Consider the following 57671-nt stretch of genomic DNA (forward strand, 5'->3'; position numbering starts at 1 on the left):
CTAGATCCTCCTATGCCAATGGCCATTCCCAAGGCGGCAATAAAAAAGGAAACCGGCAGTACCACATTGATGGCTGCAATGGCAATGGAACCTATCCAATTTCCAACAAAGATGGAATCGACAAGCACGTTCAAGGACATCACCAATATACCTATAGAAGCGGGTACGGCCTGTTTGATCAATAATTTTCCTATGGGTTCTTCCCCGAGATCATTGGAGGTTATTTTGGCCATTCCGGAAATAAAATTTAAAAGTAATTGTGCTGTTCAAATCTACAATACGCATACCAATCTACCTTCATTCAACGCTGGCAATTGGCAATCTTTAACTAATATTGTATTCGGGCAAAACATCCTTTTCCGCCCATTCATTTACCCATTTGGCCATAAGTTCGGCCCAATCTTCACGATCGTTCAAACATGGAATATGGATGTAATCTCCACCTCCTGCTTCTTGGAATTGTTCTTTGCCTTCCATGGCAATTTCTTCGAGGGTTTCCAAACAATCACTAACAAATGCCGGAGTAATCACGGCCAAGTTTTTTATGCCCTCTTTGGGAAAGCGTTCAAACTCCTTATCTGTGAAGGGCTGTAACCATGGGTCGCTGCCCAATCTGGATTGGAAAGAGGAACTCACTTTATCCTCGGGCAGATCAAGTTGTTTTTTAATTAGTTCCGTTGTATCATAACATTGGTGTCTATAACAGGTATGGTGGGCAACCGAATTGGTGCTGCAGCATTCCTTGTTCAATTGGCAATGGAACTTGGTAGGATCGGATTTTTTAATGTGTCGTTCTGGAATCCCGTGATAAGAGAAAAGAATATGGTCATAATCAAAACCCTTTAGACCTTCGGCTATACTCTTTGATAATATTGAGATGTAATCCGGATTACTGTAAAACGCGGGTAAGGTGGTCAAGCGCATTTCCGGAAAATGTTCTGTTTGCTCTTCCATGGCCTTCACAACTACAGTTTCGTAGGATGACATGGCGTAGTGCGGGTACAAGGGAACCAAAAACACCTCATCAACCCCTTTGGCTTTTAATTCCTGTAATCCTTCTTTTATGGACATGGAGCCATATCGCATACCCAAAGCCACTGGTAAATCCGTATGCTTTTGCACTTTTTCTGCAAATCTTTCGGAGATAATTATCAAAGGGGATCCCTCTTCCCACCAAATTTTGGAATAGGCCTCTGCAGATTGCTTGGGCCGAGTATTTAAAATGATTCCGCGAACTACGATGTTTCTGAGTATCGGGTTTACATCGATGACACGTTCGTCCATTAAAAACTCATCCAAATACGGTTTCACATCTTTCGCAGTAGGGCTATTGGGAGACCCCAAATTGACCAATAAAACTCCTTTTTTCACAACTCTCCAATTTAAGCCGCTAAAATACAACACGGGACGGACTTGACCTTTTTCCCATCCAAATACTTTCTTATGGTAAAATAATGATTATCGATTTTGTTTAAGCTTTCCGCCCATGGTAGACTTTTCTAGCTATTTTTGTTGAAATGGGGTCTACCTATGACATGGTATCCCAAGAATCCCTCATTTAGTTGACATAGGCCTTCTCGTTTTTGTTGTACTGTGTTCAATTACTTCGGCACTCATGAAAGGTTTGGGATTTTAGAGTCCACTTGAAAGAGGAATTTATAGTTCATTCAAAAATAATATCTAGAAATTATTACAAAAACCACTAGGTTGACCGTTGAACAAAAAATATAAGCAATGATGAAGTATAAATTGTCCGCTCTATTTTTGATGTTGGGAACTTTTATATACGCCCAGCAGATTACTTGCTCCCCGAAGGACAAGTCGCTTTTTGAAATTAAAATCTCCGATTTGGAGAAAACAAAAGCCTCCAATTTGGGAGACACCATTGTTTTGGTAGGTCAATCTTTTTTGGGGACACCTTATGTTGAAAAAACGTTGGAGATAGGAGACACCGAAACCCTTGTGGTGAACTTTGGGGGACTGGACTGCACAACCTTTGTTGAAAATGTATTGGCATTTGGATTGATGCTCAAAAATCAACAAAGAGATTTTGAAAATTTCACCAATAATTTAGAGACCGTTCGGTATAGGAATGGGTCTTTGAACGGTTACCCCTCTCGATTACATTATTTTACCGAATGGATTAGGAACAATGAACAAAAAGGTTTGATAAAAGAGATAACGTCAGAATTGGGAGGTGTGGAAATTACCAAACCCATCAATTTTATGGGAACACATCGTAATTTGTATCCATTTTTGGCAAGCGATGAAAACTTTGAAGCCATGTTGGCAGTGGAAAAAGAAATTGCCAAAGAAGAACTTTGTTATTTACCAAAAGATCAAATTAAAAGCAAAGAACATCTGATTAAATCAGGTGACATTCTAGCTTTGGCGACTTCGATAAAGGGGTTGGATGTGACCCACACAGGTATAGCAATCCACCAACCCGATGGCAGGTTACACTTGTTGCACGCCTCGAGCAAAAATGGTGAAGTGGAAATTTCTGAACTACCTTTGGCCGATTATCTCAAAAACATCAAAAGCAACATTGGGATTATCGTGGCAAGGCCTATTTTACTTCCTTTTTAGGCACCACTCAATTGCTCCTAAAAGATGTTGGCGAAAATCTGGCTCATCAAATGAAGCATCCGTATGGCCGCCACCTGTATAAAAAGCTCTTCCTCCATCAAACTCATGATACCATGCTATGGGATGGTTAGTACCGTTGGTTCCCCCTTTGTAACTACTCTCGTCCAAATTGAGCACAATATTGATGTTAGGGCTTAAGTCCTTATAGTTGTACCACTCATCTGTCCTTGTCCACGAATCCTGTAAATGTTCTGTCGATGGATGGTCTTTGCTTACCACATCAATTTTTGCCCTTCTAACATTGGGGTCACTGGGATGACTGTCAAAATAGGCGCCCACCAATTGTCCATACCAGTCCCAATCATATTCTGTGTCGGTCGCGGCATGGATTCCCAAGAAAGCACCACCTCCTTTGATATAAGATTCAAAAGCACGTTGCTGTGCATCGTCCAACACATCCATTGTCGTGTTTAAAAAAACCACGAGTTTATAATTGTTCAGGTTTTGAACATTAAAATCATTCCCAGAATCCGTTTGCAATGCAATAAAACCATTTTGACGACCAAGCTCTCTTAAGGTTTGTGCGCCTTTTTCTATGGATTTATGTCTATATCCATCGGTTTTGGTATAGACCATTACCAATTCCGGCATTTTTACTGCTGCTTTACCGGATACTGTATCGTTTTGTGCAAAAAACTGTAATACACTAAAGCAGGCAACAACGGATAATACGATATTTTTCATTTTATACTTTTTATGCATTTGAAGTTAAGTACTTTTTTGGAGTAGTCCCAAACTTCTTTTTAAATGACGCAATAAAATGGCTCGCGGTACTGTACCCTACTTTTAAGCCTACCTCGTTTACATTGTGTTTGCCAGTTTCCAACATTTTACGGGCGTATTCCATTTTATAATCGAACAAAAAGCCAAATACGGAATCACCATAGATCTGCTTAAATCCTTCTTTTAATTTTTTTAGGCTCAACCCAACTTCTTGGGAAAGCTCGGCCAAGGTAGGTGGTTCGGCCATACGGGAAATCATAATCTCTTTGGCCATTCGAATTCTTCGCACATTGTCCTCATCTGCCAAGTAAGGGCATTGCTCCAGATCGGCATCCTCAGTTTTGTTGAAATAAAGGGAAATCAGTTCATATACTTTTCCTTTTAAATATAGTTTCTTGATGGATGGATGAAGGTTAAAATTCATTAATTGACTCAATACCACAGCTGTTGCTGGGGAGACCATTTCCTGCGAATAATATTTCTTTTCCTTGTTCTCATCACTCAAGAATGGTATGTAGTCCGCTTCGTTGGAAAAGAGAGAATGAAATGTTCTAATGGTCATAACAACAGAAAGCAGCCACGAATTGGGAGAAACGACTAGGTCTAAAGGCAAATCCTTTTGAGTATTATATAGGAGTAAGGAATTTTCCTCGTTCACCTCCAGATAATAATTGCCTTCGTTAAAATTAAACTTTGACTTTCCTTTTAAACAAAAATGAAACTGGATGTAAGAACTATCAATGTCCCGCTCTATAAGTTTGGGTTCTTGACTGTCATTCTGTATTTTAAGAATATAAATTCCGTTTTCCACCAAAGTTTCATCATACGAACCTCTAGCGATGTTTTTTATGTTATTTTTCAATTTGATTTACCGTTTTTATTAATTTAGAATGTCTCTAAATTGAGATGTACATCTTCAAATTTATCAATAAAATCAATACAATACATCAATCTCATAATAAATATTATCTAAAATAAATGGCTTGGATAATTATAGTTCCGCTAGCGTTATTTTTTGACATACAACCCTGTTATTTTTGTACTGCGATTTATATCCTTTATGAGGAACTACCATATTTCAAAACACAATTCCTTCTACGCCATTGGGTTGAGTTATAAGAAGGCGGATGCAGAGGTGAGAGGAAAGTTCAGTCTGGATGTTCCTTCCATTGATCATATCTTGGGCAAGGCCAAAGAAATTGGTGTTGATGGTCTTTTGGCAATATCTACGTGCAACAGGACTGAGCTTTATGGTTTTGCACAGCATCCTTATCAACTCATCAAACTACTTTGCGATCAAACCAACGGCACGGTCGAAGAATTCCAAGAGGTGGCTTACGTATACAAAAACCACGATGCCATATCGCATATGTTCAAAGTAGGTACCGGTCTTGACAGTCAAATTTTAGGAGATTTTGAAATCATCAGCCAGATAAAACAAGGTTTTTATCGTTCCAAAAAGCTTGAGATGGCCAATCCGTTTTTGGAGCGCTTATGCAATTCGGTGATTCAGGCTAGCAAGCGTATTAAAAACGAAACGGAATTGTCTTCCGGAGCCACATCGGTGGCATTTGCTTCAGTAAAATATATTTTGGACAATGTAGAAGACATTTCCAGCAAGAACATTTTATTGTTTGGAACGGGAAAAATAGGAAGAAATACCTGCAAAAATTTGGTGAAACACTCCAATAATTCCCATATTACCTTGATAAACAGAACGCGGGAAAAAGCAGAAGATATTGCGGACAAGTTCCAGTTGACCGTTAAGGACTATGGCGATCTACAGACTGAAATACGAAAAGCCGATATTCTTGTTGTGGCTACCGGGGCACAACTACCCACCGTTTCCAAAGCTTTGATTTATCCAAAAAAACCACTGTTGGTCCTTGATTTATCCGTTCCGAAAAACGTCTCGGACGATGTGAAAGACTTGAACAATGTAACCTTGGTGCATTTAGATCAGTTATCCCAGATTACAGATGAGACTTTGACCAAAAGGAAAGAGTTTATTCCCAAAGCAGAAATTATTATTGATAAAGTAAAAAAGGATTTCCTAAAATGGTTGGAAACCCGAAAATTTGCTCCAGTAATCAATGCATTGAAGGATAAGCTGAACACCATGAAGACAGAGGAAATTGATTTTCAAACTAAAAAGATTCAAGGGTTCGACCAAAATCAAGCAGAAATTATCTCGGATAGGATCATCCAAAAAATCACCAAACAATTTGCCAACCACCTTAAGAGCAACGAGATTGATACTGAAGACAGTTTAGAACTTATACAAAAAGTCTTTCAGCTAGAACTACATTCCAAATGAGCAAAATAATCCGCATTGGAACCCGCGACAGCGAACTGGCGCTGTGGCAAGCAACCACCGTACAAAAAAAGCTGGAAGCGTTAGGGTACGACACCATTTTGGTACCTACCAAATCTTTGGGAGATCAAGTATTGGACAAACCTCTTTATGAACTTGGTATAACCGGGATCTTTACAAAAACTTTGGATGTTGCACTACTTAAAGGTGATATAGACATTGCTGTGCACTCCATGAAAGATGTTCCTACCCAACTGCCAATAGGAATTGTTCAGGTTGCCGTATTGGAACGGGCTATAAGCCGTGATATTTTGGTACACAAGGGTTCAGGGTTTTTGGATACAGACCAAGCTGCGACCATTGCAACAGGTAGCCTGCGTCGTAAAGCGCAATGGTTGAACAAATACCCTAACCACAACGTAGTGGATTTAAGGGGTAATGTAAACACGAGACTCTTAAAGTTAATAGAAAATGATTGGCAAGGCGCCATTTTTGCCCAGGCAGGATTGGAGCGCATCAAACTACTGCCAAAAGATGCCATTCAATTGGACTGGATGGTTCCCGCTCCCGCTCAAGGAGCCATGTTGGTCGTTACCAAGGAAGAAGATGAATTTACACAAGAGGCCGTGGCAAAACTCAATCATTCTGAAACGGAAATATGCACCACCATCGAACGTGAATTTTTACGGACCTTGGAAGGTGGTTGTACCGCGCCTATCGGTGCTTTGGTTCAAATAAAAGACCAAACGGTTTATTTTGAGGGCGTTGTATTCTCTTTGGATGGAAAACAAAAAATAGACATCCAAAAAGAGATAAAACTTGCTGATTCCAAAGGATTGGGAAAAGCTTGTGCTTTAGAGGTGTTGCAAAAAGGAGGTGATAAATTGATGCAGGAAATACGGAATGAAAACAGTGCTGTCCACTAAAATATTAGAACCTTCCCAAAAAGAACTGTTTCTAAATTCAGGTTTGAGCTTGGTGGAATATGACGCCATCAAAATTGAATTTTTGGATACCAAGATTCCTTTCGAATACCAAAATTACATCTTCACCAGTAAGAATGCGGTAAAGGTGTTTTTACGTCAAATAAATGAATCACAAAAGAAAAAAATCCAAACCTTTTGTGTTGGTGAAAAAACCAAAGCATTGCTGGAAGACAATGGCCTAAATGTAGTTGAGACAGCTGAATACGCTACAGCATTAGCCGCTATTATCGTAAAAAACTATAAAGAAGAAACTTTTTTGTTTCTCTGTGGCAACAAAAGAAGGGATGTCCTTCCTATAGCCATGACTGAAAATAACATACAGTTCAAAGAATTGAACGTGTATATGACCATTTTGAATCCCAAAGCATTTCATCGGAATTTTGACGGGATTCTGTTCTTTAGTCCAAGTGGAATCCAAAGCTATCTTTTGGAAAACACGACTGGAAACAGCATTCTGTTCTGTATCGGGGAGACCACAGCGACCGAAGCTCAAAAACACTCAAAAAATATAATTGTAGCCAACAAACCAACTGTGGAAAATGTGTTGGTACAGGCAATAAATCATTTTAGACACTTATGATAAAAAACGACTTGTTCCTAAAAGCTTTAAAAGGTGAAACCGTTGAACGTCCACCCGTATGGATGATGCGACAAGCAGGGCGCTATTTGCCGGAGTTTATGGAACTGAAAAATAAATATGACTTCTTCACTCGATGTCAGACGCCGGAATTGGCCTCCGAAATCACGGTGCAACCGATCCGCCGATATGGCATGGACGCCGCCATTTTGTTCAGTGATATTTTAGTGATTCCACAGGCTATGGACATTGAGGTGCAAATGAAACCAAACTTTGGCCCGTATTTGCCAAATCCAATACGTTCTCAGGCCGATTTGGACAAGGTTATTGTTCCAGATATCCAAGATACGCTTGGCTATGTGATGGATGCCATTACCATGACCAAAGAAAAATTGGATGACGAAGTACCCTTGATTGGTTTTGCAGGTTCTCCTTGGACAATATTATGCTATTGCGTGGAAGGGCAGGGAAGTAAAAGCTTTGACAAAGCAAGAGGATTTTGTTTTACCCAGCCCAAGGCTGCACACGAATTGCTTCAAAAAATTACTGACACTACCATTGCCTACCTCAAAGCCAAGGTTAAAGCCGGTGTCAATGCTGTTCAGGTATTTGATTCATGGGGAGGCATGCTTTCCCCAAAAGATTATCAGGAATTTTCATGGAAATATATTCAGCAGATCGTTGATGCTTTAAAGGATGAAGCCCCAGTAATTGTTTTTGGAAAAGGATGCTGGTTCGCACTCAAAGAAATGGCAAATTCAGGTGCCTCGGCCGTTGGAGTGGATTGGACCTGTTCCCCTCAAAATGCAAGATATTTGACAGGAGGTAATATTACCCTGCAAGGCAATTTTGATCCTGCCCGGTTACTTTCGCCTCCAGAAACAATAAAGGAAATGGTTACACAAATGATCCGCGATTTTGGAAAAGATAAGTATGTGGTCAACCTAGGGCATGGTATATTGCCACATATTCCTGTAGAAAATGCCAAAGCATTTATTGATGCCGTAAAAGAATACAAGGAGTGAACCTTTTTGGCCTACTGAAACGGGTAAGTTTTAAACACCTGATCAAAGGTGTTGCCTTAGGATTGAAAAATCCTTTGTTCATCTTTCCCACAATCAAGGCGACAAAGGATTGCATCCGTGTTTCAACCGCCAATTATGGCAAGCAGCATCATAAAAATGGTCCAGCGAATGCATTTAGACATGCTTTTTGGAATTATTTGATTGCAAAAAGATGCCTGATGTGGAGCAAAAACAAAGAAACTGTTGTTGCATGGGCCAAAAAGGTAACCGATTGGCACGAAGCTTCGTTCCCAAACAAAAACATTGCCAAATGCATGGATTTGCACAACAATGAAGTAGGCCGATTCATTTTTAAGCTAAACGACCATAAATCCGAAGATGAAGTTATTGAACTGTTGAAGCAAATGGTTATGAAATCAAATAAGATTGATGATATTTCAGTTCTTTCTGAACATAAAAACCAAATGGTACATATTCTTTGAAAAAAATCAAAAAGTAAATGTCCGAAGCCATTAAAATAAACTATCTCAATAAAACTGATGCTGAATCGCTATTTCTTATGATGAACTCCAATACGGACATATTCAAACGTTTTTTTCCAAAAACATTGGAACAAAACCACTCCATTGAAGCCTCTCATATCTATATTTCCAAAAAAAGCGAAGAAATAAAATCCCAATCTGAATTCACCTTTGCCATTAGAAATAACTTGAACATTGTTATAGGCCTTGTAATTTTAAAAGATATAAAGAAGGATATAGGTGAAGGAGAATTGGCCTATTGTCTGGATAAAAATGTACATGGAAAGGGAATCGCCACCAAATGTGTGAAGCATATTGCAACACTAGCTTTTAAAGAATTAAACCTCAAAAAACTTAAAATTCATGTCCACAAAAGTAATTTGGCAAGTATTAAAGTTGCTGAAAAAATTGGTTTTCGATGGGCTCAAACATTATTAAAATCATATCAACCTCCTGGTGAGCCCTATCTTGATATGGAACTTTACGAATTAGATTATGAAAAATAAATTTTATAAATACATTCAACAACTACAGGACACCATCACCTCAAAACTGGAAGAACTGGATGGTACAGCCAAATTTCAGCAAGATTTTTGGGAACGAGAAGAAGGTGGTGGAGGTAGAACCCGTGTTATTGAAAACGGAGCCGTTTTTGAAAAAGGGGGTGTAAATATTTCCAAAGTCCATGGACCGTTGCCCAAAAGCATGCAAAACTATTTTGGGGTGGAAGATGTTGATTTCTTTGCCTGTGGCCTCAGTTTGGTGATTCACCCAAAAAGCCCAATGGTGCCCACGGTACATGCCAACTGGCGCTATTTTGAAATGTACGATAAACAAGGTAACATTGTGGATCAATGGTTTGGAGGCGGACAGGACCTTACCCCCTATTATTTGTTCGAAGAAGATGCAATACATTTTCACACAACCTGCAAAAAAGCCTGCGATGCCCATAACCCAGAGTTTTACCCTGCCCACAAAAAAAAATGCGACGACTATTTCTGGAATACCCACCGGAATGAAGCACGTGGGATAGGCGGATTGTTCTTCGATTACTGCAAAGCCACCGAAGAAACAAGTATGGAAGATTGGTACAATTTTGTAACCGAGGTCGGAGATAGCTTCTTGGAAGCCTACGCTCCCATTGTGGAGAAAAGAAAGGACCTCCACTACTCTCCAGGGCAACGCGATTGGCAAGAAATAAGACGGGGACGCTACGTAGAATTCAATCTGGTGCACGATAAAGGCACCCTTTTTGGTCTGCGAACCAATGGCCGTATTGAAAGTATTTTGATGAGCTTGCCCCCACACGTGCAATGGCGGTACGACCATCATCCCGAAAAAGGAAGTGAGGAAGAAAAGTTGTTAGAAGTACTGAAAAAACCTAAAAATTGGGTCTAATCCCAGTTTTATTGAAAAAATTCAAATTATATAAAAATTACCCATATGTATCCATTAATAAGACCCCGAAGACTCCGCGCATCCGAATCTGTTAGAAAATTGGTTCGTGAAACCATTGTTACGCCAGATGATTTTTTAGTGCCACTTTTTGTGACCGAAGGGAAAGGTGTAAAAAAGGAAATTCCATCCATGCCCAACTATTTCAATTTGAGTTTGGACATGCTCGAGAAAGAGGTCAAGGAACTCTGGAAAATGGGACTTTGCTCCGTATTGCTTTTTGCCAAAGTGGAAGATCATTTAAAAGACAACAAAGGTACCGAAGCTCTAAACCCCGATGGGTTAATGCAACGCGCCATAAAAACGGTAAAAAATGCCTGTCCTCAAATGTTGGTGATGACTGATGTAGCCATGGACCCATTTTCATCCTATGGTCACGATGGTATTGTGGCCGAAGGACAGATTCTCAACGATGAATCCGCCGAGGTACTGGCAGAAATGAGTGTATCCCACGCCAAGGCAGGAGCGGATTTTGTGGCACCAAGCGACATGATGGACGGTAGAATCCTGACCATTCGCGAAGCATTGGAGGACGAAGGTTTCACCAACACTGGGATTATGGCCTATTCCGCAAAATATGCCAGCGCTTTTTATGGCCCGTTCCGAGATGCTTTGGATTCAGCCCCCGCGGATATTGCCAACGTACCCAAGGACAAAAAAACTTATCAAATGGATTATGCCAATCGGTATGAAGCCATTAAAGAAACTCAAATGGATATTGACGAAGGAGCCGATATTGCGATGGTAAAACCCGGATTGTGCTATTTGGACATTGTGCGAGAAATTAGAAATGAAGTAGATGTCCCTGTTGCCGTATATCAAGTTTCCGGGGAGTATGCCATGGTAAAAGCAGCAGCCGAAAAAGGCTGGTTGGACCACGATGCCGTGATGTTGGAACAATTAACCGCCATTAAAAGGGCCGGCGCCAACATCATTGCCAGTTATTTTGCAAAGGATTTTATCCGAACTTTGGGATAATACTCAAGTGAATGAAAAAATAGCAGTTTTGCTTTTATTTATCATTGTAATTGGGCGTTTTGGATTTGCCAAAAAATAGTTTGTGCATACCTACTATTCCAAATTGGTCTTTGCTGAGTATTTCAGCAACCAAATAAAAGTTTACATAACCGAATTGAGAATTAAACATTCAAAATTAATTCCTATTCCCTATCTTGGTACTAAAGATTTTACCTTTCTATGGGACTACTAATATTTTATGCCCTTATTTCCATCTTCTTTTCCTTTCTATGCTCCATTTTGGAGGCGGTATTGTTGAGCATAACACCCACTTTTATCAATTTAAAAAAGCAGGAGGGAAAAGAGTATGCAATCACTTTGGAAGCTCTTAAAAAAGATGTGGACAAACCACTGATCGCCATTCTTACTTTAAATACCATTGCGCATACCGTTGGTGCCATTTTGGTGGGTGTACAGGCCAAAGTCGCCTATGTTGAAATGTATGGGTCCACGGAACGTAGCGTTTTTGGAATAACATTTACCGAAGAGCTTATGGTCGGAGTTGTTTCCACTATCATGACCATTTTAATTTTAGTTGCTTCAGAAATCATTCCTAAGACCATAGGAGCCACTTTCTGGAAGCAATTGGCCAACTTTACCAGTAAGGCATTAAACATTATGGTATTTGGCTTAAAATGGACAGGATTGCTATGGGTGCTACAGCTCTTTACAAAGCTAGTGGGTGCAAAAGGGGAACATGGAAGTGTATTGAGTCGTGAGGATTTTAGTGCAATGACTGAAATCGCCCATGAAGAGGGGGTTTTTAAAGAATCTGAATCCACGATGATAAAAAACCTCCTATATTTTGATGAGATATTGGCGCGCGATGTAATGACTCCGAGAACAGTTATGAAAGTTGCATCTGAGGATATTTCCATTAAAGAGTTTTTTGAAAAAAACAGACCCTTGCGTTTTTCAAGAATTCCATTGTACAAGGATCGCATGGACAACATCACAGGTTTCTTTTTAAAAGATGAACTGTTGGAAGCCATCATCAATAAAAAAGGAAATGAAAAACTGGAAACCATAAAACGAGAACTGTTGGTTACCAACCGTGGAAAATCAATCAATGATCTTTTTAAAACGTTTGTTAAGAAAAGAGAGCATATTACTTTGGTAGTGGACGAGTATGGTTCGGTAAGTGGATTGGTTACCATGGAAGATGTCATCGAAACCTTGCTCGGATTTGAGATCATGGACGAAAGTGACAACGTGGAAGACCTACAAAAGCTTGCCAGAAAGAACTGGCATTTACGCGCACAACGACTTGGAATAATTGAAGGTGAAGATGAAGTAAATTAATGGAAACTGCTTATATTCAAACACCTATTGGAACAGCAGAATTAAAAGGTGATGAAAATGGCCTTGCCTCCATCACTGTTTTGGACAATAAAATACCCAGTGGTACATTACCAGAAGTTTTAAAAGATGCCGCACAACAATTTCAAGAGTATTTTAATGGAGACCGAACGGTATTTGAACTAAATTTGAATCCATCTGGCACCGATTTTCAAAAAAAGGTTTGGGAAGCTCTTTTAAAAATTCCTTTTGGAAAAACCATTTCTTATTTGGAACTTTCCAAACAACTAGGCGATGTAAAAGCCATTCGTGCAGTAGCCTCGGCCAATGGCAAAAATCCACTTTGGATTGTGGTTCCCTGTCATCGTGTAATTGGAACCAACGGAAACCTCACAGGATATGCAGGTGGACTGCATAGAAAAAAATGGTTATTGGAACACGAGAGCCCTGCAAAGCAGACGACTCTTTTTTAATTTACTGCCATGCTTTATAAACTTAACCTGGAACATATCCTTTTTTTGGATATTGAAACCGTACCCCAAAAACAACATTTCACCGATTTGGATGAAACTTCCCAACTTTTATGGGAACAAAAAACGCAATACCAACGCAAGGACGAATTCACCGCAGAGGAATTTTATGACCGTGCCGGCATTTGGGCCGAGTTCGGAAAAATTGTCTGCATATCCGTTGGGTATTTCACTTTTAAAGGTGAAAATCGGAACTTGAGGGTCACTTCTTTTTATGGTGACGAGGCCAAGATTTTAAAAGATTTCAAACAGCTGCTCAAAGATCATTTTAGCCAAGTTAAGCATCTTTTGTGCGCGCATAATGGCAAGGAGTTCGATTTCCCCTATATCGCCCGTAGAATGGTGATAAATGGCATCAATTTGCCTTACAAACTAGATTTGTTTGGAAAAAAGCCATGGGAAATACCGCATTTGGATACCATGGAACTATGGAAATTTGGGGATTATAAACATTATACATCCCTAAAATTGTTGGCCCACATACTTGGAATCCCCTCTCCTAAGGATGATATGGATGGTAGTATGGTAAAAGATGTGTTCTATAAAAAAAATGATGTTGATAGAATCGTCACCTACTGCGAATTGGATGTGGTGACCACTGCACAGGTGTTCTTGCGACTGCGCAATGAGGATCTTTTGAAAGATGAGGAGATCAAAAAGGTTTGAAATTAGATGTCAGAACCAAAACAATGTCATTCTGAGTTATATTGTTGATTGTTTATTGGTCTCTGTAAATTGAAGCAACAACTAGTTTTTATAAAATTTTGTACTCTTGATGCCTGCATAATCCTGAATTACCAATACGTAGAGTCCAGATGACAAAGAAGACACGTTGATAGAACCGTCGGTCTTGCCATTTTTAATCATATTTCCCGAAGTGGTTATGATAGAAAATTCAGCATCCTTGGACAACTCAGCATTTACATTTAAATAATCCACGGTAGGATTCGGATAAACGGAAATATTCAATTCTTGAGGGATAAACATAACCGTGTTCTGTATCAATTCTGTCTCTTCTCCATTAAACTCAAATTCCACAGTATCTGAAAATTCCGAAACAGCGTTTTCGGTACAAATGGACCTCACACGAACTTCATATACATTACCCGCTTCCAATTGGGTAAGCTCAAAGCTGTTTTCCCAAATCAACTCGCTGTTCCAATTGTTCGTGTCCACACTTTTATATTGTACTTCGAACAAGGTTTCATCCGCTTCGTTCCAAAAAAGGGTTGTGCCATCTTCCGTAGAGTCTTGCACATCTATATCAGTAGGTATCTCAATGGAGCAGTTGGAAACCTGTGCTCCTGAAACAATCAAAGTATAATCTTGAACACCATTTTTTAAAGTACCCTTATGCGAAATAGTTATAGTATAGCTACCAGATGCATTCTCTACTTCCACACGTTCAAAAGGGTCTACCTTATTGTCCCCTTTTGTAGCTGCATTGCTTGCTTTGGATGGATTCAATTTCCATGGCATGAAAGATTCGTTGTTCTTGGTAACTCTGATATCTAAATCGTTTACCAATGCAGGAGTCGTACTGTTTAGTTCTCCACTGTTAATGTTTTCGGCTTCTGGATCTGTCCAAGAAATAGAGGCAATCAAAGCTTGACCCTCAATTGCGGTCACTGTTATGGAATAAGTATCACCATCCACCAAATTCTCTTCGTTGACCAGTGTGCTATAATCTTTATTTTGAATTACTTCTGCTGCAGATTTAGCATTTATTATGCCCCAACCCATTTTATAATCTGGTCCTTTGGCATCCACATCATCGGCAGTGTGAAGCGCAAGTCCCTTTAAGGTTGCTGCTTTCATATAATTGCCAAAAAGTTCTTCGTGATATTGTTGCAACAATAAAAGAGAACCAGTAACACCCGGCGCTGCCATAGAAGTTCCAGCAGAAACTTGATAACTACTGTTTGTAGTGGAACTTGTAGAAAGTATGTTACCACCGTCTCCTGCAAGATCAGGTTTTACACGACCATCATCCACAGGTCCAAAGCTGCTATAACTTGCGATTGAAGCATTTTTTAAATTTCCTTTATCATCTATTTCCGTATTGGCGCCCGCAACCGTCAATCCATTTTTTGTGGTTGTAAAGCCCAATAATAAATCAAACCCATCCGTGGTCTTGCCATAAATTGGAGCTTCATTATCATTAGATTTTTGTGCGTTACCTGCGGCGGTCACCATTAAATAATAAGGTGCATTGTACATTATCTTGTCCCAATCCTGAGTCACTTTTATATAAGCTCCAAAATACCAATCAGGGACTCTGTCCGATAAAATTCCATAGGAATGGTTACTCAATAAAAGACCATTGGCAGCAGCTTCTGCCACCTCAATTTTATCGCGGGTCCAATCATGTGTTAAGGCTTGCGCGCCATACGCAACTCCCTTTGCATTTGGCTGAACGCCAGCGGAAATAAGATTTCCAGTAACCAAAGTAGCGTGCAGACTTACTTCGTCTGCATTATCGTTGTTTTTAGCTCGTTCGTCAAACTCTTGGTGCGAAGTCAGAGCTACACCGGAATCCCAAACCCCAACTTCCATACCGGAACCCGTTAATCCTAAATTCAACAGCCCCTTATCATAAAGTGTATGTGCCCTGGAAGTTTGTGTAGTAGGATCGTTAAGGGTAGTATAGTAAAGTGGAGTTCCATCTGTACCTATGTCCTTCAATGCAATCTGGACACTATCACTGTTTTTTTCTGAAGCTCTTAATCCTTTGGATTTTAGTAGTTGACCTATTTTCTCCTGTTTGGCCACATACTCTGTTTCCATATTGGAAATAATAGCGGACATTACTCCTTGATCATTTGTAAGACGTATTTGCTCCTTTGCACTTTTAGATTGGGAAAAGACGGAAACCGTACTGAAAACGGAAAATATAATGGAGAAGATCGCTCCCTGTCCCTTTAAAGGAAATCTGTAGTCCATAATTAAGTTTAGGTAAGATTTGGACTACGAATATATTTTAACAAATCACATTTGCCGATAAAAACATCGCTTTATTCGACAAAATGCATAGTTTTTTACTTCTTTGTGTTGTGAAAATTAACTTTTATGTTGTGTAGAAATTTTCTTACTTACTATTTTAATGTTCTTCCAGTACAATGTAAACGGGAAAATGGTCACTATAACCTCCCAAATAGTTCTTGCCCCCAAATGTCCTAAATGGATTTCCTTTGTATTTACCCTTCCATTCTTTTAAAAACTTAGGTGCAAATATTTGAGCCTTTACAAAGCTATGGGTTTTAGATTCAAAATTTAAAAAACTATGTGATAACAATATTTGGTCAAAAAGACTCCATTTACCTTTATAATTGGCGCTCCCGGATTTTGGGGACAATAATTTCTTCATTGGGTTGATAAAGTTTCCGGTTTGCATAAGGGTTTGAATGCTCTGGGAATTTGGGTCATCATTGAAATCTCCCATAATGATGATATTTGGAAAATCTCCTTCTATTGTTTCAATCTTTTTAATAATCGTCTCGGCGGCCTTGATTCTTTTGTAATCGGTTTTTTCAGGACCTACTCTGCGGGAAGGCCAGTGGTTCACAAAAACATGGATTTCTTCCTGATGGAGATTTCCTCGAACGTAAAGAATATCACGGGTGTAATCCCTATCGCCATTTGTATTTTGTACAATTAGTGGAATTGTCTCAGCTTCCAACACCTCGAAATGGTTTTTATCAAACACCAGTGCCGTATCAATACCTCGTTCATCAGGGGAATCAAAATGGATCACGTCATAGTCAATGTCCTTGAATTTTTTGGATTGCAACAAGGTTTGGACTACCCCTTTGTTCTCCACTTCGGCCATCCCTATCAAGATAGGAGGTATGTCACTATCTTCCAACCCAATTGTTGAGATTGCCTTTGCTATCTTTTTTACCTTTCTACCAAATTTATAATCATCCCAATTTCGAAAACCCTTCGGAGTGAAATCATCATCCAATAAATAAGGGTCATCCTTGGTGTCGAAAAAATTTTCGAGGTTATAAAATGCTATGGTGTACCTGTTCTCTTGTTTCCGCAAGCTTATAAGTTTAATTTAATCCTGACTATTTGATTTTTCTTCGATAGGTTCAGGGATCATAGATTGCCAATCTTTTGAAACTTCACGTTCGGCTTTGGGCAAATCCTTGGCATATAACAATGCATTAAACAACGTTCTGTAGGTTCCCATGGGCTGTCCTCGCCATTGGGGCTGATACCCGAAGAGCAACACATGGCCCTTGCCGTGCTCAACATCCAAAGCCACGGCCTTTCCATTCATATATTCTTCTCCTACCAAGAATCCTGACATCAATGGAGAACCCTTTTTCTGATATTTGGCCAATATCTCTCCTTCAAAACCGTCAAGAACCTCAAAAACCGGACTATTATAAACAAAAACGTTTGCCTTGTCCTGCATTCCTGCCATAACTGGGTGATTTGGATTGGTTTCCACCTGCATAATGGAACCTCCAGTAAAGAATTTGGCCCTATTCACCTTGTCCACAACATTTTTTACGGGAAGATGCAAAGCATTGATGGCAAAATTGGAACTTTGGTTCAATGTGATCAATGTTCCGCCTTGTTCTACAAAAGTGTTTAGGTTTTTTATGCCCAGCTCACCCAAACCTCCCGCATATTGCGGTGGGGCGGACCCAGCTTGCAATCCATTTTCAATGGTTCCATTTCTTTCAGAAGCCATTACAATCACATCAAAACGGTCTATTAAATTATTGGACATAAAATCTGAGTTTCTCACGGAGGTATAGGGCAAACCAAAATTATCCAATAACCAACGGGTCCAACCCATATCCATACTAGCTGTCCAAGGTCGGTATACCGCTATTCTTGATTTTACAGTGGCATCACCACTGCCCGAACCCAATCTCGCATTAATGGCATATTCCCTCACCCATTGGTTGATTCTGGAGCGACTGGCTCCCCTAACACCATAGTTGCGCGTATCCACATCGAAACTGATAGATAAACCATCTTCCATGGCCTCGCCCAAAACACGGAAAATATTGTTTTCCATTGGATCTAACCACAAAGTGGTCCCACTTCCTCGAAGCGTTCCGGGCAATGGTTTAATACCCGCAGCAACTTCATCAGTATCAAACCCGACACCTGGTGCAAAGTCTGATTTAACCAAGTCTGTTTCTTCATCATCCGTAGTTTCCAATGGAGTACCTTCCACAGGTTTCAATGCTTCCTTAAATGCATCCGTCAAAGGAACGGTTCCAGTCACCACATCAACCTCCATTTGAAAAGGAAGGGTCCATCCGGCCGCGTCATACGGTTGTTCTAACGGACCATCGGGAGAATCACGTAAATCCGGATATACTTGCACATCCAAAACCTGACGTACCATTTCCGCGAATTCTTGATTCATGGGAATTACCCAAGTTCCTTTAGGGTAGGTAACGCCAGAATACTCCATTGGTTGATCTAACTGCGAAATTTTAACTCCATTGAATGCCAAACGTTTCAACAATTCCACGGGACGGGAAGGATCTCGCTGTTTTTGTGGTATGATATAGGCATAGGGAGGTTCATTTTTATATTTTTCGATGGTCGTAACCGCAGCCTGATACTTATTAAAAAGTAAGGTTTCCTTGTATTTAGAAGCATAGTCCAATACAGCAATGGAGGCTGTTTGCATATATTGCATGGCATCGCTCATGCGCCACCAACCGCCCTTCCATGGACTATTGTACAACGATTCTACTCTTAGGTCCTTTCTGTTTTCGGGAAAATCCTGAATCGTATAAAAGTATGGGGTGGCATATCGGTACAATGCGGTTTCCGTCCAGAAAGATGGTATGTTTTGCATAACAGGCATATAATCTATGTACCCCGGATACCAGGCATCAAAACCTTTGCCCATGTGTACCGCTCCCGGCAACCCTTCGGTTTCCAATTCTTGGGCCATGGCCATCCCGATCATGTTTACTTCTCTTGCTACAATAGGCGGTGTTTGGGGCGCGATCGGTTCTGCAAACGGGGGAAGCCAAATTCGGGTAGGAAATGGCGATGATTGATGATGCACATGGATTATATTGGGCTCCCATTCCCTCCATGTTCTGCCCACAACACGAGATTCCAACATATTGAGCATATAAGCATCCCTATTGTTATCGTGTCCCACATATTTTTGATAGAGCCAAGGTGTTCTTGCCGTTTCATAAGGTGTTCCCACGTTAGACATGTACCAATTGGCGATAATATCCTGGCCATCCGGGTTTAATGATGGCCACAAAACCAATATTACATCATCTAAAATGGGTTTGAATTTTTTAGTATCTGCCTCACTAACAATTTGGTGTGCCAATGTAATAATATGTTGCGCACCTGCAACTTCCGAAGCATGCAATCCACCACTGATATCTACAATAGCCTTGCCTTCTTCTGCAAGCTTTAGCGCTTCTTCCTTTGATAGATCCTCGGGGTGCGCCAATTTTTGGGAAATAGCCTTGTAATGATCGATTTTGGCCAAGTTTTCTTTTGAAGAAATCAAGACATAATGCCAAGTACGCCCTTCGGAGGTTTTTCCGGTTTCCCGTATTTCCACCAATTCACTTGTGGCCGCGAGTTTTTGAAAGTATGCAATAGATTGTTCGTAAGTAGCCAAATGAAAATCCGATCCCACTTTGAATCCAATTTCATCATCAGGATTTGGAATGGTCGAACTTTGAGCATTGCTACCCAATGGAAGCAAAATTAAAAGCAATAAAAAACTAGTGAAAAGCTGTAAAAAACGATTGTGTTTTGGGTTGAAGGACGATTGAATGCTAAACATTGTACTGAGTTAGGATGGTTTAGGGCTTCAAGATAGGGAACAATCCAATTAAATAATAGGTTTTTCCCCTGTTCATCTGCCCTTAAAAGGTATAAAGAACATATTAGCTTCCAAACATTGTGTAGATTTGTATTCTAAACCCATTTAATGCTAGAAAAAAAGTCAATCGAATATGAAAAGGCCGTTCTCATAGGTGTTATGAACCAATACCAGAATGAGGACAAGGTAAAGGAGTACTTGGATGAACTTGAATTTTTGACCTATACTGCAGGAGGCGAGGTTGAAAAGAGATTTGTGCAACGGATTGATGTGCCCAATCCCAAAACATATATCGGGAGTGGGAAAATGGAAGAGGTGCGTCAATTTGTAAAAGAAAACGAAATTGGCTCTGTAATTTTTGATGATGAACTATCTCCTGCACAACAAAATAATATTGAAAAATTACTGCGCTGCAAAGTTCTGGACAGGACCAGCTTGATTTTGGACATTTTTGCCCAAAGAGCAAAAACAAGTTACGCGAGAACGCAAGTAGAGTTAGCGCAGTACGAATATTTATTGCCACGTTTAACCGGTCTTTGGACCCACTTGGAACGCCAGCGTGGTGGTATTGGTATGCGAGGACCCGGTGAAACCGAAATTGAAACGGATAGACGTATTGTTCGTGACCGAATAGCACTTCTCAAAAAGAAACTTGCCAAAATAGACCGCCAAATGGAAACACAACGGGGCAATCGTGGTTCCTTGGTCAGGGTTGCGCTTGTGGGATACACCAATGTTGGTAAATCCACCTTGATGAACGTGATAAGCAAAAGTGATGTGTTTGCAGAAAACAAACTTTTTGCCACGTTGGACACCACTGTTAGAAAAGTGGTTTTAGGAAACCTTCCCTTTTTGCTGAGCGATACCGTTGGATTTATAAGAAAACTGCCCACCCAACTCGTGGAAAGTTTCAAAAGTACCTTGGACGAGGTCCGAGAAGCAGATTTATTACTGCACGTTGTAGATATTTCGCATCCTAATTTTGAGGAGCATATTGATTCGGTAAACAAAATTTTGGACGAAATAGACAGTTCGGACAAGCCCAGCATCATGGTTTTTAATAAAATAGACCAGTATACCCCTGAAACTATTGATGAAGACGATTTAGTGACCGAACGCACCACCGCACATTTTACGTTGGATGAATGGAAAAAAACATATTTCAATAAACTTGGGGACAAGGCATTGTTTATTTCCGCGCTAAACAAGGAAAATATTGACGAATTTAGAAAGCGTGTTTACGATGCTGTCCGCGATATCCATGTAACCCGATTTCCCTACAATAACTTTTTGTACCCAGAACATTTGGACGAGTATTAATCCTATGAAGGTTTAATAGCTAACTTCTTCGGTGAACTGCAAAGCACAAATCGATTCACAACAATTTTTTGGGCATTCACAACAAAAATTTAGAAGCTGACAACCATCGGCATACTTTCACATTGTTTTTAAGTCATTTAGTGTCACAAGCAGATCTTATGGATCTTAACCTACTTAGACCATGGTCTTAAAAACACAAAAACATTTTTCACCCCACAAAAAAAGCCCTCTTGATCGAGGGCTTTTTTAGTTGCACTTTGCTATTATTAAAACTTATAACTAAGTCCTAGAGTCCAATAGGTTTGTAGTTCGTTGTCAATACTGTCAAATGTAGTACCGGGGTCGGGAGTTGGAGCATTGTTCACAAGGTAGTTCAAAGTCTCTTGTTTGTTGTTTCTCAATCCAAAATCGAACCCAACACCAATCATTTTCCATAACGTATAGCTAAAGGAATTTGTCCAGGTCCAGTTGCTCAAATCACTGCTTTTATAACTTTGGAACAGTGACAGGTTACTCTTAAAACTAACAGCACCAATTTGTTTGGTATAGTCTGCTACGATTTTTGCACCCAAGGACGATTCAAAAATTGTATCCTCACTGCTGAACACAAAATTGTAGTTGAGTGGATGCATTACAACAACCAAATCTGGGATTGGGGTCCATGTAGCACCAATACCAAAATCCAGATAACCAGGATCGTTAAAGTTGCTCAATATTGTTGTTCGATATTCCGCCAAAGCAGAAATGGCAAATTTTTCGCTCAGTTTTCTACCGTACAATGATGAGATATTGAACACATCAGTAGCTTGACGAAAACTATCATCATCTGTGGGGTCGTCTTTATCATCAAATTTTACCCAAGACAAGTTGAGATTGGCGGCATTTCTCCAAAAGAACTTTTCCTCTTGAAGGTTCGCAAAAGCGTTCACTGTAAACCCAATATTTCCTGTTGAGTTGTTGGGAATACCTTGTGCAAACCAGTTATTGAATTCGGAAATACTACCCCCAATAGTTCCGAACGCTCCGACTTTCCAGCCTGGAAGGGCATCCAATTGTGATTGTAGAGCATTCACACGAGCTTGAATAGCTGCAATAGAATCCTTTTTAGGGGCCATCTGAGCTTTGAGTTCTTCCTCGGTCTGAGCTTGCGCGGAGACTGTAAAAAGCAATCCCACGGCAACATAAAGCAATTTTTTCATAGTATGGAGTTTTTTATTTAGAACCGCAAAAATAAGAAAAGTGATACCCTTTTCCTCACTATTTTTTACTGGTCGTTTTTTATAACCTTACGGTCATTTAAATATGGTATACGGTGCTTTAATCTAAAGATATCCTACGCTATATTTAACAGTATCTCATCTTCACTTAGACTCTACTCAAATTGGCGTACTAAATGGTAGACATTAGAGAAATAAAAATTATTGTTTCTTCTTAAACAATGGTACCGAAGAACAGGCCTCACCATACATCACACTTTTGGCGACCTCTTGAATTTTAGAAACGGCGCCAATGTAAGCGTTTTCGGGAACGGGCTTATTGGAACATCCTTTTATGATTACGGGTTTATCCGTAAACTCAGTTACATCCAATTGTTCCAAAATAGTTTGGTAAAGTGCAGTTTCAAGATTTTCCAACGAACCGACCACTACTTTTTTTGCGTAGGGCTGTAGTTTGGAAGCTATCAACATAAACGCCCATCCCGGCACTATGGCTTCAGAAGAACATTGTAACGCTACGTAAGCACCTTGGTAAGCAGTCCAATCGTATTCTTCCAAATGTGCACGGAACTCTTTTTCACGCAAAATAAAGCCTTCGTACAACCAATCTTTAATATCCAACACCACACGTTCCCCTTTGGGATAATAATCCTCCAGGTTGAATGTAATCAACTTGCTTTGGGCTACTCTATTTACTATTTCGCTCATTAGATTTGAGTATTAAGATTTGAGTATTGAGATTTTTAAGTTCTCATTACTAAACTCTAACATCTTTATAGAAGTCCTAACTCCAATTTCGCTTCTTCGCTCATCAGTTCTTGGGTCCAAGGAGGATCAAAAGTGATTTCCACTTCTACGTCCTTCAGTACATCTATGGATTTTACCTTTTCTTCTACCTCAACAGGTAAAGTTTCAGCAACGGGGCAATTCGGCGATGTAAGTGTCATCAGGATCTTCACTTCATATTCCTCATTGACAAATACGTCGTAAATCAATCCCAGTTCGTAAATATCCACAGGGATTTCCGGATCATAAATCGTTTTGAGAACTTTTACGATTTTTTCGCCCAGTTCTTGTGTATCTATGGTGGTTTCTTCGCTCATCTTAATCTTATTTTAACTGTGTTTGATAGGCAACGGCGTACAATTTTAGTTGCTTGATCATGCTTACCAATCCATTGGCCCTTGTTGGCGACAAATGTTCCTTGAGACCGATTTCATCGATAAATTGGGTGTCGGCATCTATAATGTCCTGTGGCCTTTGGTTACTGAATGCCCTGATCAATATAGCAATAATGCCCTTAGTGATAATGGCATCACTATCGGCAGTAAAAACCAATTTGTCTGCATCCAGTTCGGCATGTACCCATACCTTACTTTGGCAACCTTTAATCAGGTTATCATCTGTTTTGTACTGTTCGGCTATCAACGGAAGGGATTTTCCGAGTTCAATCATATATTCATACCGTTGCATCCAGTCGTCGAACATGGAAAACTCGTCTATTATCTCTTCCTGTATTTCTTTTATGGTCATGCTGTGGTTTTGTTCAAAAGTACAATTCGGCAAGTTGCAATTCAAGTCTTTAAGATAAAGATAACTGTTGGACTACAGCAACATGTTTTTGGCCCGATTTACGCCTTCAACCAATTTGTCTACTTCTTCCATAGTATTGTAAAAACTAAAACTGGCCCTTACCGTTCCCGGTATCTTGTAAAAATCCATGATAGGTTGTGCACAATGATGCCCCGTGCGGACGGCGATGCCCAATTTATCCACAATAGTGCCAATATCGTACGGGTGAATCCCATCAATATTGAAGGATATCACCGAAGTTTTGTTCGCTGCAGTTCCATAGATTTTTAAACCCTCAATGGTAAGCAATTGTTCGGTAGCATATTGCACCAATTCATCTTCATATTGGGCAATGACTTCAAAACCGATACTGTTCATGTAATCCAAAGCTGCACCAAAGGCTATTCCTCCACAAATGTTTGGGGTTCCTGCCTCAAATTTGTGGGGCAAACCGGCATAGGTAGTTTTTTCAAACGTAACCTCTGCGATCATTTCGCCACCACCTTGGTATGGTGGTAATTTTTTGAGCCACTCCTCTTTGCCGTACAAGATTCCAACTCCTGTGGGTCCGCACATTTTATGGGCAGAAACGGTATAAAAATCGACATCGAGTGCCTGTAGATCGGTTTTTATATGGGCAGCTGCCTGTGCTCCATCAACCAGAACTGCCGCTCCCACTGTATGGGCTGCATCAACAATTTCTTTTACTGGGTTGATGGTTCCCAACGCATTGGAAACATGGTTAAAGAATACCAACTTGGTCTTTTCGGACAACAATTTGTGGTATTCTTCCATTATCAACTCCCCTTCCAGGTTCATTGGAATCACCTTAAGAACTGCTCCTGTCCGTTCACAAAGCATTTGCCAAGGCACAATATTTGAATGATGTTCCATGGCAGATACCAAAATCTCATCATTCTTTTTTAAGAACGAGCTAAATCCGTTCGCCACCAAATTGATGCTATCTGTAGTTCCAGAGGTCATGATCACCTCATGGGAATGGGCAATATTAAAATGTTTCTGGATTTTTTGCCTTGCTGCTTCGTAGGCATCGGTGGCTTCTTGTGACAAGGTATGTACGCCACGATGGATGTTGGCATTATAGCGGTGGTAATAATCAACAATGGCATCAATTACCTGCTGTGGTGTCTGGGAGGTAGCAGCATTGTCCAAATACACGAGAGGCTTCCCGTTCACCTCTCTTTGGAGGATTGGAAAGTCTTTTCTAATGGCCTGTATGTCCAACGTAGTCTCTATCATTCAAATACTGCTATGAAATACTATATTATAGATCAAAACCCATACGCACACCTAACTTATCGGCAATAATCTTGTTGATACGTGCCTTTAGCTCAGGAATTCGAACACTTTCCAAAACATTATTGGTAAAAGCATACATCAACAGGGCCTTGGCCTCTTTCTTGGGTATTCCTCTTGAACGCAGATAGAAAAGTGCTTCTTCGTTCAACTGGCCAATGGTACATCCATGTGAACATTTTACGTCATCCGCAAAAATTTCCAATTGAGGTTTTGAGTTGATGGTTGACTTATCGCTCAACAAAACATTATTGTTCTGCTGAAAGGCATCTGTTTTTTGGGCAATTTTATCCACTATTATCTTCCCATTGAAAACTCCTGTAGAACTATCTCCAAATATTCCTTTGTAATCTTGATGGCTCTCACAATTCGGTTGTGCATGGTGTACCAACGTGTGATGGTCTACATGCTGTTTATCTCCTAGAATGGTAATTCCTTTCAATGTAGAATCGATACGTTCCCCGTTTTGATAAAAATTGAGGTTATTACGAATCAATTTTCCACCCAACGAAAAGGTATGTACCCTTACCACGCTGCTATTCTTTTGGGAAATATAGGTGTTGTCCACCAAAGATGCTGTGGAAGCATCGTTCTGAACCTTGTAATAATCGACAATAGCATCCTTCCCTGCGAAAATTTCAGTCACAGAGTTAGTGAACACTTCATTGTCGGTTAAACTTTGATGACGTTCCATAATTTGAACCTCGGCATTATCCTCAGCAACAATCAAGTTTCTGGGCTGTAACATCAAAGCCGCTTCATTACCCGTGGCCAGATGCAAAATCTGGATAGGTTTTTTTGGCATTTTGTTCTTTGGGATGTAGATATACGCACCCTCTTTACTGAATGCCGTGTTCAATGAGGTCAAAGATTCATCCTTAGATGCCGCCTTATTAAAATAAACTTCAATCACCTGTTTGAACATAGGTTTGTTGAATGCAGAACTCATCAGACAGATATCTACACCATCGTGGGTAGTTTCAGATAGATAGGAACTATAAACTCCATCTACAAACACTATTTTATATGTGTCTATCTCATGTAAAAAATACTTTTTTACATCTTTGTATTCCAATGAAGTTTCCTGCTTTGGAAAAATGCTGAAATCTATCTTTTGCAAGCCTCTCAACGAGGTGTATTTCCAAGCTTCATCTTTTTTTGAAGGAAACCCTTTGGTTTCGAAGTTCTTAATGGCGTTAGATCTTTCTTCATGAACCGGATGGTCCAAATCGATGCCATCTTCAAAAGCCAAAAAAGAGGATACTAATTTTTCTTTTAAATCCATATTTTTTTCAGTTATCAGTTGTCAGTTTTCAGCTATAAATTATCTGAAATCTGATGTCTGAAATCTTACATCTGTTATTTTTAAACCGCAGCTTCTTCCTTTAACCAATCATATCCTTTTTCTTCCAACTCCAAAGCCAATTCCTTGGTACCGGATTTTACAATTTTTCCGTTGGAAAGCACATGAACAAAATCAGGAACGATATACTCTAACAATCTTTGGTAGTGTGTGATCACGATAATGGCATTATCCTTGCCGCGCAATTTGTTAACCCCGTTGGCAACGATTCGAAGTGCATCAATATCCAATCCTGAATCGGTTTCGTCCAAAATGGCCAACTTAGGTTCCATCATAGCCATTTGAAAGATTTCGTTTCGCTTTTTTTCACCGCCGGAAAACCCTTCGTTCAAGGAACGGGAAAGAAATTTTCTGTCAATTTCCAGCATTTCGGATTTCTCACGAATCTTCTTCAGCATTTCTTTGGCAGGCATATCCTCCAAACCTTGCGCTTTTCTTGATTCATTAATAGCCGTCTTCATAAAATTGGTTACCGATACCCCAGGAATCTCAACAGGGTATTGGAACGAAAGAAAAACCCCTTTATGAGCTCTCTCCTCTGGAGAAAGTTCCTCCAGATCCTCTCCTTCCAACATAATACTACCCTCTCCAACTACAAATTCTTCTTGGCCCGCTATTACTTCGGCCAAGGTACTTTTACCTGAGCCATTAGGGCCCATTATGGCATGTACTTCTCCTGCGTTCACCTTTAGGTTGATTCCTTTAAGGATTTCTTTATCTTCTACGCTTGCGTGTAAATTTTTGATTTCTAGCATGCTATTCTTTTTCAATATTATTTTAAATAATTGGGTGCCTTAGGCAATTTTTCAAAATCTTGTTTGGAGTGCTGCAAATAAACTTGTGCTCCTTTTTCTTCGGCAAATTTTTCAAAAGCTGCCATACTTTCTTTGGTCTGCGCCACATCAAAATTGAAAATTGGGACTCTTTTAAATTCCCTATTTTCATAAAAATGATACATGTCACCGGACAGTAAAAGTGGCCCATGCTCTGTTAAGTCCACAAAAAGCACTTGATGGCCCGGCGTATGACCTGGCATAAATTTTATTACAACGGTTCCGTCACCAAATACATCATAATCGGTATTGGCGATTTTTTTGATTTTGGTCAGGTCCTTAATTGCATTATAAATATCAGGATTGCTCTTTTGGTTTTCCTCGCTGGTCACAAAATCATATTCCTTTTCTTGTACCAACCAAGTTGATTTGGTAAAAGCATTGGCATGGCCGACATGATCGAAATGTGTATGTGAAAAAGCAATGAAATCGATGTCCTCTGGAGTCATTTCTATGGTTGCCAATTGATTGGCTACAGAATCTTTTCTTGAAACGGTAAAAGCTCCATCGGGCGAGGTAAAGGGTTCTTCCATACCCACTAAACTTTCCGGTAATCCGCCATCCCACAACAAGGTTCCCTTTGGATGAACAATTACGTAAAAAGCATCAGCAAATTCTTTGGATTGCCCTGTATAGGTAGTGTCCTGTGAAAACAGCTCCAACATATTGGCGTTCACAGTACCTCCATTAAATGCATATAGTTTCACTTCGGGTGGTGCCATTGACTCCTTTTCGGTTTCCGCTGTTATGGCGGTCTCCTTTTTGACCTGTTTACAAGCAAAAGCACTAACAATCAAAAGTGATAAGAATACTTTTTTCATGATTTTTCCCTTTTATCCTACAGAGCCTTCTAAACTTATTTCCAATAGTTTTTGAGCTTCAACCGCAAACTCCATTGGTAGTTTGTTCAACACTTCTTTACTAAATCCATTTACGATCAAGGCAATGGCTTTTTCTGTGTCTATTCCCCTTTGGTTACAATAGAAAATTTGATCCTCTCCAATTTTACTTGTCGTGGCCTCATGTTCTATCTGTGCCGATTTGTTTTTCACTTCAATATACGGGAAGGTATGAGCTCCACAACGGTTGCCCATCAACAATGAATCACATTGCGAGAAGTTCCTGGCATTTTCTGCCCTACTGTTCACTTGCACTAATCCTCTATAACTATTTTGTGATTGACCAGCGGAAATACCTTTGGAAATAATGGTGCTTTTGGTGTTTTTACCCAAATGAACCATTTTGGTTCCGGTATCTGCTTGTTGAAAATTGTTGGTTACGGCAATGGAATAAAACTCTCCTATGGAATTATCTCCTTTTAAGATGCAAGATGGATACTTCCAAGTTACAGCGGATCCTGTTTCCACTTGTGTCCAAGAGATTTTTGCGTTCTTTTCGCAAAGTCCACGTTTGGTCACAAAGTTGAAAACACCACCTTTTCCTTCATTGTTCCCTGGGTACCAGTTCTGAACCGTGGAATATTTGATTTCTGCATTGTCCAAGGCAATTAACTCCACTACGGCTGCATGCAATTGATTTTCGTCTCGGGATGGCGCAGTACACCCTTCCAAATAACTTACGTAGCTACCTTCTTCGGCAATTACCAAGGTTCTTTCGAACTGACCTGTTCCAGCTTGGTTAATTCGGAAATATGTTGATAGTTCCATTGGGCATCTTACCCCTTTTGGAATGTAACAGAAAGACCCGTCCGAGAAAACAGCGGAGTTCAATGCTGCGTAAAAATTGTCTTTTCGTGGCACAACGGTTCCTAGATATTTCTTTACCAATTCCGAATGTTCCTTGATAGCTTCGGAAATGGAACAAAATATAATTCCTTTTTCGGCCAATGTTTTTTTGAAAGTGGTGGCTACGGAAACGGAATCCATAACAATATCTACTGCAACCCCGGCCAATTTTTTCTGCTCATCAACCGAGATTCCCAATTTTTTGAACGTGTCCAAAAGTTCTGGGTCCACCTCATCCAAACTGTCATACTTGGGTTTTTTGTTGGGTGCTGAATAATAGGAAATATCTTGGAAATTGGGTTTTTGGTACGTCACGTTAGCCCATTCCGGTTCTTCCATTTCTTTCCATGCACGAAAAGCTTCCAAACGCCATTCCGTCATCCAGTCCGGCTCTTCTTTCTTTTTGGAAATGGCAATTACGATGTCCTCGTTCAACCCTTTTGGCAGCGTATCGGAATCGATATCCGTGTAGAAGCCGTACTCGTACTCTTTGGTTTCCAGTTCCTTTTTTAATTCTTCCTCTGTGTAAGCCATATATCCTTAAATTAGCCAATTACAGGCTTTTAATCAATTTTAAAGTGAAAAACTTTCTCCACATCCGCAGGTTCTTTGGGCATTGGGGTTGTTAAAAACAAAGCCCTTGCCGTTTAAACCTCCTGAATACTCCAAAGTGGTGCCGACCAAATACAAAAAACTCTTTTTATCAACGATGATGCGCACATCATTATCTTCAAAAACCTTATCTGTATCTGCTGCGGATTTGTCAAAGTCTAGCTCATAAGACAATCCACTACAACCTCCACTTTTTACTCCAACACGGACAAAATCAGTAGCTGCATCAAAACCTCCCTCGGTCATGAGCGACACTACTTTATGTCTGGCTGATTCTGAAACCTTAATCATCTTACTTGTATTTATTCTAAATAGCTTACAAATATACTGTTTAAGGAGGGTTTTACCATAGCATCTAACATTATTATAACGAATGATTCCATAGGGAATTCCTATGAAAACGGTGATTGATTTGCCAATAGCGGGTGTCCGCTTATTTTCCCATAGTTTCTTTTTTAATATGGATTGTTTCCGAAGTAAAAATTTTAAGTTCCTTTCTACACCGCTATTTACAATTATCCTCATTATTTTTGCAAAATGCTAGAAGACAAGAATCAAGAACGTACTTCGTTGGAAAAATTGGGCGAGTTTGGCCTAATAGAACACCTTACCAAAAACTTTGAACTGAAGCAAGCGTCATCCATGATCGGGATTGGGGATGATGCCGCTGTAATGGATCATAATGGAAAAAAAACCGTCATTTCCACCGATATGCTGGTGGAAGGTGTTCATTTTGATTTAAGCTACATGCCGCTAAAGCATTTGGGCTACAAATCGGTAATGGTGAACCTTTCCGATATTTATGCGATGAACGCCATGGCCACACAAGTAACAATATCCTTGGCCATTTCCAATAGATTTCCTTTGGAGGCGCTAGAAGAATTTTATGAAGGAGTTGCCTTGGCCTGCAAGTTGTACAATGTGGATTTGGTTGGTGGAGACACAACTTCGTCAACACGGGGAATGATTATCAGCGTTACTGCCATTGGGATCGCAGATGAAAATGAAATTGTGTATCGAAGCGGCAGTAAACCCAATGATTTGTTAGTGGTAACGGGTGACATTGGTGGCGCATACTTGGGACTACAAGTATTGGAACGAGAAAAAGAAGTCTTTAAAGTGAACCCAAACAATCAACCCGATCTTGAACCCTATTCATATATTGTTGAACGTCAATTAAAGCCTGAAGCTCGTAAAGATGTCATAGAACTGTTACAAAAATTGGAGGTACAGCCAACTTCCATGATCGATATTAGTGATGGTCTTTCTTCCGAAGTAATGCATTTGTGCAAACACAGTGATTTGGGCTGTAATGTTTTTGAAGATAAGATTCCATTGGATCCCACGGTGATTGCTGCCTCGGAAGAATTTAAAATGGACAGTACCATGATAGCATTGAGCGGCGGAGAAGATTATGAACTGTTGTTCACCATTGACCAGTCCGATTTTCCAAAAATAAAAGCGAACCCAAACCTAACGGTGATAGGTCACATGACTGAAAAGAGTGAAGGTGTTCATTTGATTACAAGGGCAGAAACTAAAATTCCAATCACTGCACAGGGCTGGAACTCATTCAACAAATAAAAAAATCCCGAAAATCAAGGGCTTCCCTACAACATGGTATTGGGGCACGCAACCATTAGCAGCAGGTAATTACTTAAGTTTCCGGGATAAGATTTGGGCTTTTTCTAAAAGAAAAAAGGGTTATGCCACTTGGTGCACCACCCTACTTTTTCGTTTTCTGTACATATCTTCCAACGTACTGTTTATTTCTTGCATTTGAGGAGTCAGAGTAGATAGTTTTCCACTAACATCCGTTGTAACCTCTTTTTGGCAGTGCACACATTTGTATTCTTTGATGTGCTCCGTCACTTTTTTGGAAACCACATAATGGTGCCCGAACAAACTACAGAAGAAGGAAGAAAATAAGTTGCCATGTTGCGTAGTAGATGTTTTCATAAGCTGGTTTTGTTTGTAGAAAAGCAATGATTTACGAAATGGGGCTTCGAAAAATGCTTACATTGGTTAATTGTAATTGTTTGTTATATAAATAATATTTGAAGTTTCTCTTTTACCGAAACGAATGTTGATAACTTTTTATTTTACGATTACGCTGATAAAATATTTTTTTCGATGAAATGCAAGTAAATCGATAAAACGTCAACTTTTTCCGCCTAAAAACACCTTTGTAATATATAACATTGAAAACTAATTATCAACAACACTTAGACAAAAAATCGGTAATTGTAACTGCTTTTGCTCTTTTTTCTCTCTTTTTTGGAGCAGGAAATCTTGTTTTGCCCCCATTATTAGGTTTTAAGTCCGGTATTCTTTGGTGGTTGGTGGCTGTTGGGTTTTGTGTTTCGGGGGTTCTTATACCCATTATGGGAATTATGGCCTATGCCAGACTGCAAGGCACTCTATTCGATTTCGCCAAAAAAGTATCCCCCTTGTTCAGTGTGGTATACTGCTATTTAATATACGCGATTGCAATTGCACTGCCTTCGCCCAGGACGGCTTCCGTTACGCATGAAATGGCCATACAGCCTTTTTGGAATTCTTCCTCGTTACTTACCAGCTTAATCTATTTTATATTGGTATTTGTATTTGTCATTAATCGTTCCAGAGTTTTAAATGTTGTGGGCAAAGTGTTGACTCCGGGGATCCTAATTATTTTATGTGCACTTATAGCCACTGCTGTTTTTAACTTGGACTTTGACTTTTCACCCACAGAAATGAATCAACCGTTTAGTTCAGGAATTCTAGAGGGCTACCAAACTTTTGACGCCATTGGATCTGTCGTAGTTGGCGCTGTGATCATCATATCTATCAATCTAAAAGAAAAGACAGCTTCGTTCAAAGAAAAAAGGAGACTTATCCAAAGAGCTGGTCTTTTGGCTGGAACAGGACTGTTTTTGGTTTATGGAGGCCTCATTTTTACAGGGGCTTTGTTTGGCGACTCATTTGATCCAGAAATCTCTAGAACAGCCCTTTTGCGCGGTATTAGCACAGCGACCTTGGGAAAAACAGCAAATTTACTCCTTAGTATTTTAGTGAGTCTGGCCTGCTTTACAACCGCAGTGGGTATTGTAACCGGAACCTCCGATTTTATAAAAGAGCGTTTCAACGGTTCTATTTTAGCTTATCGAAGCACCGCTTTTTTAGGTTGTATTTTGGGTATTTTGATTGGTCAGTTTGATGTGGCCTATATAATTACCGTAGCCGTTCCTTCTTTAATGTTTATTTACCCTATTACCATCATTTTAATTTTACTCAACGTAGTCCCTGAAAAATGGGGGTCCTCTATGGTATTCAAATGGGTAGTGAGCACAACTATTGTATTCAGTGTTCCGGATTTTTTGGGAAGTATTGGGCTGGGTGAGCATATTTCTCCCTATGTTGATTGGATTCCACTGAGCCAACATCATATGGGATGGGTATTTCCTGCGTTGATTGTATTTATTCTTTCGAATGTAAATATCCAAAAAAGGGCCTAAGTTGCCAGGTTAAGCTTGTTTTCTTTATAACTGCAAAAGAATAATTCTACTCACCCCTAAAGCACAATGATTAAAGTTTGGCTGCGTGTTAGTCGCAACAATGGAAGTGGTTGCTCCTAGCCTTTTCAAAACATTCCTTCCCTTCCGAAAAAGCAAAGTACGCCAATCCTAAAGTGCCCAGGCTATCAACATAGGGAATCTCGAATAGAGCATAAATTCCACTGCTTACCAATAAAATAATGGACATATACACACAAACCAATGTGCAATTGGCATCGGCCAAAATTGGTTTGGAATTTAATTGACGACCAACTTTTCTTTTCCACCATACCAAAATCCACATGATCAATATGGAAATAGTTGATATGACCACTCCCCAAAAAGTGGTCAGTGGCTTATGCCCGGTCCATATATTATACACGCTGGAAACAACCAACCCCACGACCAAAAGATAAAAAGCAACTCCCGTAACCCTTAGTGCTGTTCTCTCAAAACGATCACGGTTACTATCCGGGCTTTTTTGGATACGTAAAACCATATGTGCAATGCCAAGTCCAGAAATTACCTCAATAAAACTATCCGTGCCAAAACCAAACAGAGCTAGACTTTCATCTTCAAAACCCAAATATGTAGCAATTAGTCCCTCGGCAATGTTGTATATTACGGTAAACATGGCCAGAGCAAATGCAATTCGATATAGTTTATCCTGATTCTCCAAAATGCTACGATTATATTTATCTGAAGTTAATCGATCAAGCATTGAATCCCAAATTTGCCAAAACCACTTGGCGATACAACTATTCCGAGCCCCGGTTCTTTTTATTGTATAAGTAAATGGCATAGGCAATCCCCGCCAAGATTACAAAAGGTAGATAACTCCCGATAACAACTCCTATTTCGTAAGCACTGTCCGGAGCTTCCTTCATCTTTTTTTCAATATCGGTTTGCTGTATTAATAATAGTATAAACTTCATTTTTGGGTTACTTGTTCATCAATTCCTCTATTTCACCTATCTCAATGGGAATATTGCGCATTAAATTAAATGGTTCTCCTTTTTCCCGAATGACCACATCATCTTCTAAACGAATCCCCATTCCTTCGTCTGGTATGTAAATTCCGGGTTCTACCGTAAATACCATATTGGCCTTCATTGGTTTTTTTAACTCGCCATAATCGTGCGTGTTCAATCCAATATGATGACTCGTTCCATGCATAAAGTATTTTTTGTATGCGGGCCAATCCGGGTTTTCATTCTGTACATCCGCACTATCCAACAAGCCCAAACCGATTAACTCGGAGGTCATAAGTTTTCCTACTTCTTTGTGATATTCTGCCCACAGCGTTCCTGGTACCAACATTTTGGTGGCTTCATTTTTAACCCGTAGTACAGCGTTGTACACTTCTTTTTGTCTTGCTGTAAATTTTCCGTTTGTTGGAATGGTGCGGGTCATATCACTGGAATAATTTGCATACTCTGCAGCAAGATCCATTAAAATCAATTCACCATCTTTCACCTGCCGGTTGTTCTCTACATAATGGAGCACATTGGCATTTGCTCCGGCCGCAATAATGGGGGTATAGGCAAAACCCTTTGAGCGGTTCCTAATAAACTCGTGCAAAAATTCAGCCTCGATCTCATATTCCCAAACACCAGGTTTTACAAAACCTAATATCCTCCTAAATCCTTGTTCGGTGATATCGCATGCCCTTTGTATCAATTCAATTTCCTCTTGCTCCTTAACTCCACGAATATTTTGTAAAATAGAATTGCTCTTTGCCCACTGATGCGCCGGATATTCCTTTTTACATTTTTCTATAAACCGATCTTCGCGTGTTTGTGTCTCCACGGCTTGGCGATAATGTTCGTTGGTGTTAAAATATATCGTATCAGCTTCTGTCATCAAATCAAAGAAAACTTTATCAAAATCTGTCAACCAATAAATGGTTTCTATCCCCGAAACCTCCGTTGCTTTATTTTTGGTCAGTTTAGCACCTTCCCACACGGCAATGTGATCATTGGTTTCCCTAACAAACAAGACTTCCCTGTGTTTGGGGTCCATGGCATCTGGAAAAAGCAATAAAATAGTTTCTTCTTGATCTGCTCCGCTCAAATAGAAAATATCCCGATCCTGTTCAAAAGGCAAAGTACTGTCCGCTCCAATGGGATAGATGTCGTTAGAGTTGAACACTGCTATGCTTTTCGGCTTCATTTGAGCCATGAATTTTTTACGGTTCTTTACAAAAAGATTGTGGTCTATTTGAGCGTATTTCATATAAAATAAGATTTTCCCAAATGTAGGTAATTGCGTTACCGAAGACAAATTCTTACCTTCCAGATCAAATTGAAACCATGCAGCTTAATCTAAGTATTCCAGCCCTTCTTTTTCCTGCCATTTCTTTGACAATGTTGGCTTACAACGCCCGTTATTTGGCTATTGCGGCATTGATCAGACAATTGCACAAACAATTTGAACAAACCTCTGCCCAACCTTTAAAACAACAAATTAATCAATTGCGTGCCCGCTTGGGCATTATCAAAAATATGCAGGCTTCTGCAATCATCAGTTTTTTATTGGCCGCCGTAACCATGTTCTTGATTTATGTGGAAATGCATGTTTGGGCAAATATAATTTTTGGCATAAGTCTGATTTTTTTGATGATTTCTTTGATCCTCTCGCTTTTAGAGGTGCAACTTTCTACTAAAGCCTTGGGCATTCAATTAAAAAACATGGAGAAATAATCAGTTAATTAAACAACCTCTGTAGGAAATGTTCATATCGATTTAACCACATCTGACGGTCCATCAATTGAAACGTCCTTTGCGCCAATTCTCAAGGCGCATTGGTAAAAGCAACTCAAATATAACTCCAGCGTACATTTAATTTTGATGATAAATTGACTCATCAAAATGAAAGGACATATGCAGAGCGTTAAGGATTTAGCGTTTTTTAAAAATATAAGGGAAATAAGGGAGTACGAGTTTGGAGTTTTCTATTTTTTTGATGGGTTGGTGATCTCGGAAATGAATGAAGGTGAAACTTTTGATTGGCCAAGTGCCAAAAAAATCGTGAATGTTGCTTACGAAATCTTGAGTAAGGACAAACCCATTGCCTACATCAGTAATCGAATTAATAACTATTCCGTTGTACCTACGGATTGGCTAAAATTTTATAAGCATCGACACCAACTGGAATTTTATAGCGTAGTCGCCTACAATAAGAGTGGATTGGCAAGTGTGGTTTTAGAACGAATGTTCTTTCGTAGTAATATACGGCAATTCTCAAATTTGGAAGATGCCATTAAGTGGAGCTTGTCCAAAGTCAATAAACAAGAAATAGACTTTCCCACATAAAGCTATGTTTCCATTATTTTCTTTTTACTTTCCTCTCCACATATTGAACAATACACTTGGCCACATTCAACCCTGTTGCCGCCTCAATGCCCTTTAATCCAGGAGATGCATTTACCTCTATCAACAATGGGCCGTTCTTGGACCTAATTAGATCCACACCGGCCACTCCCAAACCTAAATGTTTGGTTGCATTGATGGCCATGAATTTTTCGCGTGGGGTCAACTGCACTTCTTCAACATTTGCACCACGGTGAACGTTAGATCTAAAATCGTCCCGTTCGCTCGTTCGTTTCATACTGGCTACAATTTTGTTGCCCACCACTACAATCCTAAGATCTTCACCATTTGCCTCCTCGATATACTCTTGCAACAAAATATTGCTGTTCATAGCGTATAATGTATCAATCACAGATATTGCCGATTTTTTGCTCTCTGCCAAAATAACTCCTTTGCCCTGAGTACCCTCTTGCAGTTTAATAATTACCGGAGTTCCTCCTAAAAGTTCAATTTGATCAGTCACATTATTTGGATTGATGGAAAATACAGTTTTGGGGACTGGAATGCCTTTTTTGGACATCAGTTGTAGCGTGGACACCTTGTTTCTGGCTTTAACAATACCAAGTGAGTGTGCTGTGCTAAACACGTGGTTGATTTCAAACTGTTTTACGATAGCAGCACCATGGCGGGTGACCGTTGTTCCAATTCTTGGTACAATGGCATCAAAGTCATCCGTAATATTATCTGTTCCAAAAAATATCCGAGGCTTATCACCCCCTAATTGTACGGAACATTTTGTATGGTCGATATGTTCCACGAAATGACCTGCCTTTTCAAACTCCTCGGCAATCCTAGCAGTAGAGTACACATTGAGGCTTACGGATAGAATGGCTACGTCCATTTATTCTTTCAGTTTCATCCAAATTCGGACAATTATTTGGATTTTCCTTTTCTGTATATGTTTTCTTTTGATTCAATATCGTTTAGTCGTAAGTTTCGGTAGGTTTACTATGACCCTGGTTCCCAATACTTCTCCTGTTTCATCATTTTTAAGATCGTGAATCCCAAAGCTGAAATCTTTTTTCTGTTTTTTGGAAAAAAATTCCAGTCGATCTCGAACGATTGACAATCCCAATGATTGACCTTTTAATGGGTTTTGTTGATTTTTAAACCGGGATGCCAGTCGCCCCACCCCATTATCCTCTACAATAATCTGTAAACATCCTGTTTTCTTTATCTTACCTACTTTAATAAACAACTGTTTTTTTCCACTTTTGGTTGTAAGTCCATGCCAAATCGAGTTTTCCACGAAGGGCTGTAATATGAGAGAGGGTATCAAAACAATATCTGTGGATATTTCATCATCGATTTCAACAACGTATTCGATGTTGTTTTTGAAACGGTCACTTTCAATCTCTACATACATTTCAATGATACCAAGTTCATCTTTAAGCGTAACTAAATCTCTCCTTGAACTTTCCAAGATTCCGCGGATAAGTTTAGAAAACCTTCCTAGGTAATAAATGGCTTTATTTTGATCATTTTCAATTAAATAGGACTTAATGGAGTTAAGCGCATTGAAAATAAAATGTGGGTTCATTTGGCTGCGCAATGCGTCCAATTTAAGTTGGGCAAATCTATTCTCCATTTTTATGGTAAGTTTCTCCGTTCGCTCCTTTTGTGCTTCGGAACTTAGATCCTCAATTTCCGACTTGGTCTGCAGCAGTTCGTCCGATAATGTTCTATTTATGCTTTCCTTGATCAATTGGTTTTCCTCCAATTGTTCAATATATTTTTTCTGCACTTGTGCCTTACCCCTATAAACCATTTTTTGTTCTAGTCCAATGGCGAGGGCAAACAACAAACTTTCAATCAAAACCCCTAAGTAAAAAATATAAAGTGTTTCGGTATTGGCAGTAAAACTATTGAACGAATAGAGAGTTATGATGACATACGAAACAAAAAGTGCTGACATACCCGACAAAATGTACCACTTGATTATCCGATCCTGTTTAAGCACCAAAAAAAAGCCTACTACAAAAACGAGCATACTCAATGGTAAAAAGAAAACTCCATGAAAATAATCAATCAAATATGATCTTGGATTGATTAATTGAACGCCCCATAAAAATAGATATATCGGTGTAACGCCTAAATAGGCCCAATATGTCCATTTAACAAATTTAGGGTGCTCTTTTTTGAGCTGCATAATATCCAGTATAAAAAAACTGAACATCATGGAACCTATTAACTGAGTTGGGTAATGCACCCAAACCACTAAACTGCGACCAGAAGGAGTATTGAAAAAGTCCGAAAAAAAGACCCCTTCCACATACTTCATCAAGGTAAACCCCGTAACCAAAGCATATATACAGTAAAAAAGATAAAATCGTTTTTTATGCTGGAAAAACTGTATTAGAAAAAAAACAAAAAGATAGAATAGAACAGAAACCACAAAGAACCCAAATCCATTTTGGTTACTCTCTTTAAAAAAATCTATCAAATATTTCAACATAATGGAATTAGCTCATCCGATTCAAAAAACCTTCCTTTTTGGCCCTCGAAACTGGTATTTTCTTCTGATTTGATAAAACCACATAACCCTCAGACCGGAGATATTCCTTCACCTTGAGCAAATGAATAATATATGAATTATGTATCCTGAAAAACGTACGGTCTGGAAGCAATTCTTCCAACTCCTTAAGCTTTTTTGACACCAACAACTGCTCTCCCGATTCCAAAAATACTTTTGAATAATTACCATCCGATTCGCAGTATACTATTTCATTGATCAACAAAAACAATATCTTTCCACTCACAGGAATTTGGACAATCTGTGGTGAACTAGCTCTGGATAGCGCCTCAAAAGTCTGTTCAAATTGATGTTTAAAATTTTGGGTGTTATTTAATCTTTTCAATTTTTCTACCACACCTGAAATATCGTCTTCATCAACAGGTTTCAACAGATAATCCATAGCGCTTTCCTTAATGGCCCGAATGGCATATTGGTTATAGGCAGTAGTGATAACAATGGCAAAATTGCGGTATTTCAGTTTTTCCAAAAGTGAAAAACCACTCATTTCAGGCATTTCAATATCTAAAAAAACACAGTCAGGCTTTAAGTAATTGATACCTGAAACGGCTTCTGAGGGAGAGGTAAATGTCTCAACAATTGAGATAAAATCAGAATATTTTCTCAATTCCCAAGACAAACTATTTATTGCTGCCATCTCATCATCTACAATGATTACCCTCATAACGTATCTCTTCTTTACCACAAATTATAAATTGAACTGCTACCAAGCCTATCGATCGTGACAATTAACACCAAATGATGTGTATTCTGCATTTATACTGTATGAATGGCAAGTCTTTATATATATAAGTGGAATAGGTTGTTTAAACAAGAATACAAGTAATCAACATAACCATCCATACGCTTAATCAGCATTGAGTTAGCCAGTTAACCACTTACCGCTAAATTGGCGAGTGAAACCCAAAAAAATATAAACATGAAAACAATTGTATTGACATTTAGAACATTCTTTTTTACCGTAATGTCCTTGGTTTTGGTAACCTCTTGTTCTCCCGAAGATGGTGAGAATGGAGCTACAGGACCACAGGGTGAACAAGGAGCTACAGGGGCTCAAGGACCTCAGGGAGACCAAGGAGATCAGGGAGAACAAGGTGAGCAAGGGGATCCCGGCACGGCCAATGTTATATATTCCGATTGGATAAATACCGAATTGGACAATAACATAGTAGCCACTTCCGCATCCTTTAGTATAGATGCACCAGAAATTGATCCTGACATTTTAAATTTTGGAACCATTTTGGTCTACGCTAGAAGAATAAGCCTTGGAGAAGAAGGAAACCTCGTATACCAACTTCCCATAGTATTTGGAGCATCCAGACAACAATCCTATTATTTTAGGGCACAAAGTGACGAAATCCTCATTACAGTAGTAGGCAATGAACAAGGTGAAAGTGTTGGGGACGGTGCCTTTTTGCAACAGTATCGTTATGTCCTTATTCCTGGTGGAGTATCCACTAACGGTAAATCATCTTCAGAAATCGATTTTACCAAGATGAGCTACCAAGAGGTTATTGAATATTTTAATATTTCCGAATAGTATTTGTTGAATTAAAGTTCCTCCAAATTATAATCCAAACTATAAATTATATAAAGAAACCCCCAGATACATCTCGCTTCAAAAACAACTAACTTCTAAAGGCAACCATTCTAGATAAATACCATGTTTCTCATTTTAATCTGGATTACTCATATTTATATGACTGATATTCTTACTTAATAATCCTTTATTATTTCAACTTAACCACTACTATAGCCTTTAATTTTCAAAGTGTTGTTCTTTCATATAATGTTTCTAAATAAGAGGAGCAATTTGTTTATTGTTTGTTAAAAACTCATCCTTGCCGTAAATTTGTTAAAAACTAATTTCTAATGAGTTTGATAAAATCTTCGTTGGCCCGAAAATATGTAATGGCCTTATCGGGTCTTTTTTTAATCATATTTTTGATTCTTCACGTCACCATTAATTTGGCCTCGGTATTTTCTCCTGATTTTTTTAATGAAGCTTCGCATTTTATGGGCTACAATCCATTAGTCCAATTTTTGATGCAACCCATTTTGGTCATTGGTGTTATTGTACACTTTGTGATGGGCTTTGTTTTGGAAATCCAGAACAAAAAAGCAAGGGATGTAAGCTATGTTAAATATAAAGGCAGTGCAAACGCTCCTTGGGTATCTAGAAACATGATTTATTCTGGACTGGTAATCCTCGCTTTTTTGGGATTGCATTTCTATGATTTTTGGGTGCACGAAATGACCTATAAATATATTGAGGCGAACCCAGAGGACCCAACACGTTATTATGCCGAAACCGTAGAGAAATTTGCTCCATTTTGGAGGACTATTCTTTATGTAGTTTCCTTTGTGCTATTAAGTTTGCACTTATGGCATGGCTTTGCTTCCTCTCTTCAATCCATGGGTGTAAACAATAAATACACTGCTGGATTCACAAAATTTGCAAAAATATTCGCGGTAGTGGTACCCTTGGCATTTGCATTTATCGCCATTTACCATCACCTTAACCCAATAACACATTAAGCATGGGCATATTGGATTCTAAAATTCCATCTGGGCCTTTGGCCGACAAATGGACCAAACATAAAAATGACATCAATCTAGTCAACCCTGCCAACAAAAGGAACATAGACATTATTGTTGTTGGCACTGGACTTGCAGGTGGCGCAGCAGCAGCTACTTTGGCCGAGTTGGGCTATAATGTAAAGACATTTTGTTATCAGGATTCTCCACGTAGGGCACACTCCATTGCTGCCCAAGGAGGAATCAATGCCGCAAAAAACTACCAAGGAGATGGCGATAGTAATTATCGACTTTTCTACGATACCATAAAAGGTGGTGACTATCGTTCGCGAGAAGGCAATGTTTACCGTTTGGCAGAAGTATCCGGTAACATTATCGACCAATGTGTGGCACAAGGTGTTCCTTTTGCCCGTGAATATGGCGGTATGTTGGACAACCGTTCTTTTGGAGGGGTACTTGTCTCAAGAACATTCTATGCAAAAGGACAGACTGGTCAGCAATTGTTGCTCGGTGCCTATTCAGCTATGAACCGTCAAATCAACCGTGGAAAAATACAAGCCTACAACCGTCACGAGATGATGGATTTGGTTTTGGTTGATGGAAAAGCACGCGGCATTATTGCCAGGGATTTAGTTTCAGGAGAAATTGAAAGACATAGTGCCCACGCTGTAGTGTTGGCAACCGGAGGTTACGGAAACGTATTTTTCCTTTCCACTAACGCCATGGGAAGCAATGTAATGGCTGCTTGGAGAGCACACCGTAAAGGAGCTTTCTTCGCCAATCCTTGTTTCACACAAATTCACCCTACCTGTATTCCCGTATCAGGTGACCATCAATCCAAATTGACATTGATGTCCGAGTCACTCCGAAACGATGGACGGATTTGGGTGCCAAAGAAAAAAGAAGATGCCATCGCTATCCGTGAAGGCAAACTTAAACCAACTGAGCTTGCTGAAGAAGATCGCGACTACTATTTGGAACGAAGGTATCCAGCATTTGGTAACCTTGTTCCCCGTGATGTGGCTTCCAGAGCTGCTAAAGAGCGTTGCGACGCTGGCTATGGTGTAAACAAAACCGGCGAGGCCGTATTCTTGGATTTTGCATCTGCAATCAAGCGTTACGGAAAAGAAAAAGCATTGACCTCCGGGCTTAAAAATCCAGATGAAAAAACCATCATCAAATTAGGTGAAGAAGTAATTGAGGCCAAGTATGGAAACCTGTTCCAGATGTACGAAAAAATCGTAGATCAGAACCCATATAAAACTCCAATGATGATTTATCCTGCTGTACATTACACTATGGGCGGGCTTTGGGTAGATTATAACTTGCAAACCACTATTCCCGGCTGCTATTGCGCAGGTGAGGCCAACTTTAGTGACCATGGAGCCAACAGATTGGGAGCTTCTGCACTGATGCAAGGTTTGGCCGATGGATATTTTGTGTTGCCATACACCATTGGTGATTATCTATCAGATGATATTAGAACAGGTGCCATCCCAACAGATTCCAAGGAATTTGACGAAGCTGAACAACAAGTTCGGGACAGAATGGCAAAGTTGATGGGCGGTTCAGGGATTCACTCCGTGGACTACTATCACAAAAAATTGGGCAAGATCATGTGGAACAAGTGTGGTATGGCACGTAATGCCAAAGACCTTGAATCTGCTATAACGGAGATTTCCGAATTACGAAAAGATTTCTGGGAGAACGTTAAAGTTACCGGAAGTATTGATTCCAAAAACCAAGAGCTTGAAAAGGCTGGTCGCGTTGCCGACTTTTTGGAATTGGGTGAGCTTTTCGCAAAAGATGCTCTACATAGAAACGAATCGTGTGGTGGTCACTTCCGCGAAGAATATCAGACCGAAGAAGGTGAAGCACTCCGTGATGACAAGAACTTTAAATATGTGGCCGCATGGGAATATACCAATGAGCCCAAAGATGCCAAATTGCACAAAGAAGATTTGGTGTATGAAAATATAGAACTGAAGACACGATCCTACAAATAAGAAACTATGAAATTATATCTAAAAATATGGCGTCAAAAAGACGCGTCCACACCAGGAAAAATAGTTGATTATACCCTTGAAGGCGTAGAAGGTGATATGTCTTTTCTTGAGATGTTGGATATTTTAAATGAGGAATTGGTCTCCAAAGGTGAAGAGCCTGTTGAGTTTGATCATGATTGTAGAGAAGGTATCTGCGGAACATGTTCTTTACAAATCAACGGAGAGCCACATGGACCGGATAGATTGGTTACTACATGCCAATTGCACATGCGTAAGTTCAACGATGGGGATACCATTGTAATTGAACCTTTCCGTGCCACAGCGTTTCCGGTTATAAAGGATTTAATTGTGGACCGTAGTGCCTTTGAGCGCATTCAGCAAGCTGGCGGATATATTTCTGTAAACACCTCTGGTAACACCATTGATGCCAATTCTATTCCTATAAACAAATATGATGCGGACGAAGCCATGGATGCCGCCACCTGTATTGGTTGTGGAGCTTGTGTTGCTGCTTGTAAAAATGCGAGTGCCATGTTGTTCACCTCTGCCAAAGTTTCTCAATTTGCCCTGCTACCGCAAGGAAGAGTAGAGGCCACAGAACGTGTCCAAAGCATGGTTCGCCAAATGGACCTCGAAGGTTTTGGAAACTGTACCAACACGGGAGCTTGTGAAGTGGAATGTCCAAAAGGCATTTCGTTGACCAACATTGCCCGTATGAACCGTGAATATTTATCCGCTACAAGTAAGGGATAAACACCATGATATTTAAACACATAAAACCCAAATTCCTCTCGGAGTTTGGGTTTTTTGTTATCTTACGGTATGCCCAATGAATACCCGAAAGAACGCATTAAAGTACCACGGTTCAATGAAGAATCGGGTTTTTATACCACCCCGGAGCGTTCCAAGATTATGGGAAAAATTCGTGGTAAGAATACCAAGCCCGAACTTGCCTTTAGAAAAGCGTTGTGGAAATCTGGCTATCGTTACCGCATCGACTACAAAAAGCTCGTTGGAAAGCCGGATATCGCCCTAAAAAAGTATAAAACAGTTGTATTTATTGATGGAGAGTTTTGGCATGGTTACAATTGGGAAGAGCGAAAACTAAAAATAAAGACTAACCGCGAATTTTGGATCCCAAAAATTGAAAGTAACATACAACGGGACGAAGAAGTGAATGCAGCACTGGAGGAAATGGGCTATAAAGTATTTAGATTTTGGGAAACCGATATCAAGAAAAACTTAGACCAATGTTTAAATAAAGTGATAACCCATCTGGAGGATGGCAGAGTTGATTTGGTGCAAGAAGTGATGTAGCTTCAATGAGTTAAGCAATGCACAGAGAAGACATTGCAGTTGTATCCACCAGTTTATGTAATAGATAGGGTGGCCACAGAAGATGATACCTTTGAAGATATTTCGCTCCCAAAAGGTACCATGGTACTTATGTCCATTTTTGGTACAGGCCAATGGAATATGGCCCAATAGATTTAAGGGAACGGACAAAAGGATTTTGGGGACTATTACTATCCATTTGGGACAGGTCCCAGAATGTGCGTGGGCAATAATTTTGCCATGTATGAAATGATTTTGACGGTTGCTGCAATACTGAAGAAGTATAGTCTTCGATGCCATTTGAAAACCGTCAAAATCAATCCAATCATATCCTTAAAACCAAAGCAAGTCCCGCAGAAATTCCTTCCTAGATAAACCCGAAGAAGCGTTTCGCTTTGGTTTTTTTTAGGTGTTTTCTTATAAGAATTTAATAGGGAAGGTTGAAATACTTCATTACTTCCTCATAATTACCCACATCCACACCGGATGCTTTTAAGTTTTCAAGAATATTTCCTTTGCCAAGTTTCCCGGATGTCGTATTGGTAGATTCTATGAGTACAATCCTAAAATCTATAGTAGCTGGTACGTCTTCATCTGGAATTTGGTCAGGCTCGTATCCATTTATTGTTGAAGCCAATAAAAGGCGCCCATCATTTACTAGAATATCGATTAGTAATCCAAATTGATCCGTAGAACTTGAAACCAGTATGGTGTATGGTAATGGTTTCATAGCGTTATTCACGGTTGCCCAATCTGACCCTGCTTCATAAGTTGGCATGGCGTAGGCCAATACCGCATTGCCCCCTTCATAAAAGGTATTCATATGTATGCCTCCTAGACTATCTGTGGGAATATCATATAACCGACCTACATTGTTTCCCCCTAAATGATAGTTTGCACTCCAATCTGTGTTTGAAACTATGAAGTCATAATACTTTACATTGGCATTTCCAGTATCCCCTTTGATGCCCTGCTCACCTTGAATGCCCTGCTCACCTTGAATGCCTTGTTCCCCTTGAATACCTTCTTCGCCCTGTGGGCCAGTGGGTCCCGCTTCCCCGTCCTTGGAACATGATGTTGTTATTAAAGCACTGCAAGCAACTAAGCATAACGTAAGTCTCAAAATAATTTTCATTGATTTATAATTTTATTGATTTATTAATTTATGAATTTAGAAAAACACATGATTATCAGGGGAAAATATGTACAAGATGTCATATCCGTTGTATGAATTACAACCAAATGAAGCTCAAAATCTTAGAATTCGAGCGATGTATTCCGATTTTGGGAAACCGAGGTGAAAAAGAACCTAGACCATTGTTTAAATAAAGTGATAACCCATCTGGATAAAGTCAAAGCTGCTTTTTAGCAATTTTGAAGACTTGTATCACCTCATCCAAAGGCAGCTCAAAATCCTGAAATTCTGGCGAGGTATTCAAGTTATGGCATAGTATCGACCTATTTTCCTTGTTGTACCCTGTAAGTTGTTTACAGATAATCCTATCCGCACAAACTAGCACATAAGATTGATTCCAATACGACTCATTACTGCGTGTTAAAGCATCTTTTTTTAGTTCCAATCCAAGTACGTACGCTTTGTTGGGTATTGCTTCCGAACTGCCATCGTCCATGGCTTCCCCAGAAACCTCGAATATTCGGTGGGGCTCCTCGGTTAAAAAGTCGATAATAAAACCACCTTGAAAAGGGTACTTTAGTTTGTCTTTTTTTAAATTCTGAATATACTTCTTATGCCATTCCACCAACACCAATGGAGCCATTACCAAATACTTACCATGCTCCAAAGGATAAAAAACGCAGTTATGCTTGGTAAAAGGTTGTCGTTTGGTGTAGGCCTCTCCCATATCATTGACTTCGTGCATATAAAGCTCGGCGATGGTAAGTCCAAAGTACTCTGCTATCTTGGTAAGATTTTTAATTGGAATGTTGGCATCTTTGCGTTCATAAAGCTGAATGGTACGCAGACTAACCCCAATTTCTTTGCCCAATTGTGACTGGCTGATATTATTTTTTCTTCTTAACTGCTTAATTATATACATTTATTTCTATATTGTGTAATATTGTTACGCAATACGCACTTAACGCAGCAATCTATTTAGTTTTCTGTAATTGGGTTACAGACCAAATATAGAAAATAGGATTCTACCCCAACATATAATTATTTAAATAGGAATTATATATGGGCTCTATTAAAGGTCTTGGACCATTTGTTAAAGGAGAATTACTCTTTGATGAGAAGGATTATGGAAAACCGATAAGTGAAAAGCTTTCTATGGTACTTCGAAGGTATACCTCCAAAAATGATTTTGCAAATATTGCCATACGGAGCAATGTAAGTTTTTCGACTATTAGGGATGTTGTGTATCGTACCAATAGTTTGACAAAACTGAATGCAAATGCCATTTCATTACTTATTCATGCTGCATTTGAAAATTCTTTTGCCTATAAATTACAAGCCGAGGGAGATATTATCTTCTTAAGTGACCTATTAAAGCTCTAGACGTAATAGCCAATCTGTTTGTTTATCGGCTCCGATATAGTAGGGGTGCTCTCCAAACTTGGCAAACCCATTTTTTTGATAAAATTTTATGGCATCGATATTTTTTTCCCAAACTCCGAGCCAAATGTATGCCATACCTAATGTATTGCTCTTCTCAATAATTTGCTGAAGCATCCAAGACCCTATTTTTTTACCCTGATGAGAGCTCAACACATAAATACGTTCAATTTCCAGAGCGTTAGAGTCGCATACATCGGTCTGAGCTGTTCCCCTATTTAATTTAAAATACCCCACCAATGTTTCTTGATCATAAACAAAATAAAAGAAGCTGTCTTTACTCGCCAAGTCCACCCTCAATTTACTGGGAGCAAATGCTTCTTGGATATAGGCCCGAAAGTCATTTGGGTCATTATCTTTTTCAAAAGCCGTAACAAAGGTCTCTTTGGATATTTGGACCAAGGTGTTCAAATCCGATGCTACACATTCCCGAGAAGATAAGGGCATACTATTGTTTTACTTAAAATTAGCGCAAAAAAAAGAGCCTAACAAAACGTTGGCTCCAAATTTTTCAGGGGGTAACTACTGATCTATAGCATAAAAAGCTTCTTGATCAAAAGCATAAAACCTGTGAAAAAATCATTTCTGTAAACTTGTACGTTCTCGTCCATCGTGGTTTTGGATTTTAGTGCCATGGTTAATAGGTTTTAATGGTGTTAATTTGGGTAAAAAATTCGATATAACCAAATATATCATCGATGAATGGTAATTTAAAACTTATGTTGTATAACTATCAGTTTTTGTTGTAAAAAAGGCGTTGATATTTATTAAATATTCATTTCAGGAATATCGCCTTCCACAATCAACCTTCCTTCTGTGGCTTGCTCTATTTCTTCCACAGATACCCCAGGTGCTCTTTCAAGCAATTTGAACCCATTCGGAGTTACCTCTAAAACGGCAAGATTTGTCACGATTTTCTTAACACACCCAACTCCTGTTAATGGCAAGGTGCATTGTTTTAATAATTTTGATTTTCCGGCCCTGTTGGTATGCATCATTGCCACAATAATATTTTCAGCAGAAGCCACTAGGTCCATGGCTCCCCCCATCCCTTTCACCATTTTTTTTGGTATTTTCCAATTGGCTATATCTCCATTATCCGCCACTTCCATTGCACCTAATATGGTTAAGTGAACATGTTTGCCCCTAATCATGGCAAAACTCAAAACGGAATCAAAGAAGGATGCTCCTGGAAGAGTTGTTATCGTTTGCTTTCCCGCATTGATCAGGTCTGCGTCTTCTTCACCATCAAAAGGAAAAGGGCCCATTCCCAAAACTCCGTTCTCGCTCTGAAACTCCACACTGATATCGTCCCTTACAAAATTAGCCACCAAGGTTGGGATACCTATTCCAAGGTTTACATAATAACCATCCTTGACCTCTTTTGCTATCCGTTTTGCTATTCCGTTTTTATCTAACATAGTTATGCTTTCTGTCTAACTGTTCTCTGTTCTATTCTTTTCTCATACTTTTCTCCTTGGAAAATACGCTGAACAAATATTCCAGGTACATGGATTTGATTGGGGTCCAAACTTCCGGCAGGAAGCAGTTCTTCAACCTCGGCTACAGTAATGTTTGCCGCACCGCACATACACGGGTTAAAATTACGTGCAGTTCCTTTAAATATAAGATTACCGGCCTCGTCCCCTTTCCATGCTTTTACAAAGGAGTAATCTGCCTTAAAAGCGGGCTCCAATACATACATTTTTCCATCGAATTCACGAGTTTCCTTTCCTTCCGCCACCTCGGTTCCATAACCTGCTGGCGTATAAAAAGCCGGAAATCCAGACTGTGCAGCCCTACATTTTTCGGCGAGCGTGCCCTGTGGCGTCAATTCTACCTCTAGTTCCCCGCTCAACATCTGACGTTCAAACTCATCGTTCTCGCCAACGTATGAGGATATCATTTTTTTAATCTGATGTTTCTGTAAAAGTAGTCCAAGTCCAAAATCATCAACTCCCGCGTTATTGGATATACAGGTGATGTCCTTAACACCCAATCGTACAAGTTCAGCTATCGCATTTTCAGGTATTCCACATAAACCAAATCCACCCAGCATAAAGGTCATTCCATCCTCAACGCCTTTTAAGGCTTCTGTGACATTGGCAACTGTTTTATCGATCATCTAATTCTTATTTATGATTGTCTCAAATTACGATATAAATAAAAAAACCCCAAGCAAATTAACTTATGCTCGGGGTTTTTATAGTAAACTGTTTGGATTAGAAGTCTAAATCATCCAAATCGTCTTCTGTATCAATATTATTTTGTTCTTCTTCTTGTTCTAGAGAACAATCGATAGTGATAGACATTTCTTCCGGTTCTTCAAATGCCTCCTTGGACACTCCAAGTTCTTCATTGGCATAGTTCTTTTTCATATACTGTGCCCATATTGGCAAAGCCATAGCCGCTCCTTGACCATATAATAAACGGTTAAAATGTATCGACCTATCATCTCCTCCAACCCAAACACCGGTCACCAAATTGGGCACCATTCCCATAAACCAACCATCACTTTGATTTTGAGTGGTTCCTGTTTTACCCGCAATCGGGTTGGTAAGTTCGTAAGGGTATCCCGTTATGATTTCCTTGTAAACTGCTTGGTTTTTTCCATAAGTGTGTCGTAACCTTCCACCTGAGCCATATTGTGTTACCCCTTCTAATAAATTCACCATGGCATAGGCTACATCTTTGCTCAAAACATCCTTTGTTTCTGGAGTATACTCGTAAAGTACGGTGCCGTTTTTATCTTCAATTCGGGTAACCATTACGGGTTTTACATAAACCCCTTGGTTGGCATAAGTTCCAAAGGCTCCAACCATTTCATAAACACTTACATCAGGTGTGCCCAGTGCTATAGATGGCACAGGTGGGATTTCCTTCGTAATTCCCATACTTTTTGCTATTGAGGCAACTGAACCTGGGCCCACCCGATCAATCAATTGTGCCGTGATGGAATTTACGGAATTGGCCAGTGCATTTTTTAAGGTCATGTCCTCTCCCGAATATTTACCATCTGAGTTTTTTGGACACCATGCCTCCATATTTCCATGTTTGCCCGGCTCAATGCAATATTGGTTATCCGGCAGGGTATAACAAGGTGAATAACGCAACTGATCAATGGCTGCGGCATACACAAACGGTTTAAATAAGGAACCTGCTTGTCTTGATCCCTGAATTACGTTGTCGTATTGGAAATGTTTGTAATCTATACCACCTACCCAAGCTTTTACGTGGCCTGTTTGCGGTTCCATGGACATCATTGCGGTACGCAAGAAGGTTTTGTAGTACCGAATGGAATCCATCGGTGTCATTATAGTGTCTTTTTCAAAAGAATCGCTGTTCCAATCAAAAACGGTCATTTCTATTTTTTCTTGAAAAGTGGCTTTTATGTCTTTTTCAGAAAGTCCTTCTCCTTTTAAATGACGCCATCTAGCGGAACGTTTCATGGCTCGTTCCATTATTGTGTCTATGGCTCCCTTGCTCAAATCCAAAAATGGTGCTGTAGGATTACGGTCGGGTGTGTTTTGGTGAAAGAATTCAGCCTGTAAATTCTTCATATGCTCTTGCACCGCTTCTTCTGCATTCTTTTGCATTCTGGAATCTACGGTTGTATACACCTTAAGTCCATCTAAATAGATATTATACTTTTCGCCATCTGGTTTGGGGTTCTCCTCCACCCATCGGTTCAAAAAGCGCTGCATGTACATTCTAAAATAAGTGGCCAATCCTTCTCGGTGCGATTCCGGATTAAAGTTGATTTTCATCTCCAAGGCTTGGAGTGAGTCTTTTTCCTTCTCTGTGATATAGTCATACTTGGCCATTTGGCTAAGAACCGTATTACGTCGGTTAAAAACCATTTCTTCGCGGCGAATGGGGTTAAAGAGCGATGAATTTTTTAGCATACCCACCAATACGGCAGACTCTTCGATTTTTAGCTCGGCCGGCTCTTTTCCAAAATAAATTCTTGCAGCCGAACGGATACCATCTGCATTGTAATTAAAATCATAGATGTTTAAATACATGGCTATGATCTCTTCCTTTGTATAGTTCCTTTCCAAACGGGTAGCTATAACCCATTCCTTTATTTTTTGGGTAACGGCTTCGAATAGGTTCCGGGAACGGACACCAACAAAAAGCTGTCTTGCCAATTGTTGTGAAATGGTGCTTGCCCCTCCTTTTGTACCTAAATAAGCCAAAGCTCTTGCAACTCCTCGTGCATCGATTCCGGAATGATTGTAATATCGGGCGTCTTCGGTGGCAACCAGAGCATTTATCACATTTTGTGGAAGGGTTTCATAATCTACCCATGTTCTGTTATCATCCAAATAGAGTTTGCCTAGCGTCTCCCCATCTGAAGAGATAAATTCTGTAGCCAAATTGGTCTCTGGGTTCTCAAGGCGTTCAAACGTCGGCATTTCTCCGAACACACCCCACGATGCCAATAAAAAAGTTAGTATAATCGAGAACACTCCCGCTCCGAATAAAATCCAAAACCACTTAATAAAGGGAAAAAAATTCTGCTGCTTCTTTTTTTGACGAGTCTTTGCCATTATAATTTGGGTGCTTTTTCTATTTCCAAACCAACATCTGTTACACCTTCTAAAAATTGAAGGCCTTCCACATCACCATTTTTTCGCATGGCATGGGAGATATTCACTTTATATACGCCAGAATTTGGAAAATCGATGTTTTCCTTGAACCATAATTTATTTTCCTTGACGCCTCCCATTCCTTTTCCGAGCCATGCTCCCGATGGTTCAGCCATTCTATACTCCAATGTATCCTTAACGGTAGTGCCGCCCGGATATTCCAACTCAGTTATTAAAAATAAGTTACTGAAAGCAAAAGAATCATCGTTTCTAACATTTATGAACATGTTATAGGTTTGTGTTGAGTCCAATTCGGAAAATTGAAAATCGACATTTTGATCCAATTGCCATTTTCCTTCTTTGATAGGTTGATAATCCGAATAAACCAACAACTCATTACAAGCGGATAGGGTAAGTACAATTATCAACAGGAACAAAAAATTGCTTCGCATTTGATTATGCTTTTGGTTTGGGCTTTCTTCTTTTTTTCTTTCTTCTTTTCTTCTTTTTGGGCCTATCAAAACGAGTAAGGCTATCTTGGCCGACTACATTTTCAAAAATGGTCTTTTCTTCATCCACATTATCCGCAGCATACTCTTCAAGACTTTGAATATTTTCGTTCTTCTTGTTCAGCTCCAGGATTTCCAATACTTGGTCTTTTGATAATGCATGCCATGTAGCAGGTTCATCCTTATAAGAGAACCAAAGTGTTTCTTTAAAAATGTCTGTTTTTTGACAAAAAGCCAATCCCTTTTGAGTCTTTATTTTACAATCCGAGGGAGGAAAGTTCTTAAGTGCATCGAGGTACATGTCCAACTCGTAATTGAGGCAACATTTGAGCTTACCACATTGTCCGGCCAATTTTTGAGGGTTTAATGCAAGCTGTTGATATCTTGCAGATGCCGTGCTTACTGATCTAAAATCCGTTAACCACGTAGAGCAGCAAAGTTCCCTTCCACAAGAACCGATTCCACCTAAGCGTTGGGCCTCTTGCCTATATCCTATTTGACGCATTTCTATCCGAATGCCAAATGCTTTGGCCATGTCTTTGATCAACTGCCTAAAATCTACACGGTCTTCTGCTGTATAGTAGAATGTAGCCTTGGACCCATCTCCCTGAAACTCAACATCGCTCAATTTCATTTGAAGCTTTAATGAGATGGCTATTTCTCTGGAACGTTTTTTGATTTCCTCTTCCCTATCCCTACATTTTTGCCAAATATCAATATCTCTTTGGGAGGCTTTTCTGTAAATCTTTGGAATGGTTTTATCATCTGGAGACACTTTTTTGCGCTTCATTTGAATCCGCACCAATTCACCAGTTAAAGTCACTACCCCAACATCGTGACCTGATTTGGCCTGAGTGGCCACTACATCGCCTATGGACAATGTGAGGTTCTCCGTATTCCTGAAAAATTCCTTTCTACTATTTTTAAAACGTACCTCAACGCAATCAAAAGGTTTTTGACCGTTGGGCAACGACATATTGGAAAGCCAGTCAAAGACTGTTAGCTTATTACAACCATCAGAGCCACAAGTTCCATTGTTCTTGCAGCCACGCGGTTGTCCATCCTTGCCGGTTGAACAACTGCTACACGCCATATTTAATATCTTGATTCAAGGAAACTTAAAGCATTTCCTTAAAAAGGGTTCATAAAAATTACTTGTTGTAAATATAGTACAATTTGTGGCAGCAGTGAAATGCTATTTCTTGTATTTTAACACTGGAGAGCGGCCTTTTTTAAATATTTTGTTACTGGCTCCCTTGCCTTTTCGCAAACGCTTTTGTTCTTCGTAGGGCAATGCATGTACTTCCATACAATCCACCGAGCAACAATTGTTCATATCACTGGCACATTTCTCACATTGTATGAATAATAGGTGGCAGGCTTCATTTGCACAGTTTACATGAGTATCGCATGGTTTGCCACATTGATGGCAATTGGCGACTACCTCATCAGAAATACGCTCGCCCCGGCGATGGTCAAAAACAAAATTCTTGCCCAAAAATTTATTTTCCAATTGTTTTTCCCTTACCTGACGTGTGTATTCAATTATTCCACCTTCCAACTGATACACATTTTTAAATCCTTTGTGCTTATAATAGGCACTGGCCTTTTCGCATCGGATACCACCGGTGCAGTACATAACCAGTTTTTTATCTTCCTTATGCTCCGCTAAATCTTGTTCTATGATATCCAGTGAGTCACGAAAAGTATCTACATCAGGGGTTATGGCATTTTTGAAATGTCCAATTTCACTTTCATAATGATTACGCATATCCACCAAAACGGTATTTTCGTCTTCAATAAGTTCATTGAAACGTTCTGCACCAACATGGACTCCTTTATTGGTGACATCAAAAGTTTTATCGTTCAAACCGTCAGCAACAATTTTTTTACGAACCTTAACTTTTAACTTTAAAAATGACTTATTGTCCTGCTCAATGGCAATGTTCAAGCGGACATTCTCCAAAAATGGAATACTGTCCAAGTGTTCTTTAAAATTGTTAAAATTTTCAGCGGGTACTGAAAGTTGCGCATTTATACCTTCATGAGCCACATAAATACGACCTAGAACTTCCATATTATTCCAAGACAGGAAAAGATAATCCCTAAAAAGTTGAGGGTTGCCAATGTGTGCATATTTATAGAAAGAGATGGTAAGTCGGTCTTTACCGGCTTCCTCAATAAGAGCCGCTCTTTCCTTTGCACTTAATGTATTGTACAGTTGCATGCTATACTAAATATAAGTTACAAGATGGTTCTTAAAATATGGGGCAAAGATAGAAAATTAAAAAGCTTAAAAAATCAAAAGGGCCATATGGCCCTTTTAATCTGCTTTTCTTTTCATAGCAAAACTTTCCTCTTCATAGCAATTGCGAGCTATTTCTAGCTCTATAAAGATGAGTTAGTACCTGTTAGGTGCAATATTATTAAAAAGGTTGCGTCGCTTTTGCGGCATCTTGAAAGAAATGGTATTTTAGCTTTTCTAATCATATTTTTACCATGAGCAAAGAGAAAGAAGCAAAATTAAAAGCCCTTAAACTAACACTGGACAAGTTGGATAAAACCTACGGAAAAGGTGCTGTTATGAAAATGGGCGACAGTATTGTTGAAGATGTAGAGGTTATTCCCTCCGGCTCACTCGGATTGGACATTGCTCTTGGTGTTGGCGGCTACCCTAAAGGAAGGGTGGTTGAAATATACGGTCCGGAATCTTCCGGTAAGACAACATTGACCTTGCACGCCATTGCAGAAGCACAAAAAGCTGGTGGCATTGCGGCTTTTATTGATGCAGAACATGCCTTTGACCGATTTTATGCCAAAAAGCTTGGTGTTGATATCGACAACTTGATTATTTCCCAGCCCGATCATGGAGAACAAGCTTTGGAAATTACAGAAAACTTGATTAGGTCCGGTGCCATAGATATAGTAATCGTGGATTCTGTGGCCGCCCTTACACCTAAAAGTGAGATTGAAGGGGAAATGGGTGACTCTAAAATGGGATTGCACGCCCGTTTAATGTCTCAAGCACTGCGAAAACTAACTTCCACCATAAGCAAAACCAAATGTACCGTTATCTTTATTAACCAGTTACGGGAAAAAATAGGTGTGATGTTCGGTAATCCGGAAACAACCACTGGGGGTAACGCCCTTAAGTTTTATGCCTCCGTACGATTGGATATTAGACGATCTACCCAAATTAAAAGTACAGATGGTGATGTACAAGGGAACAAGACCAGGGTTAAAGTGGTGAAAAACAAAGTGGCACCTCCTTTTAAAACAGCGGAATTTGACATTATGTATGGCGAAGGAATCTCAAAAGTGGGTGAAATACTGGATTTGGGGGTTGCCTATGAAATTGTCAAGAAAAGTGGTTCATGGTTTAGTTATGGAGACACTAAATTAGGACAAGGAAGAGATGCTGTAAAATCTCTTTTAATAGATAATCCGGAACTATCTGAAGAACTGGAAGGAAAAATAAAAGAAGCTATTGCTGCGGTAAGCGAATAATCGCTCTTTATCGATTTTTTGTGGAGATTAACTTTTGGTTGTGAAAATCCTACGCAACCCTTGTATGTACAGTACATCTAGGGAATAAAAGGATTTTGTTATGAAAAAAGTGCTGATGCCCTTTATGTTAATTGTGGCATGCTCATGGTTCATCTCTTGTGAAGTGGACGATGATTCCCCCAATTTTCACTTTACGGCCTTAAACGCAATAGAGGCCGATGTACCCGAATCATTTGAATTTGGAAAAACCTATGACATTGATGTAACTTACTTAAGGCCAAATGGCTGTACCTTTTTCGAAGGTTTTGATGTAGCACAGACTACGATGACCGGGCGCGATGTGGTGGCAATAGGTTCTGTGCTAACGGATAAAAACGGAGAATGCACCCAAGCCGTCGAAGAAGTTGTGGCAACATTAAAATTCAATGTAATTTATACCGAAGAATATACCTTTAGGTTTTATGCAGGCGATGATGCCGATGGAAATGCGACCTACTTGGAATATAAAGTACCAATAACATCCGAGTCATCGACATATTAATATAAGTAATCCAGAATTGACCAACATTTGGATCTTGAAGAGCTGATACATAACTGTAAGAAAGGAAAGCGACAGGCCCAAGCAGAATTATACCGGAGATATTCTGGTGTTCTGTTCGGCATGTGTCTTAAATATTCACGGAACAGAACTGAGGCTGAAGATAATCTGCATGATAGTTTTATGGTCATATTCGACAAAGTTGACCAGTTTGGCTTTAAAGGCTCTTTTGAAGGGTGGATCAAAAGGATTACGGTAAACACAGTACTTCAGAAATATCGTAAGGATCAATACTTGGATGTAGTATCGGAAAATATCGAAGATGAGATAGAAGTAGATACCCAAGACATAGATATTAACCTGTCCACATTATTGGGATTCATTCAAGAACTTCCAAATAAGTACAGATTAACGTTTAACCTGTATGTTTTGGATGGCTATAGCCATAAAGAAATCAGTGAGATGTTGGGGACATCCACTGGAACCTCTAAATCCAATTTGGCAAGAGCCAAAGCAATTTTGAGGGATAAAATAGAAAAAGAAAAAATTAACATTGCTTAAATAGAACGACCATGGGGAAAAAGAATTTAGAGCAATTGTTCCAAGAAAGCTTTCAGGATTTTCAAGAAGTTCCAAACCAAAAAGTCTGGGACAATATTGAAGCCTCTTTGAACAATAAAAAACAAAAAAAACGAGCTATTCCAATTTGGTGGAG

60 protein-coding genes and 1 pseudogene (2 of these 61 only partly in view) are annotated in these 57671 nt (G+C 39.6%); 28 read left to right on the forward strand and 33 right to left on the reverse strand.

Annotation, left to right across the window (positions count from 1 at the left end):
- Both MWU56_RS10550 and hemH read right to left on the reverse strand, forming a co-directional pair.
- Window positions 1-233, reverse strand: partial view of an MATE family efflux transporter gene (locus MWU56_RS10550; RefSeq protein WP_247044359.1) — the 5' end (the start) only. Its footprint begins 1144 nt before the window's first position; the window shows 233 of its 1377 coding nt (coding positions 1-233); it begins with the start codon at window positions 231-233; its stop codon lies off the left edge, out of view.
- Window positions 234-324: 91 nt separating this feature from the next.
- Window positions 325-1371 carry a ferrochelatase gene (gene hemH, locus MWU56_RS10555; protein WP_247044365.1) on the reverse strand — a complete coding sequence of 349 codons (1047 nt, stop codon included), beginning with the start codon at window positions 1369-1371 and terminating at the stop codon, window positions 325-327.
- 363 nt (window positions 1372-1734) lie between these two features.
- Here hemH and MWU56_RS10560 point away from each other — a divergent pair, with 363 nt between their 5' ends.
- Window positions 1735-2589, forward strand: a complete 855-nt coding sequence (locus MWU56_RS10560) for an N-acetylmuramoyl-L-alanine amidase-like domain-containing protein (protein WP_317236533.1) — start codon at window positions 1735-1737, stop codon at window positions 2587-2589.
- Here the strand turns inward: MWU56_RS10560 and MWU56_RS10565 are convergent.
- Window positions 2575-3333: a ThuA domain-containing protein gene (locus MWU56_RS10565; RefSeq protein WP_247044366.1), complete on the reverse strand. Its 759-nt coding sequence runs from the start codon at window positions 3331-3333 to the stop codon at window positions 2575-2577. The genes MWU56_RS10560 and MWU56_RS10565 overlap by 15 nt on opposite strands.
- A gap of 10 nt (window positions 3334-3343) precedes the next feature.
- Entirely contained in the window at window positions 3344-4234 is an 891-nt protein-coding gene (locus MWU56_RS10570; RefSeq protein WP_247044371.1) for a helix-turn-helix domain-containing protein, read from the reverse strand.
- 198 nt (window positions 4235-4432) lie between these two features.
- Between MWU56_RS10570 and hemA the strand changes: the two genes are divergently transcribed.
- The 11 genes from hemA to MWU56_RS10625 all read left to right on the forward strand — a co-directional run bounded on the left by hemA (window position 4433) and on the right by MWU56_RS10625 (window position 13762).
- Entirely contained in the window at window positions 4433-5689 is a 1257-nt protein-coding gene (gene hemA, locus MWU56_RS10575) for a glutamyl-tRNA reductase (RefSeq protein ID WP_247044374.1), read from the forward strand.
- Window positions 5686-6612: a hydroxymethylbilane synthase gene (gene hemC, locus MWU56_RS10580; RefSeq protein ID WP_247044379.1), complete on the forward strand. Its 927-nt coding sequence runs from the start codon at window positions 5686-5688 to the stop codon at window positions 6610-6612. The genes hemA and hemC overlap by 4 nt, the downstream gene beginning before the upstream one ends.
- Window positions 6590-7252 (forward strand): uroporphyrinogen-III synthase, encoded by a 663-nt coding sequence (locus tag MWU56_RS10585; RefSeq protein ID WP_247044381.1) that lies wholly within the window; start codon window positions 6590-6592, stop codon window positions 7250-7252. Before hemC ends, MWU56_RS10585 begins: the two co-directional genes overlap by 23 nt.
- Window positions 7249-8274, forward strand: a complete 1026-nt coding sequence (hemE, locus tag MWU56_RS10590) for a uroporphyrinogen decarboxylase (RefSeq protein WP_247044383.1) — start codon at window positions 7249-7251, stop codon at window positions 8272-8274. Before MWU56_RS10585 ends, hemE begins: the two co-directional genes overlap by 4 nt.
- A complete protein-coding gene (locus MWU56_RS10595; protein WP_247044384.1) occupies window positions 8271-8756 on the forward strand; it encodes a DUF6973 domain-containing protein in 486 nt (161 codons plus the stop codon). The genes hemE and MWU56_RS10595 overlap by 4 nt, the downstream gene beginning before the upstream one ends.
- A 17-nt stretch (window positions 8757-8773) precedes the next feature.
- Window positions 8774-9301, forward strand: coding sequence for a GNAT family N-acetyltransferase (locus tag MWU56_RS10600; protein WP_247044386.1), 528 nt, complete (start codon window positions 8774-8776; stop codon window positions 9299-9301).
- A complete protein-coding gene (gene hemF / locus MWU56_RS10605) occupies window positions 9291-10193 on the forward strand; it encodes an oxygen-dependent coproporphyrinogen oxidase (RefSeq protein WP_247044388.1) in 903 nt (300 codons plus the stop codon). The genes MWU56_RS10600 and hemF overlap by 11 nt, the downstream gene beginning before the upstream one ends.
- Before the next feature lie 45 nt (window positions 10194-10238).
- Complete coding sequence (gene hemB / locus MWU56_RS10610; protein ID WP_247044389.1) at window positions 10239-11228, forward strand: porphobilinogen synthase; 990 nt, start codon at window positions 10239-10241, stop codon at window positions 11226-11228.
- A gap of 219 nt (window positions 11229-11447) precedes the next feature.
- A complete protein-coding gene (locus MWU56_RS10615) occupies window positions 11448-12569 on the forward strand; it encodes a CNNM domain-containing protein (protein WP_247044391.1) in 1122 nt (373 codons plus the stop codon).
- Complete coding sequence (locus MWU56_RS10620; RefSeq protein ID WP_247044393.1) at window positions 12569-13039, forward strand: methylated-DNA--[protein]-cysteine S-methyltransferase; 471 nt, start codon at window positions 12569-12571, stop codon at window positions 13037-13039. The genes MWU56_RS10615 and MWU56_RS10620 overlap by 1 nt, the downstream gene beginning before the upstream one ends.
- Before the next feature lie 9 nt (window positions 13040-13048).
- Window positions 13049-13762, forward strand: a complete 714-nt coding sequence (locus MWU56_RS10625; RefSeq protein ID WP_247044395.1) for a 3'-5' exonuclease — start codon at window positions 13049-13051, stop codon at window positions 13760-13762.
- Window positions 13763-13843: 81 nt separating this feature from the next.
- Here MWU56_RS10625 and MWU56_RS10630 read toward each other — a convergent pair whose 3' ends face one another.
- The 3 genes from MWU56_RS10630 to MWU56_RS10640 all read right to left on the reverse strand — a co-directional run bounded on the left by MWU56_RS10630 (window position 13844) and on the right by MWU56_RS10640 (window position 19898).
- On the reverse strand, window positions 13844-16039 hold the full coding sequence (locus MWU56_RS10630) for a S8 family serine peptidase (RefSeq protein WP_247044397.1): 2196 nt from the start codon (window positions 16037-16039) through the stop codon (window positions 13844-13846).
- A gap of 157 nt (window positions 16040-16196) precedes the next feature.
- Window positions 16197-17141 (reverse strand): endonuclease, encoded by a 945-nt coding sequence (locus MWU56_RS10635; protein WP_247044399.1) that lies wholly within the window; start codon window positions 17139-17141, stop codon window positions 16197-16199.
- A 15-nt stretch (window positions 17142-17156) separates the two neighbouring features.
- Window positions 17157-19898, reverse strand: coding sequence for a M14 metallopeptidase family protein (locus tag MWU56_RS10640; protein ID WP_247044402.1), 2742 nt, complete (start codon window positions 19896-19898; stop codon window positions 17157-17159).
- A 147-nt stretch (window positions 19899-20045) separates the two neighbouring features.
- Here MWU56_RS10640 and hflX point away from each other — a divergent pair, with 147 nt between their 5' ends.
- Complete coding sequence (gene hflX, locus MWU56_RS10645) at window positions 20046-21257, forward strand: GTPase HflX (RefSeq protein ID WP_247044405.1); 1212 nt, start codon at window positions 20046-20048, stop codon at window positions 21255-21257.
- A 266-nt stretch (window positions 21258-21523) separates the two neighbouring features.
- Here hflX and MWU56_RS10650 read toward each other — a convergent pair whose 3' ends face one another.
- The 10 genes from MWU56_RS10650 to MWU56_RS10695 all read right to left on the reverse strand — a co-directional run bounded on the left by MWU56_RS10650 (window position 21524) and on the right by MWU56_RS10695 (window position 30207).
- Window positions 21524-22456 carry a DUF3078 domain-containing protein gene (locus MWU56_RS10650; protein WP_247044406.1) on the reverse strand — a complete coding sequence of 311 codons (933 nt, stop codon included), beginning with the start codon at window positions 22454-22456 and terminating at the stop codon, window positions 21524-21526.
- Window positions 22457-22675: 219 nt separating this feature from the next.
- A complete protein-coding gene (locus MWU56_RS10655) occupies window positions 22676-23182 on the reverse strand; it encodes a DUF2480 family protein (protein ID WP_247044408.1) in 507 nt (168 codons plus the stop codon).
- Window positions 23183-23247: 65 nt separating this feature from the next.
- Window positions 23248-23577 (reverse strand): iron-sulfur cluster assembly protein, encoded by a 330-nt coding sequence (locus MWU56_RS10660; protein ID WP_100816841.1) that lies wholly within the window; start codon window positions 23575-23577, stop codon window positions 23248-23250.
- A 7-nt stretch (window positions 23578-23584) separates the two neighbouring features.
- Entirely contained in the window at window positions 23585-24007 is a 423-nt protein-coding gene (locus MWU56_RS10665; protein WP_247044410.1) for a SufE family protein, read from the reverse strand.
- Window positions 24008-24079: 72 nt separating this feature from the next.
- Complete coding sequence (locus MWU56_RS10670; RefSeq protein WP_317236536.1) at window positions 24080-25306, reverse strand: cysteine desulfurase; 1227 nt, start codon at window positions 25304-25306, stop codon at window positions 24080-24082.
- Window positions 25307-25331: 25 nt separating this feature from the next.
- Window positions 25332-26648 (reverse strand): Fe-S cluster assembly protein SufD, encoded by a 1317-nt coding sequence (sufD, locus tag MWU56_RS10675; RefSeq protein WP_247044411.1) that lies wholly within the window; start codon window positions 26646-26648, stop codon window positions 25332-25334.
- Between the two features lie 80 nt (window positions 26649-26728).
- Complete coding sequence (gene sufC, locus MWU56_RS10680; protein ID WP_247044413.1) at window positions 26729-27481, reverse strand: Fe-S cluster assembly ATPase SufC; 753 nt, start codon at window positions 27479-27481, stop codon at window positions 26729-26731.
- A gap of 17 nt (window positions 27482-27498) precedes the next feature.
- Window positions 27499-28380: an N-acyl homoserine lactonase family protein gene (locus MWU56_RS10685; RefSeq protein ID WP_247044415.1), complete on the reverse strand. Its 882-nt coding sequence runs from the start codon at window positions 28378-28380 to the stop codon at window positions 27499-27501.
- Window positions 28381-28392: 12 nt separating this feature from the next.
- On the reverse strand, window positions 28393-29838 hold the full coding sequence (gene sufB / locus MWU56_RS10690; protein WP_247044417.1) for a Fe-S cluster assembly protein SufB: 1446 nt from the start codon (window positions 29836-29838) through the stop codon (window positions 28393-28395).
- A 39-nt stretch (window positions 29839-29877) separates the two neighbouring features.
- The gene (locus MWU56_RS10695) at window positions 29878-30207 is read right to left on the reverse strand and encodes a HesB/IscA family protein (protein ID WP_247044418.1); all 330 of its coding nucleotides are present in this window, start codon (window positions 30205-30207) and stop codon (window positions 29878-29880) included.
- A gap of 246 nt (window positions 30208-30453) precedes the next feature.
- Between MWU56_RS10695 and thiL the strand changes: the two genes are divergently transcribed.
- A complete protein-coding gene (thiL, locus tag MWU56_RS10700; protein WP_247044420.1) occupies window positions 30454-31500 on the forward strand; it encodes a thiamine-phosphate kinase in 1047 nt (348 codons plus the stop codon).
- Between the two features lie 120 nt (window positions 31501-31620).
- On the opposite strand, the gene MWU56_RS10705 is transcribed toward thiL, so the two are convergent.
- Window positions 31621-31875, reverse strand: a complete 255-nt coding sequence (locus tag MWU56_RS10705; RefSeq protein WP_247044421.1) for a hypothetical protein — start codon at window positions 31873-31875, stop codon at window positions 31621-31623.
- Between the two features lie 242 nt (window positions 31876-32117).
- On the opposite strand from MWU56_RS10705, the gene brnQ reads away from it, so the two are divergent.
- Window positions 32118-33413, forward strand: coding sequence for a branched-chain amino acid transport system II carrier protein (gene brnQ, locus MWU56_RS10710; protein ID WP_247044423.1), 1296 nt, complete (start codon window positions 32118-32120; stop codon window positions 33411-33413).
- Window positions 33414-33501: 88 nt separating this feature from the next.
- On the opposite strand, the gene MWU56_RS10715 is transcribed toward brnQ, so the two are convergent.
- Genes MWU56_RS10715 through MWU56_RS10725 form a run of 3 tightly spaced genes read right to left on the reverse strand, consistent with a single transcriptional unit; the run spans window position 33502 to window position 35687 of the window.
- A complete protein-coding gene (locus tag MWU56_RS10715; RefSeq protein ID WP_247044424.1) occupies window positions 33502-34173 on the reverse strand; it encodes a cation transporter in 672 nt (223 codons plus the stop codon).
- Between the two features lie 37 nt (window positions 34174-34210).
- Complete coding sequence (locus MWU56_RS10720) at window positions 34211-34387, reverse strand: hypothetical protein (protein ID WP_247044425.1); 177 nt, start codon at window positions 34385-34387, stop codon at window positions 34211-34213.
- A 7-nt stretch (window positions 34388-34394) separates the two neighbouring features.
- Window positions 34395-35687, reverse strand: coding sequence for an aminopeptidase P family protein (locus MWU56_RS10725; protein WP_247044426.1), 1293 nt, complete (start codon window positions 35685-35687; stop codon window positions 34395-34397).
- 77 nt (window positions 35688-35764) lie between these two features.
- On the opposite strand from MWU56_RS10725, the gene MWU56_RS10730 reads away from it, so the two are divergent.
- Both MWU56_RS10730 and MWU56_RS10735 read left to right on the forward strand, forming a co-directional pair.
- Window positions 35765-36154 carry a DUF2721 domain-containing protein gene (locus MWU56_RS10730; RefSeq protein ID WP_247044428.1) on the forward strand — a complete coding sequence of 130 codons (390 nt, stop codon included), beginning with the start codon at window positions 35765-35767 and terminating at the stop codon, window positions 36152-36154.
- A 180-nt stretch (window positions 36155-36334) separates the two neighbouring features.
- Complete coding sequence (locus tag MWU56_RS10735; RefSeq protein WP_247044430.1) at window positions 36335-36766, forward strand: hypothetical protein; 432 nt, start codon at window positions 36335-36337, stop codon at window positions 36764-36766.
- A gap of 13 nt (window positions 36767-36779) precedes the next feature.
- Here the strand turns inward: MWU56_RS10735 and MWU56_RS10740 are convergent, their stop codons facing one another.
- The 3 genes from MWU56_RS10740 to MWU56_RS10750 all read right to left on the reverse strand — a co-directional run bounded on the left by MWU56_RS10740 (window position 36780) and on the right by MWU56_RS10750 (window position 40041).
- On the reverse strand, window positions 36780-37664 hold the full coding sequence (locus MWU56_RS10740) for a RimK family alpha-L-glutamate ligase (RefSeq protein WP_247044433.1): 885 nt from the start codon (window positions 37662-37664) through the stop codon (window positions 36780-36782).
- A 72-nt stretch (window positions 37665-37736) separates the two neighbouring features.
- The gene (locus MWU56_RS10745) at window positions 37737-39278 is read right to left on the reverse strand and encodes a sensor histidine kinase (protein WP_247044436.1); all 1542 of its coding nucleotides are present in this window, start codon (window positions 39276-39278) and stop codon (window positions 37737-37739) included.
- A 7-nt stretch (window positions 39279-39285) separates the two neighbouring features.
- On the reverse strand, window positions 39286-40041 hold the full coding sequence (locus tag MWU56_RS10750) for a LytR/AlgR family response regulator transcription factor (RefSeq protein WP_247044438.1): 756 nt from the start codon (window positions 40039-40041) through the stop codon (window positions 39286-39288).
- 234 nt (window positions 40042-40275) lie between these two features.
- Between MWU56_RS10750 and MWU56_RS10755 the strand changes: the two genes are divergently transcribed.
- From MWU56_RS10755 to MWU56_RS10780, 6 genes and pseudogenes are all read left to right on the forward strand, one after another.
- A complete protein-coding gene (locus MWU56_RS10755) occupies window positions 40276-40896 on the forward strand; it encodes a collagen-like protein (protein WP_247044439.1) in 621 nt (206 codons plus the stop codon).
- Window positions 40897-41228: 332 nt separating this feature from the next.
- Window positions 41229-41894, forward strand: coding sequence for a succinate dehydrogenase cytochrome b subunit (locus MWU56_RS10760; protein ID WP_247044441.1), 666 nt, complete (start codon window positions 41229-41231; stop codon window positions 41892-41894).
- A 2-nt stretch (window positions 41895-41896) separates the two neighbouring features.
- On the forward strand, window positions 41897-43900 hold the full coding sequence (locus tag MWU56_RS10765; RefSeq protein ID WP_247044443.1) for a fumarate reductase/succinate dehydrogenase flavoprotein subunit: 2004 nt from the start codon (window positions 41897-41899) through the stop codon (window positions 43898-43900).
- A 6-nt stretch (window positions 43901-43906) separates the two neighbouring features.
- Window positions 43907-44653, forward strand: a complete 747-nt coding sequence (locus tag MWU56_RS10770; RefSeq protein WP_247044445.1) for a succinate dehydrogenase/fumarate reductase iron-sulfur subunit — start codon at window positions 43907-43909, stop codon at window positions 44651-44653.
- A 45-nt stretch (window positions 44654-44698) separates the two neighbouring features.
- A complete protein-coding gene (locus tag MWU56_RS10775) occupies window positions 44699-45217 on the forward strand; it encodes a very short patch repair endonuclease (protein WP_317236537.1) in 519 nt (172 codons plus the stop codon).
- 30 nt (window positions 45218-45247) lie between these two features.
- A pseudogene (locus MWU56_RS10780) lies at window positions 45248-45610 on the forward strand (cytochrome P450); the annotation flags it as partial.
- Between the two features lie 52 nt (window positions 45611-45662).
- Here the strand turns inward: MWU56_RS10780 and MWU56_RS10785 are convergent.
- Both MWU56_RS10785 and MWU56_RS10790 read right to left on the reverse strand, forming a co-directional pair.
- The gene (locus tag MWU56_RS10785) at window positions 45663-46370 is read right to left on the reverse strand and encodes a collagen-like protein (protein WP_247045251.1); all 708 of its coding nucleotides are present in this window, start codon (window positions 46368-46370) and stop codon (window positions 45663-45665) included.
- Between the two features lie 217 nt (window positions 46371-46587).
- Window positions 46588-47292: a helix-turn-helix domain-containing protein gene (locus MWU56_RS10790; protein ID WP_247044446.1), complete on the reverse strand. Its 705-nt coding sequence runs from the start codon at window positions 47290-47292 to the stop codon at window positions 46588-46590.
- A 140-nt stretch (window positions 47293-47432) separates the two neighbouring features.
- Here MWU56_RS10790 and MWU56_RS10795 point away from each other — a divergent pair, with 140 nt between their 5' ends.
- On the forward strand, window positions 47433-47753 hold the full coding sequence (locus MWU56_RS10795; RefSeq protein ID WP_247044448.1) for a hypothetical protein: 321 nt from the start codon (window positions 47433-47435) through the stop codon (window positions 47751-47753).
- Here the strand turns inward: MWU56_RS10795 and MWU56_RS10800 are convergent.
- The 7 genes from MWU56_RS10800 to MWU56_RS10830 form a co-directional block, all read right to left on the reverse strand.
- Window positions 47742-48257, reverse strand: coding sequence for a GNAT family N-acetyltransferase (locus tag MWU56_RS10800; protein WP_247044450.1), 516 nt, complete (start codon window positions 48255-48257; stop codon window positions 47742-47744). The two genes, MWU56_RS10795 and MWU56_RS10800, sit on opposite strands and share 12 nt — an antisense overlap.
- Window positions 48258-48577: 320 nt before the next feature.
- The gene (locus MWU56_RS10805) at window positions 48578-49231 is read right to left on the reverse strand and encodes a 3-oxoacid CoA-transferase subunit B (protein WP_247044452.1); all 654 of its coding nucleotides are present in this window, start codon (window positions 49229-49231) and stop codon (window positions 48578-48580) included.
- Between the two features lie 2 nt (window positions 49232-49233).
- Window positions 49234-49935, reverse strand: coding sequence for a CoA transferase subunit A (locus MWU56_RS10810; RefSeq protein WP_247044453.1), 702 nt, complete (start codon window positions 49933-49935; stop codon window positions 49234-49236).
- A 97-nt stretch (window positions 49936-50032) separates the two neighbouring features.
- Entirely contained in the window at window positions 50033-52363 is a 2331-nt protein-coding gene (locus tag MWU56_RS10815; protein WP_247044455.1) for a penicillin-binding protein 1A, read from the reverse strand.
- Window positions 52363-52854: a gliding motility lipoprotein GldH gene (locus MWU56_RS10820; protein ID WP_247044457.1), complete on the reverse strand. Its 492-nt coding sequence runs from the start codon at window positions 52852-52854 to the stop codon at window positions 52363-52365. The genes MWU56_RS10815 and MWU56_RS10820 overlap by 1 nt, the downstream gene beginning before the upstream one ends.
- A gap of 4 nt (window positions 52855-52858) precedes the next feature.
- On the reverse strand, window positions 52859-54004 hold the full coding sequence (locus MWU56_RS10825; RefSeq protein WP_247044460.1) for a stage 0 sporulation family protein: 1146 nt from the start codon (window positions 54002-54004) through the stop codon (window positions 52859-52861).
- A 102-nt stretch (window positions 54005-54106) separates the two neighbouring features.
- Window positions 54107-55138, reverse strand: coding sequence for a rhodanese-related sulfurtransferase (locus MWU56_RS10830; RefSeq protein ID WP_247044461.1), 1032 nt, complete (start codon window positions 55136-55138; stop codon window positions 54107-54109).
- A gap of 272 nt (window positions 55139-55410) precedes the next feature.
- Between MWU56_RS10830 and recA the strand changes: the two genes are divergently transcribed.
- The 4 genes from recA to MWU56_RS10850 all read left to right on the forward strand — a co-directional run.
- Window positions 55411-56418 carry a recombinase RecA gene (gene recA, locus MWU56_RS10835; RefSeq protein WP_247044462.1) on the forward strand — a complete coding sequence of 336 codons (1008 nt, stop codon included), beginning with the start codon at window positions 55411-55413 and terminating at the stop codon, window positions 56416-56418.
- A gap of 100 nt (window positions 56419-56518) precedes the next feature.
- A complete protein-coding gene (locus tag MWU56_RS10840; protein WP_247044463.1) occupies window positions 56519-56959 on the forward strand; it encodes a hypothetical protein in 441 nt (146 codons plus the stop codon).
- Between the two features lie 27 nt (window positions 56960-56986).
- Complete coding sequence (locus MWU56_RS10845; protein WP_247044464.1) at window positions 56987-57517, forward strand: RNA polymerase sigma factor; 531 nt, start codon at window positions 56987-56989, stop codon at window positions 57515-57517.
- A gap of 11 nt (window positions 57518-57528) precedes the next feature.
- Window positions 57529-57671, forward strand: partial view of an outer membrane beta-barrel protein gene (locus tag MWU56_RS10850; protein WP_247044466.1) — the beginning only. It continues 1276 nt past the right edge of the window; the window shows 143 of its 1419 coding nt (coding positions 1-143); its start codon is at window positions 57529-57531; the stop codon falls past the right edge of the window.

It is taken from the genome of Allomuricauda sp. F6463D (assembly GCF_023015965.1).
Classification (GTDB): domain Bacteria; phylum Bacteroidota; class Bacteroidia; order Flavobacteriales; family Flavobacteriaceae; genus Flagellimonas.

What these genes read in the sequence shown, in the direction of transcription:
- MWU56_RS10560 (WP_317236533.1), top strand. Translation starts at nt 1,735, where the DNA reads ATGATGAAGTATAAATTGTCCGCTCTATTTTTGATGTTGGGAACTTTT.
- MWU56_RS10565 (WP_247044366.1), bottom strand. Translation starts at nt 3,333, where the DNA reads ATGAAAAATATCGTATTATCCGTTGTTGCCTGCTTTAGTGTATTACAG.
- hemA (WP_247044374.1), top strand. Translation starts at nt 4,433, where the DNA reads ATGAGGAACTACCATATTTCAAAACACAATTCCTTCTACGCCATTGGG.
- hemC (WP_247044379.1), top strand. Translation starts at nt 5,686, where the DNA reads ATGAGCAAAATAATCCGCATTGGAACCCGCGACAGCGAACTGGCGCTG.
- MWU56_RS10585 (WP_247044381.1), top strand. Translation starts at nt 6,590, where the DNA reads ATGAAAACAGTGCTGTCCACTAAAATATTAGAACCTTCCCAAAAAGAA.
- hemE (WP_247044383.1), top strand. Translation starts at nt 7,249, where the DNA reads ATGATAAAAAACGACTTGTTCCTAAAAGCTTTAAAAGGTGAAACCGTT.
- MWU56_RS10600 (WP_247044386.1), top strand. Translation starts at nt 8,774, where the DNA reads ATGTCCGAAGCCATTAAAATAAACTATCTCAATAAAACTGATGCTGAA.
- hemF (WP_247044388.1), top strand. Translation starts at nt 9,291, where the DNA reads ATGAAAAATAAATTTTATAAATACATTCAACAACTACAGGACACCATC.
- hemB (WP_247044389.1), top strand. Translation starts at nt 10,239, where the DNA reads ATGTATCCATTAATAAGACCCCGAAGACTCCGCGCATCCGAATCTGTT.
- MWU56_RS10615 (WP_247044391.1), top strand. Translation starts at nt 11,448, where the DNA reads ATGGGACTACTAATATTTTATGCCCTTATTTCCATCTTCTTTTCCTTT.
- MWU56_RS10620 (WP_247044393.1), top strand. Translation starts at nt 12,569, where the DNA reads ATGGAAACTGCTTATATTCAAACACCTATTGGAACAGCAGAATTAAAA.
- MWU56_RS10625 (WP_247044395.1), top strand. Translation starts at nt 13,049, where the DNA reads ATGCTTTATAAACTTAACCTGGAACATATCCTTTTTTTGGATATTGAA.
- MWU56_RS10630 (WP_247044397.1), bottom strand. Translation starts at nt 16,039, where the DNA reads ATGGACTACAGATTTCCTTTAAAGGGACAGGGAGCGATCTTCTCCATT.
- MWU56_RS10640 (WP_247044402.1), bottom strand. Translation starts at nt 19,898, where the DNA reads ATGTTTAGCATTCAATCGTCCTTCAACCCAAAACACAATCGTTTTTTA.
- hflX (WP_247044405.1), top strand. Translation starts at nt 20,046, where the DNA reads ATGCTAGAAAAAAAGTCAATCGAATATGAAAAGGCCGTTCTCATAGGT.
- MWU56_RS10650 (WP_247044406.1), bottom strand. Translation starts at nt 22,456, where the DNA reads ATGAAAAAATTGCTTTATGTTGCCGTGGGATTGCTTTTTACAGTCTCC.
- MWU56_RS10655 (WP_247044408.1), bottom strand. Translation starts at nt 23,182, where the DNA reads ATGAGCGAAATAGTAAATAGAGTAGCCCAAAGCAAGTTGATTACATTC.
- MWU56_RS10660 (WP_100816841.1), bottom strand. Translation starts at nt 23,577, where the DNA reads ATGAGCGAAGAAACCACCATAGATACACAAGAACTGGGCGAAAAAATC.
- MWU56_RS10665 (WP_247044410.1), bottom strand. Translation starts at nt 24,007, where the DNA reads ATGACCATAAAAGAAATACAGGAAGAGATAATAGACGAGTTTTCCATG.
- MWU56_RS10670 (WP_317236536.1), bottom strand. Translation starts at nt 25,306, where the DNA reads ATGATAGAGACTACGTTGGACATACAGGCCATTAGAAAAGACTTTCCA.
- sufD (WP_247044411.1), bottom strand. Translation starts at nt 26,648, where the DNA reads ATGGATTTAAAAGAAAAATTAGTATCCTCTTTTTTGGCTTTTGAAGAT.
- sufC (WP_247044413.1), bottom strand. Translation starts at nt 27,481, where the DNA reads ATGCTAGAAATCAAAAATTTACACGCAAGCGTAGAAGATAAAGAAATC.
- MWU56_RS10685 (WP_247044415.1), bottom strand. Translation starts at nt 28,380, where the DNA reads ATGAAAAAAGTATTCTTATCACTTTTGATTGTTAGTGCTTTTGCTTGT.
- sufB (WP_247044417.1), bottom strand. Translation starts at nt 29,838, where the DNA reads ATGGCTTACACAGAGGAAGAATTAAAAAAGGAACTGGAAACCAAAGAG.
- MWU56_RS10695 (WP_247044418.1), bottom strand. Translation starts at nt 30,207, where the DNA reads ATGATTAAGGTTTCAGAATCAGCCAGACATAAAGTAGTGTCGCTCATG.
- thiL (WP_247044420.1), top strand. Translation starts at nt 30,454, where the DNA reads ATGCTAGAAGACAAGAATCAAGAACGTACTTCGTTGGAAAAATTGGGC.
- MWU56_RS10705 (WP_247044421.1), bottom strand. Translation starts at nt 31,875, where the DNA reads ATGAAAACATCTACTACGCAACATGGCAACTTATTTTCTTCCTTCTTC.
- MWU56_RS10715 (WP_247044424.1), bottom strand. Translation starts at nt 34,173, where the DNA reads ATGCTTGATCGATTAACTTCAGATAAATATAATCGTAGCATTTTGGAG.
- MWU56_RS10720 (WP_247044425.1), bottom strand. Translation starts at nt 34,387, where the DNA reads ATGAAGTTTATACTATTATTAATACAGCAAACCGATATTGAAAAAAAG.
- MWU56_RS10725 (WP_247044426.1), bottom strand. Translation starts at nt 35,687, where the DNA reads ATGAAATACGCTCAAATAGACCACAATCTTTTTGTAAAGAACCGTAAA.
- MWU56_RS10730 (WP_247044428.1), top strand. Translation starts at nt 35,765, where the DNA reads ATGCAGCTTAATCTAAGTATTCCAGCCCTTCTTTTTCCTGCCATTTCT.
- MWU56_RS10735 (WP_247044430.1), top strand. Translation starts at nt 36,335, where the DNA reads ATGCAGAGCGTTAAGGATTTAGCGTTTTTTAAAAATATAAGGGAAATA.
- MWU56_RS10740 (WP_247044433.1), bottom strand. Translation starts at nt 37,664, where the DNA reads ATGGACGTAGCCATTCTATCCGTAAGCCTCAATGTGTACTCTACTGCT.
- MWU56_RS10745 (WP_247044436.1), bottom strand. Translation starts at nt 39,278, where the DNA reads ATGTTGAAATATTTGATAGATTTTTTTAAAGAGAGTAACCAAAATGGA.
- MWU56_RS10755 (WP_247044439.1), top strand. Translation starts at nt 40,276, where the DNA reads ATGAAAACAATTGTATTGACATTTAGAACATTCTTTTTTACCGTAATG.
- MWU56_RS10760 (WP_247044441.1), top strand. Translation starts at nt 41,229, where the DNA reads ATGAGTTTGATAAAATCTTCGTTGGCCCGAAAATATGTAATGGCCTTA.
- MWU56_RS10765 (WP_247044443.1), top strand. Translation starts at nt 41,897, where the DNA reads ATGGGCATATTGGATTCTAAAATTCCATCTGGGCCTTTGGCCGACAAA.
- MWU56_RS10770 (WP_247044445.1), top strand. Translation starts at nt 43,907, where the DNA reads ATGAAATTATATCTAAAAATATGGCGTCAAAAAGACGCGTCCACACCA.
- MWU56_RS10785 (WP_247045251.1), bottom strand. Translation starts at nt 46,370, where the DNA reads ATGAAAATTATTTTGAGACTTACGTTATGCTTAGTTGCTTGCAGTGCT.
- MWU56_RS10790 (WP_247044446.1), bottom strand. Translation starts at nt 47,292, where the DNA reads ATGTATATAATTAAGCAGTTAAGAAGAAAAAATAATATCAGCCAGTCA.
- MWU56_RS10795 (WP_247044448.1), top strand. Translation starts at nt 47,433, where the DNA reads ATGGGCTCTATTAAAGGTCTTGGACCATTTGTTAAAGGAGAATTACTC.
- MWU56_RS10800 (WP_247044450.1), bottom strand. Translation starts at nt 48,257, where the DNA reads ATGCCCTTATCTTCTCGGGAATGTGTAGCATCGGATTTGAACACCTTG.
- MWU56_RS10805 (WP_247044452.1), bottom strand. Translation starts at nt 49,231, where the DNA reads ATGTTAGATAAAAACGGAATAGCAAAACGGATAGCAAAAGAGGTCAAG.
- MWU56_RS10810 (WP_247044453.1), bottom strand. Translation starts at nt 49,935, where the DNA reads ATGATCGATAAAACAGTTGCCAATGTCACAGAAGCCTTAAAAGGCGTT.
- MWU56_RS10815 (WP_247044455.1), bottom strand. Translation starts at nt 52,363, where the DNA reads ATGGCAAAGACTCGTCAAAAAAAGAAGCAGCAGAATTTTTTTCCCTTT.
- MWU56_RS10820 (WP_247044457.1), bottom strand. Translation starts at nt 52,854, where the DNA reads ATGCGAAGCAATTTTTTGTTCCTGTTGATAATTGTACTTACCCTATCC.
- MWU56_RS10825 (WP_247044460.1), bottom strand. Translation starts at nt 54,004, where the DNA reads ATGGCGTGTAGCAGTTGTTCAACCGGCAAGGATGGACAACCGCGTGGC.
- MWU56_RS10830 (WP_247044461.1), bottom strand. Translation starts at nt 55,138, where the DNA reads ATGCAACTGTACAATACATTAAGTGCAAAGGAAAGAGCGGCTCTTATT.
- recA (WP_247044462.1), top strand. Translation starts at nt 55,411, where the DNA reads ATGAGCAAAGAGAAAGAAGCAAAATTAAAAGCCCTTAAACTAACACTG.
- MWU56_RS10840 (WP_247044463.1), top strand. Translation starts at nt 56,519, where the DNA reads ATGAAAAAAGTGCTGATGCCCTTTATGTTAATTGTGGCATGCTCATGG.